The organism is Luteibacter aegosomaticola (assembly GCF_023078475.1).
Lineage (GTDB): Bacteria > Pseudomonadota > Gammaproteobacteria > Xanthomonadales > Rhodanobacteraceae > Luteibacter > Luteibacter aegosomaticola.
This window is the reverse complement of the sequence record NZ_CP095741.1, coordinates 4274315-4331985: the sequence shown is the minus strand read 5'-3', so window position 1 is coordinate 4331985 and position 57671 is coordinate 4274315. Positions and strand designations below refer to the sequence as shown.

At 63.2% G+C, this 57671-nt stretch carries 45 protein-coding genes (2 of these 45 running past the window's edge); 32 read left to right on the top strand and 13 right to left on the bottom strand.

The annotated features are described in order from the left end of the window. The 7 genes from L2Y96_RS19430 to L2Y96_RS19400 form a co-directional block, all read left to right on the top strand. A protein-coding gene (locus L2Y96_RS19430) for a carboxy terminal-processing peptidase (protein WP_247329537.1) crosses the window boundary here: on the top strand, positions 1-1589 show its 3' portion. The gene continues 733 nt to the left of window position 1, outside the view; 1589 of the gene's 2322 nt are visible here — the last part of the coding sequence; the start codon falls outside the window, past its left edge; its stop codon occupies positions 1587-1589. 354 nt (positions 1590-1943) lie between these two features. Next, positions 1944-2789 carry a mechanosensitive ion channel family protein gene (locus L2Y96_RS19425; RefSeq protein ID WP_247329534.1) on the top strand — a complete coding sequence of 282 codons (846 nt, stop codon included), beginning with the start codon at positions 1944-1946 and terminating at the stop codon, positions 2787-2789. A gap of 292 nt (positions 2790-3081) precedes the next feature. Continuing rightward, positions 3082-4767: a dihydrolipoyllysine-residue acetyltransferase gene (gene aceF, locus L2Y96_RS19420; RefSeq protein ID WP_247329531.1), complete on the top strand. Its 1686-nt coding sequence runs from the start codon at positions 3082-3084 to the stop codon at positions 4765-4767. Positions 4768-4780: 13 nt separating this feature from the next. Beyond that, complete coding sequence (lpdA, locus tag L2Y96_RS19415; RefSeq protein ID WP_247329528.1) at positions 4781-6595, top strand: dihydrolipoyl dehydrogenase; 1815 nt, start codon at positions 4781-4783, stop codon at positions 6593-6595. A gap of 216 nt (positions 6596-6811) precedes the next feature. Further along, entirely contained in the window at positions 6812-7219 is a 408-nt protein-coding gene (locus tag L2Y96_RS19410; RefSeq protein WP_247329526.1) for a hypothetical protein, read from the top strand. Between the two features lie 149 nt (positions 7220-7368). Next, positions 7369-7851, top strand: a complete 483-nt coding sequence (locus L2Y96_RS19405; RefSeq protein WP_247329524.1) for a hypothetical protein — start codon at positions 7369-7371, stop codon at positions 7849-7851. A gap of 240 nt (positions 7852-8091) precedes the next feature. Then, positions 8092-9684 carry an N-acetylmuramoyl-L-alanine amidase gene (locus L2Y96_RS19400; RefSeq protein ID WP_247329522.1) on the top strand — a complete coding sequence of 531 codons (1593 nt, stop codon included), beginning with the start codon at positions 8092-8094 and terminating at the stop codon, positions 9682-9684. A gap of 77 nt (positions 9685-9761) precedes the next feature. Here L2Y96_RS19400 and L2Y96_RS19395 read toward each other — a convergent pair whose 3' ends face one another. Beyond that, on the bottom strand, positions 9762-10217 hold the full coding sequence (locus tag L2Y96_RS19395) for an REP-associated tyrosine transposase (RefSeq protein ID WP_247329520.1): 456 nt from the start codon (positions 10215-10217) through the stop codon (positions 9762-9764). Between the two features lie 289 nt (positions 10218-10506). Between L2Y96_RS19395 and L2Y96_RS19390 the strand changes: the two genes are divergently transcribed. Both L2Y96_RS19390 and L2Y96_RS19385 read left to right on the top strand, forming a co-directional pair. Further along, positions 10507-11835 carry an APC family permease gene (locus tag L2Y96_RS19390; RefSeq protein WP_247329518.1) on the top strand — a complete coding sequence of 443 codons (1329 nt, stop codon included), beginning with the start codon at positions 10507-10509 and terminating at the stop codon, positions 11833-11835. Between the two features lie 252 nt (positions 11836-12087). Beyond that, positions 12088-14307, top strand: coding sequence for a beta-agarase (locus L2Y96_RS19385; protein WP_247329516.1), 2220 nt, complete (start codon positions 12088-12090; stop codon positions 14305-14307). On the opposite strand, the gene L2Y96_RS19380 is transcribed toward L2Y96_RS19385, so the two are convergent. The 4 genes from L2Y96_RS19380 to L2Y96_RS19365 form a co-directional block, all read right to left on the bottom strand. Further along, entirely contained in the window at positions 14284-14466 is a 183-nt protein-coding gene (locus L2Y96_RS19380; protein WP_247329514.1) for a DUF2061 domain-containing protein, read from the bottom strand. The two genes, L2Y96_RS19385 and L2Y96_RS19380, sit on opposite strands and share 24 nt — an antisense overlap. 404 nt (positions 14467-14870) lie before the next feature. Next, a complete protein-coding gene (locus L2Y96_RS19375) occupies positions 14871-15278 on the bottom strand; it encodes a hypothetical protein (RefSeq protein WP_247329513.1) in 408 nt (135 codons plus the stop codon). A gap of 2 nt (positions 15279-15280) precedes the next feature. Next, positions 15281-15748 (bottom strand): Mpo1 family 2-hydroxy fatty acid dioxygenase, encoded by a 468-nt coding sequence (locus L2Y96_RS19370; protein WP_247329511.1) that lies wholly within the window; start codon positions 15746-15748, stop codon positions 15281-15283. Positions 15749-15781: 33 nt separating this feature from the next. After that, positions 15782-16681, bottom strand: coding sequence for a phosphoribosylaminoimidazolesuccinocarboxamide synthase (locus tag L2Y96_RS19365; RefSeq protein ID WP_247329509.1), 900 nt, complete (start codon positions 16679-16681; stop codon positions 15782-15784). A gap of 305 nt (positions 16682-16986) precedes the next feature. Between L2Y96_RS19365 and L2Y96_RS19360 the strand changes: the two genes are divergently transcribed. From L2Y96_RS19360 to L2Y96_RS19305, 12 genes are all read left to right on the top strand, one after another. Continuing rightward, positions 16987-17298 (top strand): c-type cytochrome, encoded by a 312-nt coding sequence (locus L2Y96_RS19360; protein WP_247329506.1) that lies wholly within the window; start codon positions 16987-16989, stop codon positions 17296-17298. Then, entirely contained in the window at positions 17295-18107 is an 813-nt protein-coding gene (gene djlA, locus L2Y96_RS19355) for a co-chaperone DjlA (protein ID WP_247329503.1), read from the top strand. The genes L2Y96_RS19360 and djlA overlap by 4 nt, the downstream gene beginning before the upstream one ends. A 173-nt stretch (positions 18108-18280) precedes the next feature. Beyond that, positions 18281-18955: a ribulose-phosphate 3-epimerase gene (rpe, locus tag L2Y96_RS19350; RefSeq protein ID WP_247329500.1), complete on the top strand. Its 675-nt coding sequence runs from the start codon at positions 18281-18283 to the stop codon at positions 18953-18955. Between the two features lie 152 nt (positions 18956-19107). Continuing rightward, positions 19108-19884 carry a hypothetical protein gene (locus tag L2Y96_RS19345; protein ID WP_247329498.1) on the top strand — a complete coding sequence of 259 codons (777 nt, stop codon included), beginning with the start codon at positions 19108-19110 and terminating at the stop codon, positions 19882-19884. Between the two features lie 24 nt (positions 19885-19908). Beyond that, positions 19909-20673 (top strand): hypothetical protein, encoded by a 765-nt coding sequence (locus tag L2Y96_RS19340; protein ID WP_247329496.1) that lies wholly within the window; start codon positions 19909-19911, stop codon positions 20671-20673. 18 nt (positions 20674-20691) lie between these two features. Beyond that, complete coding sequence (locus L2Y96_RS19335; protein WP_247329494.1) at positions 20692-21414, top strand: hypothetical protein; 723 nt, start codon at positions 20692-20694, stop codon at positions 21412-21414. A gap of 603 nt (positions 21415-22017) precedes the next feature. Continuing rightward, positions 22018-22707 carry a proteobacterial dedicated sortase system response regulator gene (gene pdsR, locus L2Y96_RS19330; protein WP_247329492.1) on the top strand — a complete coding sequence of 230 codons (690 nt, stop codon included), beginning with the start codon at positions 22018-22020 and terminating at the stop codon, positions 22705-22707. 93 nt (positions 22708-22800) lie between these two features. Further along, positions 22801-24816 (top strand): ATP-binding protein, encoded by a 2016-nt coding sequence (locus L2Y96_RS19325; protein ID WP_247329490.1) that lies wholly within the window; start codon positions 22801-22803, stop codon positions 24814-24816. Between the two features lie 340 nt (positions 24817-25156). Next, positions 25157-30334 carry an autotransporter domain-containing protein gene (locus tag L2Y96_RS19320; RefSeq protein WP_247329488.1) on the top strand — a complete coding sequence of 1726 codons (5178 nt, stop codon included), beginning with the start codon at positions 25157-25159 and terminating at the stop codon, positions 30332-30334. Between the two features lie 359 nt (positions 30335-30693). Next, the gene (trpE, locus tag L2Y96_RS19315) at positions 30694-32169 is read left to right on the top strand and encodes an anthranilate synthase component I (RefSeq protein WP_247329486.1); all 1476 of its coding nucleotides are present in this window, start codon (positions 30694-30696) and stop codon (positions 32167-32169) included. A 199-nt stretch (positions 32170-32368) separates the two neighbouring features. Continuing rightward, entirely contained in the window at positions 32369-33100 is a 732-nt protein-coding gene (locus L2Y96_RS19310; protein ID WP_247329484.1) for an SIMPL domain-containing protein, read from the top strand. 111 nt (positions 33101-33211) lie between these two features. Then, positions 33212-33880 carry a hypothetical protein gene (locus tag L2Y96_RS19305; RefSeq protein WP_247329482.1) on the top strand — a complete coding sequence of 223 codons (669 nt, stop codon included), beginning with the start codon at positions 33212-33214 and terminating at the stop codon, positions 33878-33880. A 39-nt stretch (positions 33881-33919) separates the two neighbouring features. Here L2Y96_RS19305 and L2Y96_RS19300 read toward each other — a convergent pair whose 3' ends face one another. Further along, positions 33920-34699, bottom strand: a complete 780-nt coding sequence (locus L2Y96_RS19300; protein WP_247329479.1) for a hypothetical protein — start codon at positions 34697-34699, stop codon at positions 33920-33922. A gap of 1 nt (position 34700) precedes the next feature. After that, on the bottom strand, positions 34701-35042 hold the full coding sequence (locus tag L2Y96_RS19295; RefSeq protein ID WP_247329477.1) for a hypothetical protein: 342 nt from the start codon (positions 35040-35042) through the stop codon (positions 34701-34703). A 267-nt stretch (positions 35043-35309) separates the two neighbouring features. Between L2Y96_RS19295 and L2Y96_RS19290 the strand changes: the two genes are divergently transcribed. Continuing rightward, complete coding sequence (locus tag L2Y96_RS19290; protein WP_247329474.1) at positions 35310-35795, top strand: DUF4019 domain-containing protein; 486 nt, start codon at positions 35310-35312, stop codon at positions 35793-35795. Between the two features lie 346 nt (positions 35796-36141). Continuing rightward, positions 36142-36459, top strand: coding sequence for a hypothetical protein (locus L2Y96_RS19285; protein WP_247329471.1), 318 nt, complete (start codon positions 36142-36144; stop codon positions 36457-36459). A gap of 410 nt (positions 36460-36869) precedes the next feature. Here the strand turns inward: L2Y96_RS19285 and L2Y96_RS19280 are convergent, their stop codons facing one another. The 4 genes from L2Y96_RS19280 to L2Y96_RS19265 all read right to left on the bottom strand — a co-directional run bounded on the left by L2Y96_RS19280 (position 36870) and on the right by L2Y96_RS19265 (position 42293). After that, entirely contained in the window at positions 36870-38246 is a 1377-nt protein-coding gene (locus tag L2Y96_RS19280; RefSeq protein ID WP_247329470.1) for a leucyl aminopeptidase family protein, read from the bottom strand. A 66-nt stretch (positions 38247-38312) separates the two neighbouring features. Continuing rightward, positions 38313-39026, bottom strand: coding sequence for an HAD family hydrolase (locus tag L2Y96_RS19275; RefSeq protein ID WP_247329468.1), 714 nt, complete (start codon positions 39024-39026; stop codon positions 38313-38315). 116 nt (positions 39027-39142) lie between these two features. Beyond that, the gene (locus L2Y96_RS19270; protein ID WP_247329466.1) at positions 39143-40648 is read right to left on the bottom strand and encodes a substrate-binding domain-containing protein; all 1506 of its coding nucleotides are present in this window, start codon (positions 40646-40648) and stop codon (positions 39143-39145) included. Between the two features lie 289 nt (positions 40649-40937). Further along, positions 40938-42293 carry a Do family serine endopeptidase gene (locus tag L2Y96_RS19265; RefSeq protein WP_247329464.1) on the bottom strand — a complete coding sequence of 452 codons (1356 nt, stop codon included), beginning with the start codon at positions 42291-42293 and terminating at the stop codon, positions 40938-40940. A 448-nt stretch (positions 42294-42741) separates the two neighbouring features. Between L2Y96_RS19265 and L2Y96_RS19260 the strand changes: the two genes are divergently transcribed. The 9 genes from L2Y96_RS19260 to L2Y96_RS19220 all read left to right on the top strand — a co-directional run bounded on the left by L2Y96_RS19260 (position 42742) and on the right by L2Y96_RS19220 (position 55124). After that, positions 42742-44886: an adenosylcobalamin-dependent ribonucleoside-diphosphate reductase gene (locus L2Y96_RS19260; RefSeq protein ID WP_247329462.1), complete on the top strand. Its 2145-nt coding sequence runs from the start codon at positions 42742-42744 to the stop codon at positions 44884-44886. Between the two features lie 24 nt (positions 44887-44910). Then, positions 44911-46170: a hypothetical protein gene (locus tag L2Y96_RS19255; RefSeq protein WP_247329460.1), complete on the top strand. Its 1260-nt coding sequence runs from the start codon at positions 44911-44913 to the stop codon at positions 46168-46170. Between the two features lie 63 nt (positions 46171-46233). After that, the gene (locus L2Y96_RS19250) at positions 46234-47007 is read left to right on the top strand and encodes a TSCPD domain-containing protein (protein WP_247329458.1); all 774 of its coding nucleotides are present in this window, start codon (positions 46234-46236) and stop codon (positions 47005-47007) included. 167 nt (positions 47008-47174) lie between these two features. Continuing rightward, a complete protein-coding gene (locus L2Y96_RS19245; RefSeq protein ID WP_247329456.1) occupies positions 47175-47597 on the top strand; it encodes a hypothetical protein in 423 nt (140 codons plus the stop codon). 1024 nt (positions 47598-48621) lie between these two features. Then, a complete protein-coding gene (locus L2Y96_RS19240; RefSeq protein ID WP_247329455.1) occupies positions 48622-48891 on the top strand; it encodes a hypothetical protein in 270 nt (89 codons plus the stop codon). Beyond that, positions 48888-49595: a hypothetical protein gene (locus tag L2Y96_RS19235; protein WP_247329453.1), complete on the top strand. Its 708-nt coding sequence runs from the start codon at positions 48888-48890 to the stop codon at positions 49593-49595. The genes L2Y96_RS19240 and L2Y96_RS19235 overlap by 4 nt, the downstream gene beginning before the upstream one ends. Next, positions 49579-49818: an ABC-three component system middle component 6 gene (locus tag L2Y96_RS19230; RefSeq protein ID WP_247329450.1), complete on the top strand. Its 240-nt coding sequence runs from the start codon at positions 49579-49581 to the stop codon at positions 49816-49818. Before L2Y96_RS19235 ends, L2Y96_RS19230 begins: the two co-directional genes overlap by 17 nt. Next, on the top strand, positions 49809-51515 hold the full coding sequence (locus L2Y96_RS19225) for a DUF2326 domain-containing protein (protein ID WP_247329448.1): 1707 nt from the start codon (positions 49809-49811) through the stop codon (positions 51513-51515). The genes L2Y96_RS19230 and L2Y96_RS19225 overlap by 10 nt, the downstream gene beginning before the upstream one ends. A 618-nt stretch (positions 51516-52133) precedes the next feature. Further along, on the top strand, positions 52134-55124 hold the full coding sequence (locus L2Y96_RS19220) for an Eco57I restriction-modification methylase domain-containing protein (RefSeq protein ID WP_247329446.1): 2991 nt from the start codon (positions 52134-52136) through the stop codon (positions 55122-55124). Between the two features lie 512 nt (positions 55125-55636). Here L2Y96_RS19220 and L2Y96_RS19215 read toward each other — a convergent pair. Then, complete coding sequence (locus L2Y96_RS19215; protein WP_247329443.1) at positions 55637-56617, bottom strand: MrcB family domain-containing protein; 981 nt, start codon at positions 56615-56617, stop codon at positions 55637-55639. A 168-nt stretch (positions 56618-56785) separates the two neighbouring features. Beyond that, a protein-coding gene (locus L2Y96_RS19210; RefSeq protein WP_247329440.1) for an McrC family protein crosses the window boundary here: on the bottom strand, positions 56786-57671 show its 3' portion. The gene runs 404 nt beyond the window's last position; the window shows 886 of its 1290 coding nt (coding positions 405-1290); the start codon falls outside the window, past its right edge — the gene reads right to left on this strand; it ends in the stop codon at positions 56786-56788.

Genomic DNA, 57671 nt, shown 5'->3' with positions numbered 1-57671 from the left:
CCTACGCCAATTCCACCGACCCGCACACCGATTACCTCGGCCCCCGCGCGGCGGATGCGTTCGATATCGCCATGCGCCTGTCGCTGGAAGGTATCGGCGCGGTGCTGCAGGCGCGCGACGACTACACCACCATCCGCGAGCTCGTCCCGGGCGGCCCGGCGCTGAAGTCCGGCAAGCTCAAGCCCGGCGACCGCATCGTCGCCATCGGCCAGGGCGAAACCGGCCCGATGGTCGACGTGGTGGGCTGGCGCCAGGATGACGTGGTCAAGCTCATCCGTGGCAAGAAGGACACCACCGTCCGCCTGGAAGTGCTCCCGGGCGATGCCGGCGTGGATGGCAAGCACGACATCGTGACCCTTGTGCGCAAGAAGGTCACCATGGAAGAGCAGGCCGCCAAGTCCAAGGTCATCGACGTGAAGGATGGCGATGTCACGCGCAAGATCGGCGTGATCGAACTGCCCACGTTCTACCAGGATTTCGGCGCGCGCCGTAACGGCGATGCCAACTTCAAGAGCGCCACCCGCGACGTGTCCAAGCTGCTCACCGACCTGAAGGCACAGAAGGTCGAGGGCGTCATCATGGATCTGCGTAACAACGGCGGCGGCTCGCTCAACGAAGCCACCGAACTCACCGGTCTCTTCATCGATACCGGCCCGGTCGTGCAGGTGCGCGATGCGCGTGGCCAGGTCGAAGCCCAGGGCGACGACCAGCCGGGCATGTCGTGGGATGGCCCGATGGCCGTCATGGTGAACCGTGGTTCGGCCTCGGCGTCGGAGATCTTCGCCGCCGCCATCCAGGATTACGGCCGCGGCATCATCATCGGCGAGCCCACCTTCGGTAAGGGCACCGTGCAGAACCTGGTCGACCTCGACCGTTTCGGCAAGGCGCAGACCGGCGAAGACGCGAAGTACGGCGAGCTCAAGATGACCATCGCCGAGTTCATCCGCATCAACGGCGACAGCACGCAGCTGCACGGCGTGACGCCCGATGTGCGCTTCCCCGAAAACGGCGACGCGAAGGAGTTTGGTGAATCCACCTACGACAACGCACTGCCGTGGCGCCATATCGATCCGGCCGATTACAAGCCGGTCGCTGACCTGAAGCCGATCGTGGGTCCGCTCAACCAGAAGCACACCGCGCGCGTGGCTACGTCGCCGGCGTGGAAGCTGATGCTGGATGAGCTGGCGCAGTACAAGCAGCTGCGCGACAAGACCGATATCTCGCTGAACTTCGCCGCCCGCCAGGCCGAGCGCAAGCAGTTCGACGCCACGCAGGCTGATTTCCGCAACCGCCGCAAGGCCATCTTCGGTGGCGACGGCAGCGCGGATGTCGATGACCAGAGCAATGGCGATGACGGTTTGAACGCGAACGAGCGCAGCATCAAGAGCGACCTCAAGCAGGAAGCCGATGCGAAGAAGGCGAAGGACACGCCGCTGGAAGAAGCAGCGCACATCGTCAGCGACGAAGTGACCCTCATCAAGGGCGATGCGAAGCTCGCCTCCGAGGTGCTCCCGTACGGCGGCAAGAAGATCGACACCCCGCCGCAGACGGCACAGGCCGCGAAGCCTGAGCCGAATACGCCGAAGTGATGAAAAGGCCCCGAAAGGGGCCTTTTTTATGCGGTTGCGGCTGAGCCGCCATGCTCAGGCGCCTCCGGCGCAAAAGCCTTTGTCGGTTGCGGCTACGCCGCCATGCCTAAGCGCCTCCGGCGCAAAAATCGCATGGCCCGCCGCGCATCGTCCACCGGCGTGGTGGCTCCCGTCGTAGGAGCCCACCCTGTGGGCGACATCTTTCGCCAACACCTTTCAGACCCTGTGGCGGCTGTACGAAAGGCGTCGCCCACAGGGTGGGCTCCTACAGTGCGAGGGGGCATTGAAACCGGGTCTTCACGGTTTCGTTGCTAGCCTTTGCCGCGATTCTTCGCTTCGAAAGGCAGGCCTCGCATGCTCGACTTCCTCGATCACCTCGGCATCGACCACGCCACGCGGCTGGTCATCATCGGCTGGAGCATCCGTATCGGCATTGCGCTGATCGCGCTTGTCGTCGGCTTCTGGATCTCCGCGCGCATCGCTAACGTCGGCCGCCGTGCGCTTGAGCGCGCGAAGGTGGACGACACGCTCGCCGGCTTCCTGCGCAACGCCATCTACGGCCTGCTGATCGCCTTCCTCGTCGTGCAGGTGATGGGCATGGCGGGGATTCCCACCGCGTCATTCATCGCCGCGCTCGGCGCTGCCGGTCTGGCCATTGGCCTGGCGTTGAACAGCTCGCTGTCGAACCTGGCCTGGGGCGTGTTGCTGATCCTGTTCCGCCCGTACCGCATTGGCGATTACGTGCTGGTCGGCGGGGTGGAGGGTACGGTGGAGAGCATCAACCTGATGCACACCTACATCATTACGCCGGATAACCGCGAAGCCGTGGTGCCCAACGCGAAGGTGGGCGGCGACGCCATCATCAACTTCAACCGTCGTGGCACCCGCCGCTTCGAGATCAAGGTGGGCATCGCCTACAGCGACGATATCGGCAAGGCCATGGATATCGTCCGTGGGCTGCTTGAGGGCGATGCGCGGATCATGAAGGACCCGGCGCCGGGGGTGTGGACGGACAGCCTGGGCGCCTCGAACGTCACCCTGGTGATCCGCGGCTGGTGCACGGTGGCGGATATGTACGGTGCCCAGACCACCTTGCTGCGTGGCATCAAGGATCAGTTCGGCGAGGAGGGCATCACGATCCCGTCCTCCAGCACGGACATCCGCCTGCTCCCGCCCGAAGCCCCCAAACCCGCCCCCTGACCGCCCCCCGCCCCGTAGGAGCCCACCCTGTGGGCGACATCTTTCGCCTCACCGCCGCAGGCCCTGTGGCGCTTCCGCGAACGGCGTCGCCCACAGGGTGGGCTCCTACGGCGGGGGTGTTTGGCGGGCCATAACCGGCTCGCACAACAGAAATCGCCCCAAACAAGCGTTTGAATCGTGGGAATCGCCTCCTGAGGGATTACAATCGACCGGTTGCGCCGCAGCACGGCGCCCGACATTCCCCCGTTGGAGGGTTCGTCCGCCCTTCATCGTTGTTTTTTGAGGAGGTTCCATGGCCGACGTCAAAGAAGCCCGCGTGCCCGATATCGGTGGCAAGCCGGTGCCCATCATCGAAATCATGGTCAAGGTCGGCGATACCGTCGAAAAAGACCAGAGCCTGGTCACGCTGGAGTCCGACAAGGCCACCATGGAAGTCCCGGCGCCGTTTGCCGGCGTGATCAAGGAGATCAAGGTCAAGGTCGGCGACGAGGTCAACGACAATGACGTGATCGCCCTGGTCGAAGCCGCGGGCGATGCCCCGGCCGCCCCGGCTCCTGCCGCCGCCGCGCCCGCTCCGGCACCCGCCGCTGCTGCCCCGGCCCCGGCCCCGGCTCCGGCCCCGGCCGCCGCCAAGGCTGCCGCCCCGTCGGCGTCCAAGGCCTCCGGCCCGGTCAACGTCAATGTCCCGGACATCGGCGGCAAGCCGGTGCCCATCATCGAAGTCATGGTCAAGGTCGGCGACAAGGTCGAGAAAGACCAGAGCCTCATGACCCTGGAATCCGACAAGGCCACGATGGACATCCCGGCTCCGGCCGCGGGCGTCATCAAGGAGCTGAAGGTCAAGGTCGGCGACGAAGTGAATGACGGCGACCTCATCGCCATCATGGAAGGCGAGGGTGGCGAAGCCGCCCCGGCGCCGGCGCCGGCCGCTGCTGCCCCGGCACCCGCACCGGCACCCGCCGCTGCCGCCGCGCCTGCCCCGTCGAAGTCCGAAGCCCCGGCCGGTGGCGCACCGCGCACGCCGCCGGTGTCGTTCGACGCCTCCGTCATCATGCCGGACAACGCCCCCTACGCCAGCCCGGCCGTCCGCGCGTTCGCACGCGAGCTCGGCGTCGACGTGGCCCAGGTCAAGGGCAGCGGCCGTGGTGGCCGCATCCAGCGCGAAGACATCACCGGTTACGTCAAGAACGTGATGACCTCGGGCGCTGCTCCGTCGGCTGCCGGTGGCGCCGCGGGTGGCACCGGTCTCTCGCTGCTGCCGTGGCCGAAGGTCGATTTCTCGAAGTTCGGCGAGATCGAAGAGAAGCCGCTGGGCCGCATCCCGAAGATCTCCGCCGCCAACCTCGCGCGCAACTGGGCGGTCATTCCGCACGTCACCCAGTTCGAAGACGCCGACATCACCGAGATGGAAGCCTTCCGCAAGAAGCTCGGCGAAGAGAACAAGGACCTCAAGGTCACCCCGCTGGTCTTCCAGATCAAGGCCGTCGTCGCCGCGCTGAAGAAGTTCCCGACCTTCAACGCCTCGCTCGACGCCGCTGGCGAAACGCTGACGCTCAAGAAGTACTACAACGTCGGTATCGCCGTGGATACGCCCGATGGCCTCGTCGTCCCGGTCATCCGCGACGCCGACAAGAAGGGCCTGCTCGAGCTCGCCGCTGAACTCGGCGAAATCTCGAAGAAGGCGCGCGACAAGAAGCTCACCGCGGCCGACATGCAGGGCGGTTGCTTCTCCATCTCCTCGCTCGGCGGCATCGGTGGCACGGCGTTCACGCCGATCATCAACGCGCCGGAAGTGGCGATCCTGGGCGTCTCCAAGGCGGCCATGAAGCCGGTGTGGAACGGCAAGGAATTCGCGCCGCGCCTGATCCTGCCGCTGTCGCTGTCGTACGACCACCGCGTCATCGATGGCGCGCTCGCCGCACGCTTCGCCGTGTACCTGGCCCAGCAGCTCGGCGACATCCGCCGCCTGTTGCTCTGACGGAGGCACGCGCATGGCAAACACCATTGAACTGAAGGTGCCCGACCTCGGCGGCTCGCATGACGTCCCCGTCATCGAGATCCTCGTGAAGGTCGGCGACACCGTCGAGAAGGACCAGAGCCTCATCACGCTCGAATCCGACAAGGCCACGATGGATGTGCCCGCCTCGCAGGCTGGCAAGGTCGTCGAGCTGAAGGTCAAGGTCGGCGACATCGTGAATGACGGCACCGTCATCCTCACCGTCGAAGCCGCTGGCGGCAGCGACGCGAAGCCGGCCGCCGCGGAGAAGTCCGTCGGCCAGGCCTCGGTGTCCGAAGCTCCGGCCCATCCCGCTCCGGCACCGGCCCCGCCGCCGCCGAAGCAGGACGCGCCGAGCGCCGCTGCACCGAAGGCTGCTGCCGCATCGGGCCGTAAGGCTGATATCGAATGCCAGCTCGTCGTCCTCGGCTCCGGCCCGGGCGGCTACACCGCCGCGTTCCGTGGCGCTGACGTCGGCCTCGATACCGTCCTCGTCGAGCGTTACGCCTCGCTCGGCGGCGTCTGCCTCAACGTCGGCTGCATCCCGTCAAAGGCACTGCTGCACGCCGCCGCCGTCATCGACGAAGCCGCTGCGATCGAAGCGCACGGCATCAGCTTCGGCAAGCCCAAGATCGACCTGGACAAGCTGCGCTCGTTCAAGGAAAAGGTCGTCGGCAAGCTCACCGGCGGCCTCGCCCAGATGGCGAAGGCACGCAAGGTCCGCACCGTCACCGGCGTCGGCACCTTCGTGTCGCCGAACGAAATGGAAGTGCAGACCGCCGATGGCGTGAAGCTCATCCGCTTCGAAAACGCGATCATCGCCGCCGGCTCGCAGTCGGTGAAGCTGCCGTCGTTCCCGTGGGATGACGAGCGCATCATCGATTCCACCGGCGCGCTCGAACTGCGCGATGTGCCGAAGACCATGCTCGTGGTCGGCGGCGGCATCATCGGTCTCGAGATGGCCACGGTGTACGCCGGCCTCGGCACGGAAGTGACCGTTGTCGAGCTCGCCGACCAGCTCATCCCGGGCGCCGACGCGGATCTCATCAAGCCGCTGCAGCAGCGCATCGCCAAGCGTTACAAGGGCATCCACCTCAAGACCAAGGTCGTCGAGGCGAAGGCTACGAAGAAGGGCATCGAAGTCACCTTCGATGGCGAAAGCATCCCCGAGACGAAGCTCTACGATCGCGTCCTCGTTTCCGTCGGCCGCTCGCCGAACGGCGGCAAGGTCGGTGCGGACAAGGCTGGCGTGCAGGTCACCGACCGCGGCTTCATCCCGGTCGATCGCCAGATGCGCACCAACGTTCCGCACATCTTCGCCATCGGCGATCTCGTGGGCCAGCCGATGCTGGCGCACAAGGCCACGCACGAAGCCAAGGTGGCGGCTGAAGTGGCCGCTGGTCAGAAGAGCTTCTTCGACGCCCGCGTGATCCCGTCGGTGGCCTACACCGATCCGGAAATCGCATGGGTCGGCGTGACCGAACGCGAAGCGAAGGAAAAGGGCCTGAAGATCGGCGTGGGCAAGTTCCCGTGGGCAGCCTCCGGCCGCGCCATCGGTATCGACCGCACCGAGGGCTTCACCAAGCTCCTGTTCGATGAAGAAACCCACCGCATCGTCGGCGCCGGCATCGTCGGCCCGCACGCGGGTGATCTCATCAGCGAACTCGCTCTCGCGATCGAAATGGGCTGCGAAGCCGGCGACATCGGCCGCACGGTGCACCCGCACCCGACGCTCGGCGAATCCGTCGGCATGGCGGCGGAAGTGTACGAAGGCACGATTACCGACCTTTATATTCCCAAGAAGAAGTAAGGGTTGGTGCTAAAACGCCGTCGGGCGCGTGACCTTCGGGTTGCTCGCTTGGCGGCGTTTTTTTATGTCTAGCGTTTGGGGTTTCGGCGTGGCCTGCCGAAAAGGTTGCGGCTGCGCCGCCATGTTTAGTGCGCCTCCGGCGCGCACAAGCCCAGCTCCTGCAGGGGGCGTATCGAGGCATACTCGGGGTGTACGCAGCCAGGGAGTAGCTACTGCATGATTACAGTCAAGGACGAAATGCTGGTCTCGCCGTCCGTTCACGATGGCAGCCTAATGGGGATTCTCCTCGAGAAGCCAGATCGCGTCAGGCTTGTCGTGGAGTTGGTTACTGGGGAATCCGTGTCCCTCGTCATGGATGGCGTCAGGCGTATGAAGGCGGATGATTTTCGCGGTGGGAATATCATCCTCAGCGTTTCGGTGACGTCGGGTTCGGACCTTTCCATTGCAGACATTGCCGATGCTTACGGCATGAGCCACGACAACACCACCTATCTCCCCAGGGCACTCGAAGAGCACCGCGCCGCCGGCCTGACGGTCGTGCGCGTGGATCCGTCGTACGGATGCACCCTCGTATGCCTCTGCAACGCTCTGAGCATGGAAGCGGCTCGCTCGACAGTTCCCTAATTACAGGCTCGCCGCTCCTACAGGGAAGCACCGAAAGTGCGTATACCTCGCGAATATCTGCAAGCATTGCCTAACAAACCAACGCCCGCGCTCGCACTACACTCGTCCAACCTGTCAGGGAGCGGTGATGAACGGATTGATAAGCTTCAGTGCAAACCTCGATGCGGACCGATGATGTGAATGGCCTGCATCGTCGTGCATTCAGATCTCGAACCGGCACGTTTGTCGTCTTGGCGTTGCTCTGGGCGCCGAGCTGTGTGCTGGCCTCGTCACAACGTGCTGCCGTGTGCACACGGGCCATGGCTATGAAGGCAATGACCGAGGCGGATAGCCTCAGGACTTGGAGAGCTGTCTACGCTTCCTACGAGCGTTACCGAAGCTGTGACGATGGTGCCATCGCCGAAGGGTATAGCGCTTCGATAGCCACGTTGCTGGCCGACCACTGGGCCACCCTGGGCGAGCTTGCCCGCCTGATCCAGGACGACGCCCATTTCGAGGCATTCGTGCTGTCGCACGTCGATGAGACCATCATTCTCGAACAGGGGATAGCCATCAAAGACCACGCCACCAGGCAATGTCCCAAGGGTTCCAAGACCTTCTGCGCCAAGCTGAAAAGGCGCCTAACCCCCTAAGCCCGAGCAGCAAACCCAAAATCCCCGCTGTAGGAGCCCACCCTGTGGGCGACGCCGTTCGCGACCACCCCAACGGTCGCGCTCAACAAATCGTCCTTCCCCTACACGCCCCGCGTAACCCGCCGACACGACGCATCCACGAACTCCGTCCCACCCCGGTGGGAAACCCCGGCATCTCCCTGTCGGCGAATTTCCGAGCATCTTCCTGCCGCATAAGCGGTACCAGAAGGACGACTCCAGATGCTCAGGAAACTGAAAGACTCCCTGCCTAAACAGGCCGCTTCACTAGCCATTGCTGTGGCGCTACTTACCTCTCCTTGCGTTCGCGCGGAACAGGTCAATCCAGCCGAACGCGGCGAACCCGCCGAATTCTCGCAAGCCGACATAGCTGCCGCGGTGCAAGAGATTGAGCGAATCGCGAACGAGGTCGCCAACAAACGCTCCTACTTTGAACAGGACTATCGCCCGATTTCTTTCCGCGTGACATTTTCACCGGAAGAACGGCTGCTCTACTTCGATACCGATGAGAGGATGGGGCCTGAAGCCGGCTACACCGATATGATCGATATGACGAACAACATCGAAACCGCTGCTCAAGACCTTATCGAGCCGTTGGTCGGGAATATGGGGCCTGTGTGGCGATACGGTGGTCGTGATTCTGACTGGTGGATGGATCGCGGGCTGAATCGTGGTGGTCCCGCCTCATCGTATCTTCCTCACTCCAGAGGTGAGGCTTCCTTGCGTATAGATCCGGCATCCGCGACGGGGCCGGTAGTGCTTACCGGCGGTCACGGCTTCTACTACAACCATGGGCAGAAGCGTTGGACGTCCCAGCGGGACGTCGTTAACGGTGTGCTCGAGGACGATATCACGCAGCTCATGGCCAATGAGCTTGAGTCACACCTCGCGACAAAGAGAATTCAGGTGACGAACCTTCGTCGTCTGAAGGCTGGGTCTCCACATCAGGAAAGTGGTCAAGAGTGGTGGCGACTTGGGGTGCGGTATCACATTGAATCCCTGTACCCGGATCTTCGCGATGTGTGGAACTCGAGCCCAAATGCCAAGTACGCCACGCGCGAGCGAGATGAGGATCTTCGAAGCCGCCCGCTGTACGCAAACCATCTCAAAGCAAAGGCCCTTCTGCAGATACATACGAATGCCAATGAAGACGTATCTTCCACCGGCGCTCGTGCCTATATTCATTCGGGGCGCCCGGAAGATAAGAAGCTCGCTTCACTCGTGCTGTGTTCCATGTCCGAAATGATCCATTCGGTTGACGAATTTGCGACCTATAGCGTTCCCGCCGTGCCGAATTTCCACGACAAGCACGCAGAGACCAGCTTCGCCAAGGTGCCCGCCGTCATCGTCGAGGTTGGGTTTCACACGAATCCCGACGATGTGAAATACCTAACCAACCCCCTGTTCAAGTACAAGGCGATGGCAGGCGTCGCGAAGGGCTACCGTCTCTACCGCGATGGGAGAACCTGCGCACCGTTCAAGATCGCCTCCGATCAGGCGGCCGATGTTGTCGTCTGGGGACGCGGCAAGCTACCCATCGCCTTCGGCGGTAATCCGGACTTCCCGATCAAGCTGATCACGCAAAAGCTCGATTGCCCGACCTGCCAACCCATGCATAGCTCTGTATGGGATGCGGCCGCCGTTGAGCGTACGCGTATCGAGCACGCTTGCCGGCCGGAAGATCTTGCACATTCGCCAATCCGCTACCAGGTGTCGGCAATCGATGCCTATGGTGTGAAATCGAACTCGGTGACTTACACATTCAACTGCAAGCCGCGGCAGGCGCATAAGCAGCGAATTCGGAGGCACTCCTAAGTACTGTCGCCCCCGCGGCTGCTGGCCTCGGGGGCGATAATCTGTCATCAGTGCGGTTTTCCCAACCGCGCTTCGCGTCAGAGCCAAACGGCGTCCCAATACGGATATAGACCGGCGCGTTCTACAAGCCTCGCGCGCACCGGATTCGCGATGACGTACCGAGCCGCGGTGCGGGCATCTTCATCGGTGCGCAGTGCACGGTCATGGAATCCTTTCTGCCAGAGGGGCGAGGCGCGGCCGGCTACCCGGAACGCCTTGCGGACACGAGCCTTCAGCCGATTCACGACCTTTGCCAGATCGTCGTTGCCGAGTTGCACGACGGCGTGGAAATGGTCCGGCATAAGAACCCATGCCAGGCAGGTCGCATCACCCCATGATTTCTGCGCATGGATGACACGGGCGGCCATGCGTGCGTCTCGGTAATCGCGAAACACCGGCGCGCGATTCCAGGCGACGCAGGTGATGATGTAAGTCTGGCCGGGGATGGAGCATCGGCCGCGGCGCAAGGCGGCATTTCCAGGTTTGATATTCATGCCCCCAGCGTGCCGAGCGCCTCGCGACGCGACCATCAGCGCACGCCCCGCCACACTGTAGGAGCCCACCCTGTGGGCGACGCCGTTCGCGATGACACAGCAGGCCCTGTGGCGTTGGGGCGAAAGATGTCGCCCACAGGGTGGGCTCCTACGGCGGGTGGCGTGTCGGGGTGAGTTCGCCATGGCGGCGGAGCCGCAACCGGGTCCCAACCCATTGTGCGCAGGCACAAAAAAATTCATGACCTCGGTCATATCGCCACGCGGCGGTGGTTTATGGCATCGTCGGCGGATGCCAGCACCGCAGCCAGCTCACTACCTCCGTCGTCTCGGCACCTGGGATGCCGCGATGATCGTTATTGGCGGCGTCATCGGCGCGGGCATCTTCCGTACGCCTGCCGCCGTGGCCAAGAGCACCAGTTCCGGGACGGAGGTCATCCTCCTCTGGGCTATTGGTGGCTTGCTGACGCTGGCCGGGGTGCTCTGTTACGCCGAGCTCGGCGCGCGGCGCCCCCAGGCGGGCGGCACCTACGTCTACCTGCGCGAGGCCTTCGGGCGGCTGCCGGCCTTCCTGTTCGGCTGGACCATGGCACTGATCAACTACCCCGGCAGCGTCGCCGCGGTGGCTACCACCTTCGCGGATTACGCCACCCGGGCGGTGGGCCTTCCCCATGAGTGGGTGAAGCCGGTTGCTGTCGGCGCCATCAGCTTCATCGTGGCGGTGAACCTATTTGGTATCCGGGCGGGTGCCCTGGTGCAGAACATCTTCACCGTGCTGAAGCTGGGCGCGGTGGCCATGTTGATCGTGGTCGGCCTGTACCTCGCCAACGGCCACCTCGGCCTGGCTTTCGCTGTGGATACCACCCATGACGTGCCTCCGAGCATGGTCATCGGCGCGCTGCTGCCGGCGATGTTTGCCTACGGTGGCTTCCACTACCTCAACGACCTGGCTGGCGAAGTTCGTAACCCGCAGCGCACGCTGCCGCGTGCACTGGGCCTCGGCATGGCCAGCGTCGTGGTCTGCTATGTGCTGGTGAACATCGCTTACATGGCGGGCCTCGGCCACGCGGGTCTGGCGGCAAGCACCGCGCCTGCGGCTGATCTGATGCGCAAGGTGTTCGGTGAATCGGGTGCTACCGTCATTGCCGTTGGCATTGCCTGTTCCACCTTCGGCTATTGCAGCATCGCCATTGCCGGCGGCGCCCGCGTGCTGCAGGTGATGAGTGCCGATGGCATGTTCTTCAAGCCGATCGCGCGTATCGATGCGAAGACCGGCGCACCGCAGATCGCGCTGCTCGCACTGGGTGCGTGGGCCATTGCCCTGATTCTCTCGGGTAGCTTCGAAGCACTGGTGGATTACACGACCGTCGGCGAATGGCTGTCGCACGCCTTCGGTATCGCGACCATCTTCTGGTACCGCCGCAAGCTGAAGGACGAACCCTCGCCGTACCTGGTGCCGGGTTACCCGTGGGTACCATTGATCTTCACGACCACGGTGCTCTGCGTGATCGTCGCCACCGCCATCACGCAGCCGGAAAACGCGGGCATGAGCCTGCTGATCATCGCGATTGGCGTGCCGGTGTATTACCTGTGGCGCAAGCGCCTGGGCAACCCGACCTAACCCGCGCCATGTAGGAGCCCACCCTGTGGGCGACGCCGTTCGCGACAACGCTCGGGAAATAGAGCTCTCGATCTGATCCCCAAGACCTTGTGGCCTGAGGCGAAAGATGTCGCCCACAGGGTGGGCTCCTACGGAGGGTCGAGTGGGTGTCGCGTTCCCGTTGTGGGTGGGCGTCGCGTTCCCGTTGTGGAGGGGGCGCGTTCCCGTTGTGGGTGGGTGTCGCGTTCACGTTTGGGATGGCAGGCTTGGGGGATGCGCCTGACACTCTGCCTGCTGCTTTCCAGCGTTGCCTGCGGTGCCCATGCCGCGGCGATTGATCTTGCCCATCCCACGCCGGCCGTGCGGATCACGCCGGCCAACGCTTCGCTCGATCCGACGGTGCGCAAGGCCGCGGATGGGAGCGAGTTGGTGGCGGTTACTTTTCAACCGGCCGCTGCGCCAGCGATCACGCTTGCGCCAGGTTCTGGTACTGGGTCTGGTTCTAATGCCGGTGCTGGTGCTGGCAGCCGCGCTCCCGCGGGAGCAGCGAAGGAGCAGTGTGCGTGGGCCTGGCCGGCCAACGGCACGCTGCGGCTTACGGTGCAGAACGGCATGCCCTGGCCGGTGACGCTCATCGTCGATGTGGCTTCCGGAGAGAAACATTTGAAGGCGACGGTGGGTTTGCCGCCGGGGCCACCGCAGGTGCTGTCGGTGCCGCTCAGCGCGACCTCGCCTCGTGCGTTCGGCATGCAGGTCGGGCCGCCCATGCCGTTTGACGATGGGAAGGTGAAGCGTATCGTGGCGACCTTCACCGAGGGTGCGATCGATCCGGCGAAGGTCACGGGCGTGACGCTTTCCATGCCGCAGCCGGGCGCGGCGCAGACGGTGTTGTTCGGAAGCGTTGATGCAGTGGCGGGTGATGCGGACTTGAAGGCCGCTTATACCGGCATCGTCGATAAGTATGGACAGTTCACGCGTGGGTCGTGGCCGGAGAAGATTGATTCCGATGAGGCTTTGAAGGCGCGGGCGATCGCGCCCAAGGGCGCTCCTGCAACGAGCGGTGAGTCGGGCGGCAAGGCTGCCGGGCTTGATCGGTTTGGTGGGCGGACGGATTTGCCAGCGATGCAGGCTTCCGGGTTTTTCCGTGTGCAGAAGCAGGGTGAGCGCTGGTGGCTGGTATCGCCCGAGGGGCACGCGTTTTTCTCGCTCGGCGTGAATGCCGTGAATCACACGGATGGCCGCGCCTATGTGCAGGGCAGGGAATTCATGTTCGCTGATACGAGCGGCGCAAACGGCCCATTCGGTGGCACCAGCGACAGCCGCAGCGATAACGGTTCGCAGCGCGATAACGGTATGAATCACGGGCGCTGGTGGGATGTATATGCGAACAACGTGGCGCGCACGCTCGGCAACAACTACGACAACGCATGGCGCAGGCGCACGCTTGATCGATTGAAGGCCTGGCGTTTCAACACGCTCGGTAACTGGAGCGATCCCGGTTTCGCCGATGACAAACGCATGGCTTACACCGTGCCCATCCTGATCCACGGCGATTTCAATACGGTGAGCACGGGCTACGACTACTGGGGCCGTATGCCGGATCCGTTCGACCCGCGTTTCGAAAAGGCGACGCAGCAAGCGGTGGCCAACGCGACGAAGGACAAAGCCAACGATCCCTGGCTCCTCGGCTACTTCGCCGATAACGAACTCGCGTGGGCAGGGCAGGGCCCACAAGGCCGCTGGGCACTCGCCGTCGGCTCGCTCGCCCAAGGCCCACAAAGCCCGGCGAAACAGGCCTTCATTGCGTCTCTGAAAAAGACTCACGGCGATGCGGCCACCTTCGCCAAGGCATGGGGCCTCAACAACCTCACTGACTGGAAGCAACTCGAAGCCAGCGGCTTCAAGGCACCGGACCCGAGCGAAGCCCACCCCGCTGTCGCCGCGGACTACATCGCTTTCCTCAAACTCTTCGCCGGCCAGTACTTCAACACCGTCGCGCGGACGCTGAAGAAAGCCGACCCGCACCATCTCTTCCTCGGCGGCCGCCTCGCGGTGCGCACGCCCGAAGTGGAAGAGATGAGCGCGAAGTACACCGACGTCACCAGTATCAACACCTACACCGACCTGCCGGAACACGGCTTCGACGTGGCGGAGTTCAAGAAGTGGGACAAGCCGGTGATGATCACCGAGTTCCATTTCGGCTCGAGCGACCGTGGGCCGTTCGGCAATGGCGTGGCGGCGGTGGCGAGCGAGGAGGAGCGGGGCAAGGCCTACACGCGCTTCGTCGATGCCGCGGCGGCATCGGGCGTCGTTGTCGGCACCCACTGGTTCCAGTACGTCGACCAGCCGGTGACCGGCCGCATCCTGGATGGCGAAAACTCGCACATCGGGCTGGTCGGCATTACCGACATCCCGTTCGAAGGATTCACCCGCGCGGTGACAGAGACGAACGCGCGGGTCGGCGGTGGATCAGGCGGCGGGAGCCAGCGCTAGGCCGTTGCGGGCTTCGCTGACGACCGAACGGCCGAAGGCGAACGCCAGCGGCTCGGCCACGCCGATCAGGGCGCTGAGCGCCACGTTCTGGTTGGCCGCGTAACTCATGGAGAAGGCGATGCTGAAATGCGTCGCCGCGAACTTGATCTTGCGGGCCATGGCCGCGTCCTCTAATAAGAATGACTCTCATTATGGGGATGGTGGGGGTCAAGTCCAACTGATCGTATGGATCAATCCGATAGCACAGGCCTATCGCGCGCTCGCCGTTCGCCCCCGCGCCCGTAGGAGCCCACCCTGTGGGCGACATCTTTCGCCCCACCGCTACAGGCCCTGTGGCGTTATCGCGAAAGGCGTCGCCCACAGGGTGGGCTCCTACAGGCAGAGGCCGTGAGGTCGTGATGCAGAGGCCGTGAGGTCGTGATGCAGGGGCCGTGCGGTCGCGATGCAGAGGACGCGCGGTTGCGATGCAGGGGCCGTGAGGTCGTGATGCAGAGGGCGGCGCGGTTGCGATGCAGGGGCGGCGCGGTCGTGGTGCAGGGGCCGTGCGATGCGGGGGCCGCGAGTTAGCGGTGGATCGTGGTGCCGACGACCAGGGCTACGACCATCACCATGGCGACGGCCATGCAGGCGCTGGTGGGTTTGACCCGGCGGGCGTCGGTGCGGGGGACGAGGCGCCAGATCAGGAAGGCGCCGATTAGCATGTCGACGACCAGGGCGGCGCGCATCCAGGGTAGGACGAAGACCGACTCGCCGGCGGCCTGGCCGTGCTGGGCGGCGATCACGAGGCCGCCGCTGAGCACCGCGAGCAGGGCCCAGAGCAGGCTGGCGAAATAGGCCCGGTTGAAGACGACCGAGGTCTTTTCCAGCCAGCGCAGCACGAAGAACACGATGACGGCCGGCACGACGGCGGCAGCGCTGGAATAGATGACCCACCAGATGGCGGCAGAGAACAGCGTCAGGAGTGTCTGCACGCTTAGTAGTCCACGCCCGCGCGGCGCAGGGCCTTGCTCATCAGCCACGCCGGGCCGATCAGCAGGTACTGCAGGTCGGTGAAGAACGACGGCCGGCGGCCTTCGATCTTGTGGCCGATGAACTGGCCGACCCACGCGGCCACGAACACGCCGATGGCCAGGTAGAGCAGGCCGCTGGCGCCCAGGCCGTGGTAGAGCGTATCGGTGAGGAAGGCCAGGGCGGCGAACGCGGCCGCCATGGCCAGGCCGATCTTCCGCGAGAGGCGGTAGTAGTAGAAGCAGAAGGCCAGGAACATCGCCAGCACAGCCCACAGGCCGGGCTTGCCGAGGAAGGCGGGCACCGGGATCAGCCAGACCAGGGCGACCACCGTCCAGGTGATCGCCGGCACGCAGATCCAGTGGATCAGGCGGTTGGTCGGGTTTTGGTGGTCCTGGCTGTAGTTGCCGAACCACGTTGCCGCATCACGCATGGTGCCTCCTCCCCGTGGGCGCCAGGAACCGGCTTAGTCGACGCGGATGCCGGCCAGCTTGTCCAGGGCCTCAGCATACTTCGCGGCGGTGCCGGCGATCACGTCGTCGGGCACGGACGGCGCCGGCGGCTCCTTGTTCCAGTGGGCCACGTTCAGCAGGTAATCGCGCACGAACTGCTTGTCGTAGCTGTCGGGGCTGGTGCCGACCTTGTAGGTCTCCGCCGGCCAGAAACGCGAGGAATCCGGGGTGAGCATCTCATCCATGATGTAGAGCGTGCCGTCTTCATCCGTGCCGAATTCAAACTTGGTGTCGGCAATGATGATCCCGCGCGTGGCGGCGTACTCGGCGGCGAACTGGTAGATCTTCAGCGTGGCGTCGCGGACGGCGTTGGCCATCTCCTCGCCCACGGCAGCCACCACGGCATCGAAGCTCACGTTCTCGTCGTGGTCGCCCACGGCGGCCTTGGTCGACGGGGTGAAGATCGGCTCCGGCAGCTGCTCGGCCTGCTGCAGGCCCGGCGGCAGGGTGATCCCGCAGATGGCGCCGGTGGCCTGGTAGTCCTTCCAGCCCGAGCCAATGATGTAACCGCGGGCGATCGCCTCGACCGGGACCGGCTTGAGACGCTTCGTAATCACCGCGCGCTTGGCGTACAGGGCCACGTCCACGCCGGCCGGGAGCACCGAGGCCACGTCTTCACCGGTCAGGTGGTTCGGGATCAGGTGCTGGGTCTTCTCGAACCAGAAGTTCGAGATCTGGCAGAGCATCTCACCCTTGCCCGGGATCGGGTTGGGCAGCACCGAGTCGAAAGCCGAAAGGCGGTCGGTCGCCACCATGAGCAGGCGGTTGCCGGGCAGGGCGTACACATCGCGCACCTTGCCGCGATGGATGAGTTCCAGGCCAGGCAGGTCGGATTGGCTCAAGGTGGTGGGCACGGGCGGAGCTCCAGAGGCAAAAGGCGGGAACAACAGGAATCCTGTTAATTGTACCGGCCCAGCGGCGCCCCGCACCCCCCGTAGGAGCCCACCCTGTGGGCGACGCCTTTCGCGAAAACGCCGCATGGCCGCCGTTTGGAGCTTGGTCTCGGCGATCCTGTGGTTATTTCGCGAAAGATGTCGCCCACAGGGTGGGCTCCTACGGCGGGGGTGGGAAAGATGTCGCGCACGGGGTGGGCGCCTGCGGCGCGGGTGGGTTGCGGGCACCTGCTAGAATTTGCGGCGACAGCCCCCACAACTTTGCCATGCGTAAACTGACGACCGCGGCACTCGCCCTGGCCTTGACCACCCCTGTACTCGCTGCCCCGCCCGCGAAACCGGTGCGGTTGGGCATGTGCGCGGCCTGCCATGGCGAAAACGGCATCGCGATCAACGCCGATGCCCCTAACCTCGCCGGGCAGAAGGCGGTTTACCTGCGCGCCGCGCTCCACCAGTACCGCGATGGCCACCGGGACAACCCCGTGATGCGCGCCATGGCCGGTCCCCTTTCCGAAGCGGATATCGACCAGCTTTCCCAGTGGTTCGCCGCCCAGACCCCCTCCAAGGGCGCTCCATGAATTTCACCGGCATTCTTATCGGCGCCGTCCTGGGCATGTGGCTTACCCACAATCTCCTCGGCGCCCTCATCGGCGGCGCGATCGGCTTCATGTTCGATGCCAGCCGCCAGCAATCGCAGCGCCGCCGCGCGCCGGCGCAGGGCGGCTACATCGCCCCGCTGTTCGCCCTGATCGGCGCTGTGGCCAAGGCCGATGGCCGGGTTTCCGAAGCGGAAATCGCCATCGCCGAGCGCCTCATGGTGCGCATGAACCTGGACCAGGACGATCGCGCCCGCGCCATCGATGCCTTCAACCAGGGCAAGCAGCCCGAATTCAACGCCACCGAGGTCATCGACGACCTGCGCCAGTGGGTGGGCCACCGCCGTGACCACGCGTTCCCGGTGATCGATGTGGTGATCGAAACCGTGCTCGCCGAAGGCACGCCCTCGCCCGAGAAGATGGCCATCCTGCGCCAGCTGGCGTTCGCCCTGCGGGTGAGCGACATGGAGCTCATGGCCCTCATGGCCATGAAGGGCTACGCCTGGAACGGTAACGCCGGCCAGGGCCGCGCCTACGGCGGTGGTGGCGGTCGCGGCGGCTACGTGCCCCCGCAGCGGAACACCCAGGGCCCGGATCCCTACGCCGTGCTCGGCATCCAGCGCGATACCGACGAGCGCGCCATCAAACGCGCCTACCGCAAGCTCATTTCCGAACACCACCCCGACCGCCTCGGCGACCTGCCCGAAGACATGCGCCGCCGCGCCGAAGCCCGCGCGAGCGAAATCAACGCGGCCTACGAACGGATCAAGGCAGAACGGGGCTTCAAGTAATGCCAACACGGGCATCGGTATGATGCCCCGATACAACGCGAACCCCGCCCGGTAGGAGCCCACCCTGTGGGCGACGCCGTTCGCGGTTACGTCACAGGGCCGCCGGCGGTGAGGCGAAAGATGTCGCCCACAGGGTGGGCTCCTACCAAGCTTTCTTCATTAGGGTAACGACCATGGCCAAGCAGTCTCCCGTCATCGCCCCCTCCATCCTCTCGGCGGATTTCGCCCGCCTGGGTGAGGACACGCGCAAGGTGCTCGACGCCGGTGCGCAGTGGGTGCATTTCGACGTCATGGATAACCACTACGTGCCCAACCTCACCATCGGCCCGATGGTGTTGAAGGCGCTGCGTGATTACGGCATCACCGAGCACATCGACGTGCACCTTATGGTGAAGCCGGTCGACCGCATCGTTCCCGATTTCGCCAAGGCTGGCGCGCGCAGCATCAGCTTCCACCCGGAAGCCAGCGAGCATGTCGATCGCACCATCCAGCTGATCCAGGGCGAAGGCTGCGAAGCCGGCCTGGTGTTCAACCCGGCCACGCCGCTCAACTGGCTCGATTACGTGCTCGACAAGATCGACATGGTGCTGATCATGTCGGTGAACCCGGGCTTTGGCGGCCAGAAGTTCATCCCCGGCGCGCTGGACAAGATCCGCCATGTCCGCGAGCGCATCGACGCCAGCGGCCGCAAGATCCGCCTCGAGGTGGATGGTGGCGTGAACGCCGACAACATCGGCCAGATCGCCGCCGCAGGTGCAGATACGTTCGTCGCCGGCTCGGCCATCTTCACGGCCCCCGATTACGCCGATGTCATCCGTCGCATGCACGCGGCGATCGATAAGGGGTGAAGGCTGAGGGTCAACCAACGCCACAACCGCGCGGTTTACGACGGGCCCTAAACAAATTTTCACGCCGCTAAAGCGAACCGGGTAGTACTGTAATAGTCCTCGGGAACCCCACGGTGCGGGGCACAGCGCCGGCATGCAGAAAGGAGTCGGTGATGTTCATTCGTCGCATGATGGCCACGGCCGCGCTTATCTTCCTCGCCGGTAGCGCTGCTGCCGCCGCTGCGCCCGCTTCCCCGAACGAGTCCAGCGACGCGCTGAAGGGCGCGCCCGCGTACTGCCCACCGGTCATGGAGACGTTCCTGCCCGGTCAGTACTACTTCTGTGCCGGCAGCCAGGCGTTCGCCCGTGGCGACAAGCAAGCCGCGGCAGCGCGCATGCAGGATGCCGCCCGCTGGGCGAGCAAGCCCGCGCAATACGTCCTCGGCCTGATGTACCTCAACGGCGATACCGGCGTGCGCGATCCCGCCCGCGGCGTCGCCTGGCTGGCCCTCTCCGCCGAACGCCACGACGCCGTGTTCGAGCGCGCATTCCTGGTCGAATTCGCCAAGCTCAATACCGAGCAGCGCGCGCAGGCCAACGCCTACTGGCGCGATATGAAAAAGGACTACGCCGATAACGTGGCTGGCCGACGCGCGGAGCGTCGGTACGACGCTGGCATGAAAGACATGAAGGACGCCGACTTCGCCGGCAACGACGTGTTCCTGGACGGGATCACCTCGCCGCAGGGCGGTGAGGCTGGCACCTACGAGGGCGGTGGCGGCGTCCACAGCTCACGCGTGGGCGGTGGCCAGCGCGCATTCGCCTTCATCAAGAAGATGGACAAGATGCGCGACGACTATTTCCACGGCATGGAAGGCCACGTGACCGTTGGCGCAGTGACTTACGCCGGCACCGTCGGTCAGCTCGCAGAAGCCCCTCCGGCGCGCTAACCCACATCGTTCAAGGACGCCCCCATGATCTCGAAATCGCTGCTCTTCCTCGCCGCCTTCGCCAGCGCCACCGCGTCATTCGCCGCGGCCGCCGGCGAGAAGCCGAAACCGCTACCGGATCAGAAGCACGACGTGAGCGAGGCGCTCAAGCAATGCCCCTCGTCGCTCGAGCGCTTCCTCCCCGGGGATTACTACTATTGCGATGCCGCCCGGAACTTCTGGTCGGGCCGTGACGGCGCCGCCCGCGAGAGCCTGAAGGATGCCGCCGCCTGGGCGAACAAGCCCGCGCAGTACGCGCTCGGCATCATGTACTTCAACGGCGACCACGCCGAGAAGAACCGCGCCCTCGGCCTTGCCTGGCTGGCGCTCGCCGCCGAACGGCACAACCCGAATTACGAGCCGGCCTTCGTCGACGCCTACGCGCGCGTCAGCCCCGAGGAACTCGCCCAGGCCAACGTGTACTGGCAGGACCTGAAGGGCAAATACGCCGACAAGATCGCCGCACCGCGCGCCAAGAACCGCTTCGACCGCGCCTACAACGACATCGCGTGGGCGGTGAACTTCGGCGGCTCGATCTTCATCGACGGCGTCGCCGGCATGCAGATGACCGACGGCATCAACGGCGGCGTAGCCACCTACGGTGCCAGCGGTTTCAGCGTCGGCCGTTTCCTGCAGGGGCGTGAAGCCGTCGCCCTCGCAGGCTGGCAGTCCAACGTGTTCGTCGGTGATGCGCAACTGGTCCCGGTCGGCGAAGTCGTGAGCCGGAGCAACAAGGAAGGCGCCAACTAACCGCGAAGGAGTACGCGCATGAGGTCATGGCTGTATCTCGCAACGATCACGGCCAGCCTCATGCTGGCGGGCTGCGCCCAGGGTGAGCGGCCCGTTCCCTTACCCGGGCAGGAGAAGGATGTCGCCGACATGCTGCGCGGTTGCGCCTTCGGCGTGGAGCGTATCCTCCCCGGCGATTACTACTTCTGCCAGGCCGGCTCGCATTACTGGGCCGCCCGCTTCGGCATGGCCCGCGATTCACTGGAAAGCGCGGCGCACTGGGCCAGCAAGCCGGCGCAACACGCGCTCGGCATCATGTACTTCAATGGCGACCACGCGGTGCAAAACCGCCCGCTGGGCGTGGCCTGGCTGGCCCTTGCGGCCGAACGCCACGAGCCCGACTACGAAGGGGCCTTCGTTGCGGCTTACCAATTGCTCACCCCGGAAGAGCACGCCCAGGCCGATGCCTACTGGAACACGATGAAGCTGGAGTACGCGGATGCCTACGCTGCGCCGCGGGCCCAGAAGCGTTTCGACCGCGAACTGCATCAGCTGGAAACGGCCTCGCTCTTTGGTGGAGATATGTATCTGAGCGGGGTGGCCCCGATGCGCGGCATCACCCTCATCCAGCGGCTGAAGAACGAGCGCACCAACTTCTTCGCCGGCTACGAGAGCCAGGTCTGGGTGGGCGATGCCACCCTGGTACCGCTCAGCGAGGTCAAACCGCCGAAGCCGGCCAAACCGGTGGAGAAGGCCGAGTAGCGGGGGAGGGCGCCGCCACGCACGCGCCGCGCACGAAAAAGCTCCCCCGGTTAAGGCCGGGGGAGTGAAGGAGCGTCCACACACCAGGAGCTCGAGGGGGAAGCGGGAAACGGTTAAACGGGTTGCCAGTTCGGGTCGGGTTCCGGCCCACCGGCGGCGGGCGCGCTTGCGTGCGTCCCGGTCATACCGGGGCCTTCCAGCGCCGGTTCCACGAAGTCGTCAAATAGATCCATGAGCCAACCTCCTCAGTGCAGCCCGCAAAGCAGGCCCAGCAACAGTGCCCCCAGGGCGAGTGTTACGCGGAGGGGCTCAAAATTTCGTTCCAGTTCGGTGTTGTCGGCGTCGGGCTTGGTCTTCATGGTCTTCTTTGATCCTTCGGCGCCGGTAGGGCCGCCGTGGTGCCAGTTCAGCGCCTGCCGGGGCGGCAGGGGCGGCTCCCGTGGGGCAATCCACCGATGCTTTGTGGCAAAACGCGGGCAAACGCAGCGTGTAGGCCCGGGATGGGCTCGTGCACGGGCAAAACACGGGCAATGCGTGGCGGGCGCTTGCGCGATCCGGGCCGCCATTGCACCCTGCGCACGCCAACCCGAAAACGGAACCCCCATGGGCCGCAGCATTGCCATTGTCGAAGACGAACCCCTCATCCGCGCCAACTACGTGGAAGCGCTCAGCCGCTTCGGCTACGAGGCCCGCGGCTACAGCTCGCGTGCCGAGGCCTCCAACGCCTTCGCCATGCGCCTGCCCGAGCTGGTCATCATCGATATCGGCCTGGGCGATGAGCCCGAGGGCGGCTTCGACCTTTGCCGCGAGCTGCGCGCCAAGAGCGCCACGCTGCCGCTCATCTTCCTGACGGCCCGTGATTCCGACTTCGACGTGATCAGCGGCCTGCGCCTGGGCGCCGACGATTACCTCAGCAAGGACACCAGCCTGCACCAGCTGGCCGCCCGCATCGCCGCGCTGTTCCGCCGCATCGAATCGCTGAAGACGCCCGCCGCCAGCGAGAACGTGATCACCCACGGCCCGCTGCGCCTGGAAAGCGAGCGCATGCGCATCACCTGGAACGGCACCGAGATCCCGCTGACGGTCACCGAGTTCTGGATGGTGCACACGCTGGTGCGCTTCCCCGGCCACGTGAAGAACCGCGACCAGCTCATGCGCGAAGCCGAGCTGGTGGTGGATGACGCCACGATCACCTCGCACATCAAGCGCATCCGCAAGAAGTTCGTCGCGCTGGCGCCGGATTTCGACGCGATCGAAACCGTCCACGGCGTCGGCTACCGCTGGACCCCGTAATGCGCACCACCCCCACGACATCTTTCGCGATGACGCCACAGGGCCTGCTGCGGTGAGGCGAAAGATGTCGCCCACAGGGTGGGCTCCTACGGTATGACGCTGCGGCAGAAACTGCTTCTCGTCGCGCTCTGCACCCTGGCCCTTCCCGTGGCCGGGTGGCTTTATGTTCGGCAGATGGAAACGCTGCTCCGTGAGGGCCAGGCCCAGGCGCTGGTGGCGTCGGCGCGTGCGATGGCGCGCAGCCTGGTCGTCGTCGAGGCGCCGCTGCCGCCGGCCGGCAATGCCTGGTACGTCCAGCAGGCCAACGTGCCCATCACCATCGATGGCTACGCCGATGACTGGGCGCCGTTGAGTCCGTGGGCGCAGCCGCTAGGCCGCAATGCCAAGGTGATGTTCGCGGAAGACGACCGCTGGCTGTACTTCACCATCGACGTGCGCGCGCCCAGCCGCCGCCGCGCCGATGCCGCCGATCGCCTCGCGCTCAGCGCCGACCACCTGATCCTCTCCATCGCCAGCAACGAAGACGCGCAGCGCTACCTGTTGGCCAGCGCCGCGCCCGGCGCCACCACCGCGATCGCGCTCGATCCGGAAGCCGGCGTGCTGCCCGACCAGATCAATGCGCAATGGCAGGAAGATGGCGGCGGCTTCCGCGTGGAGCTGAAGCTGCCGCGTGGCCTGCGCCTCGACCGCTTCGGCGTCGGCGTACACCTTGCCGCGGCTGGCGACGCCGAGCCGCTCAGCGCCGATACCCGTCCACTGCTCGATTTCTCGCCTGCGCTATCGCAAGAGCTCGAACGCCTCGCGCCCGATGGCGTGCGCGTCCGCGTGCTCTCGCCCGATGCGTGGCTCATGGCGCAGACCGGCAACCTCATGTTGCCTGGCAGGACGGCCTTGCCCGACGCGCCACCCAGCCAGCAGCCCGGCTGGTTTGCCTCGCTCGTATACCGCTCGTTGCTCGCCACGCGCATGGCCGATAGCAGCGCGTGGGCCGAGGATGCGCCGAAGATCGACCTGCCCGAGGTGCGTCGTGCGCTCGGCGGCAACCCCTCCACTGCATGGCGCATGGGCGAAGCGCGCGGCAGCGTCCTGCTCTCCGCAGCGGTGCCGATCACCCAGGGCGGCAAGCTGCATGGCGTCGTGCTGCTCGAACAGCCCAGCCGCGCGGTGCCGCTGCTCGCCAACCGCGCGTTGTTCGGCCTGCTGCTCACCAGCTTCGGTGTGCTGCTTGTCGCCGGTGGCGTGCTGCTGCTGTTCGCCACGCGGCTCACCTTCCGCCTGCGTCGCCTGCGCAACGCCGCCGAGCGCGCGCAGGATAACGATGGCAAGCTCGACGGCCCGTTCCCGCTCATCGATGCCACCGACGAGCTCGGCGACCTCGCCCGCAGCTTCGCCCGGCTGTTCGACGTGGTGGGCGGCTATACCGATTACCTGCGCACGCTGGCTTCCAAGCTCTCGCACGAGCTGCAGACGCCGCTCGCCATCGTCAAATCCTCGCTCGATAACCTCGACCACGCTGGCTTGCCGCCGGAAGCCGAGCCGTACCTCGCCCGGGCGCGCGATGGCGTCACCCGGCTCAGCGCGCTGGTGCGCGCCATGAGTGAAGCCAGCCGGATGGAACGCGCGATCGCCTCGGCCGAGGCGGAAGACGTGAACCTTATCGACGTCGTGCGTGGCTGCGCCGAAGGCTACCGCTCACTTGCGGGTAACCGGCCCATCGAAGTGGACGTGCCCGACACGCCCGTGTCGATGCACGTGTCGCCCGAGCTCATCGCCCAGGCGCTCGACAAGCTGTTCGACAACGCGCTCTCGTTCACCCCACCGGGTGGCTGGATGCGCATCGCCCTGCGGCCCACGCCGGACGGTGCCGATGTGGAGCTCGCCAACCAGGGCCCGCCGCTGCCCGCCGCGATGCAGGGCCGGCTGTTCGATTCGCTGGTGAGCCTGCGTGAGAAAGCCACGCCGGGCGAGGCACCGCATCTGGGCCTTGGCCTGTACGTTGTCCGTCTGGTCGCCGAACGCCACCAGGGCAGCGCAAGCGCACGCAACATCGATGACGGCGTGGCATTTACGTTGCATCTCAAAGGACTGCCCCGCCAACGCTTGGCGTAGCACCCCGTCGCGCGTGGCCTGAGCCCCGCCATCTCGCCCGATTCACCCGCCCCGTAGGAGCCCACCCTGTGGGCGACATCTTTCGCCTCACGGCCACAGGGCCTGTGGCTCTTTCGCGAACGGCGTCGCTCACAGGGTGAGCTCCTACGGCAACGCGTTTTCACAAATGTGACGAAGTTCACATTTTTGGCACATCCATTGCAAACGTTTTCGCGAAGCGCGCTTTGGGGCTTGGCGCTTCCTTTTTCTCTTTTCGGTTGCTTCGGCGTGTTGCGACGCCGGGGGGCGCTATGTGCCCAAAAGCGACTTATTGCGTCACTACCAATGGATGTTGTCTCGAATGAATCGTATCTATCGTCTCGTCTTTAACCGCGCGCTGGGTGTTACGCAGGCCGTCGCGGAAATCGCTACGCGCGCTCAGGGGGGCGCAAGCGCACAGGGTCAGGTTTCGCGTCCGCGCCAGGCGTTGCTGGCGTTGTGCATTGGTAGTGCGTTGATGGTGGCGTCGGGCGCTTCCTTTGCGCAGATCGACGCGCCGTATACGAACGGCAGCAATCCTGCGCTTCCGGGTGCCGGTGCCGGCGGTTCGGGTTCGGGCACGTTTGGTGGCGGTGCGGGTGGCGGCCATGCGGGCAATGATTCGCTCGCGCAGCCCAACAGCAACGAGATTGACGGTAGCGCCGGCCTGACGGGCGATGCGGGTACGGGTGGTGCCGGCGGACAAAATTCGCTTGTCTACTTTTCGGGCGATATCAATCAGACGTCTGTCGCGGCTAGCGGTGAGGCAGGCTCGGGTACCTCGGGCGGTGGTGGCGGTGCCGCTGCGATCTATCTCATGCCGATCGATGAAAGCCCCGCGCAAATCACGATCTCCGCCCCGGCGATCCTGGGTGGCGACGGTGGCGCTGGCGGTGAGGGCAATAGCGAGACCATGGGCGGCGGTGGCGGCGGTGGCGGCGCAGCCGTTGTCGTCGCAAATAGCTTGAGTGTGAGTAACTTCTCGTGGCTGCGCGGCGGCACGGGTGGCACGGGTGGCTACGGAGCCGGTGGTGGCGGTGGCGGCGCAGGTGTCGTCATCGTCGGCGACAGCAACACGTTCAAGAACTACGATCTCATCACAGGTGGTTCGGGCGCGCAGGCTGGGACCGGTGGCGTCGCAGGCTTCGGCGGCACCGGTCTGGTGATCAGCGGCAACAACAACTCGGTCATCAACCTGGGCGACATCAGCGGAGGCATGTCGGGCGATGGCTCCAGCCAGGGGGATGCGATCGCTGTCACTGGCAACAACAACGATATCCTGTTCAGTAGTACCAGGATCAACGGGCGCGTCTATTCGGCCGGCACCAACAACTCCCTGTCGTTCGAAGGTGACGGCGGCGGCGCTGCTGATATCACGGGCTTTAGCGCGTACAACGCCAACCGTTCTCCGGACAATGCGAACTGGACGTTCGATGGCCATGTATCGGCCTCGAGTGATCTTACGTTCGATGTCGCAGCTGGCAATTCGCTCACGTTCAATCAGCAGGTCTTGACGCCGGGTGGCATCACCAAGACTGGCGAGGGCCAGGTCGAGCTCTACACGCCGGATTACTTAGGTACGACGACCCTCGAAGACGGCACGCTGATTCTGCACGGCGGCCCGGCGGCTGCCTACCAGATCGACGGTGGCACGCTTGATCTGGCCGGCACGCCCCTAAATATGTCGTCGCTATCCGGCGTGGGTGGCAAGATCGTCAATGGCGCGGACCTCACGCTCAACTTGGCGGCGGACGGCAGTTACGGCGGCGACATCACGTCGGATAGCTTCGAGCAGACGGGCACGAAGGTCTTCACGCTTACCGGTACGCTTGAAACGCTGGGCCTCGCTGGCGCAACGATCGACGGCACGCTGAAGATCGGCAACGGCGGCGCTGGCGGCCAGCTTATCGGTGATGTCAGCGGTGCGAACGGCAACGTCTGGTTCAACCGTTCCGATAGCGTGACTTATGCGGGCGACGCCTCGGTGCACGACTTGGCGCAGGTCGGCACGGGCACGCTGACGCTGACGGGCAATAACAGCACGAATTGGATCGACATCAGCGGCGGCACCCTGCGCGCCGGCTCGGCAGGCGCGCTGGGCCATGCCATCGTCACCATGGCTGACCAGACCACGTTTGCGTTCGGCGATAACCTGGCGTTCGGCAACACGTTCGTGCTGCGCGGCCGTGAGGTGTTTGATGTGGGCGCCGGCCTGGCCGGTACCTTGTCGGGTAGCGTAGAAGATGCCAACCCGAACAACCTCGAACTGGGCAGCACCATTTACAAGAACGGCGCTGGCACGCTGGTCGTCGAAGGCAATGTCGAATCGAGCCACCCGATGACCGTCAACGCGGGCACGCTCGTGGTGGGCGCCGACAGCCTTACCTCCGCGAACATCGAGCCCATGGTCTATGCAATGGGTGGCACGACCGTCGGTGGTAACGGCACGCTGAGTTCGCTCACGTCCTACTCCGGTGTCGTCTCGCCGGGTATGGGCCAGATCGGCACGCTGACCACGGGCACGCTCTCGGTGCAGAATTCGCACCTCGCCATCGATGTCGGTACGCCGGGCGTCAGCGATCTCCTGTACGTGACGGGCACTGCCGACATCTACAACAGCGTCGTCGACGTCAACGACCTCGGTGGCCTGGGCCTGGGTGTCTACCGTTTCATGACGGTGGGCGGCGGCGCGCACATCTACGGCACGGAGGGCCTGACGCTCGGCGCCACGCCGCTCGGCAGCAACCTGGTGCTGCGCCAGAGCAACGATGAGAACGGTGTCGAGTTCGACCTCGTCAACCAGACCGGTGCCGTCCTCAACTACTGGAATGCCGACGGCCTCGCGTCGTCGACGCACGCCGGTGGCGGCACGGGCACCTGGTCGAACACCGCGCAGGTGTTCTCCGATGCCGAAGGCAACATCACCAGCAGCATGAACCCGGCACCGGGCTTCGCCATCTTCGGCGGCGCCGCCGGTACGGTGACCGTGGATGGCACCGATACACCGGTGGCTGCCACGGGCATGCAGTTCCTGACCGACGGCTACACCCTGAAGGGCGATGACCTGCAACTGGTGGCCGCCGACGGTTTGGCCCCCACCATCCGCGTGGGTGATGGCACCTCGAATGGCGCGGCGATCACCGCCACCATCGAGAACAACCTCACCGGCACCGATGGCCTGCGCAAGACCGATGCCGGCACGCTGGTGCTCAGCGGCCAGAACACCTTCACCGGTGGCGTCGTGGTCAACGGCGGCACGCTGCAGGTGGGCGATGACAGCAACCTCGGCGATGCATCCAACAGCGTCACCCTCGCGGGCGGCACGCTGCACGCGACCAACAGCGTGCTCACGCAGCGTGACTTCAAGCTGGGTGAAGGCGATGGCACCCTCGATGTCGACTTCGGCTACACGATCGGCGGTACGGTCAGCGGCACCGGCGCCCTGCGCAAGACGGGCACCGGTTCGCTCACCCTGAGCGGCGATAACACCTACAGCGGCGGTACCTGGATCGACGCGGGCTACCTGGGCGTAGCCAGCAACGGCGCGCTTGGTACGGGCACCGTCAACATGGCCGAGAACACCGGCCTGGTGTTCCTGCGCGATGGCATCAACATCGCCAACAACATCGTGGTCAACGGCGACCCGAACCTCGTGGTCGCCCCGGACACCACGGTGACGCTCAGCGGCGCGATCGTCGACGGCACCACGCCGGGCGATATCGTGAAGTCGGGCCCGGGTACGCTGCGCCTCACCGCGGCCAACACCTACACCGGTGGTACCACGGTCTCGCAGGGCAACCTGATCGTCGGTAACGGCGCCACCACGGGTTCGATCGTGGGCGATGTGCTGGTGAAGAGCGCCGGTACGCTGACTTTCGATCGTAGCGATGCCACCACCTTTGCTGGCGCGATCAGCGGCGAAGGCACGGTGAGCAAGCTCGGCACCAGCATGCTGACCCTCAGCGGCGACAGCAGCGCCTTCACCGGTACCACCACGGTGGCGGGCGGCGTGCTGAACCTCACCGGCAGCCTCGGTGGCTCGCTCGTGTTGGCGCAGAACGCGATCCTCACCGGTGCCGGCAAGCTCGGCGAAGTGACCGTGAGCAGCGGCACCAGCATGACCCCGGGCGGCGATGATGCGATCGGCCGTTTCGATGTCAGCGGTAACCTCGTGTTCGCCAGCGGTTCCACCTATGTGGTGAACACCGCCGCCGACGGCACCAGCGATACCGTGAACGTCACCGGCACGGCCACCCTCGGCGGCGCCACCGTGCGTTCGCTGCAGGGCACCGGTTCGTACAAGGCTTCCACGCGCTACACGCTGCTCACCGCCGATGCCGGCGTGAAGGGCACGTTCGGCACGCTGACCTCGAACCTGGCCTTCCTCACCCCGACGCTGAGCTACGACACCAACCACGTCTACCTCGACCTGCTGCGCAACGACACCAGCTTCGCCTCGCTCGCCACCAACGCGAACCAGGCCGCCACGGCCGAAGCGGTTGAGTCGCAGGGTTCGGGCAAGCCGGTGTACGACGCCGTCGTGGCCCTGCAGACGCCGGCCGTGTCCCCGGCGCTTGGCCAGCTCGCGGGTGTCTCGCTGGCTTCCTCGCGCACGGCGATGGTCGACGATGCCCGCCAGATCCGCGAGACCGTGCAGCGTCATCTGCTCGGCACCAACGATGGCGGCCAGACGGCCAATGGCGCGTGGGCTTCGGCCTGGGGCCATTGGGGTGATCGTGATGGCAGCGCCGGCGTCGATAGCCTGCGCAGCAACGGCAGCGGCCTGCTGGTCGGTGCCGATCATGATCTCGGCGGCGTGACCCTCGGCGGCACGGTCGGTACCGGCAACCTCTCGGCACGCAGCGGTAGCGACAGCGTGCAGGGCCACTCGCGCGTGGCCGGCCTGTATGCGGCTGGCAACGTCGGTGCATGGGAATGGCAGGCGGGTGCGATGTACGGCTGGAACCGTCTCGAGAGCCACCGCCACGTGAACGTCGATGGCCTCGCGGGCAATGCGTCCGCACGCTACGACGCCACGACGGCGCAGGCTTACGTGGATGGCGGCTACCGCTTCACCTTCACGAGCGGCAGCCTCACGCCGTTCGTGAACGTGGCACGCGTGCAGCTCGACCAGGATGGCATCCACGAGCGCAACAGCGATGCGGCGCTCGACGTGCAGGGCCAGAACGATGGCGTGACCGTCGGCACCGCCGGCGTCCGCGGCACGCTCGCCCTGGGCGAGGGCATCTCGGCCCACGCCACGCTGGGTTACCAGCAGGCATGGGGCGATGTGCGTCCGTACGACACGCAGCGCTTCACCACGGGCGGTGACAGCTTCACCGTCGCCGGTGCCCCGCTGGCCCGCCACGCCGGCCTCGCCGATGCGGGCGTCACCTTCGCGGTGGCCCGCAACACCACGGTCAGCGCCAGCTACCACGGCCTGTTCGGCGGCGGTGCGAAGGACCAGGGTGCGCGCATGGCCCTCGAGGTGAAGTGGTAAGCGAAAGCTTCGCCACTGTTGAGTGAGAAAGGGGGGGGCGCCAGTGATGGCGCCCCCTTTTTTATGCGGATGCGGCTAGCACCGCCACGCCCCATGCGCCTCCGGCGCCCCGCCACGCCCCCTGCGCCTCCGGCGCACCGCCACGCCCCATGCACCTCCGGCGCACCGCCTCCTTGTAGGAGCCCACCCTGTGGGCGACGCCTTTCGCGAGGCCGCCACAGGGACTGATGGGGTAAGGCGGAAGATGTCGCCCACAGGGTGGGCTCCTACGGGGAGGGGCAACCGAGGGGTGTGGGTAGGGCGCTCAGCCCCATTGGCCCTACAATCAAAGGTCACCCCCGGTCAGCCCCCGAGACCCCATGATTTCCCGCGAACAATTCGATGCCTACGCCGCCCAGGGCTACACGCGTATCCCCTTGGTGCGTGAGGTGTTTTCCGATCTGGACACGCCGCTTTCGGTCTACCTGAAGCTGGCCGATGGCCCGTATACCTTCCTGTTCGAATCGGTCGAAGGCGGGGCGACCTGGGGCCGCCATTCCATGATCGGCCTGCCGGCGCGCCGGGTGTATCGCCTGCGCGGGCATGAGCTGGAGGTGGAAGAGAACGGCGAGGTTGTCGAAACCCGCCACCTCGACGACCCCCTCGCCGAGATCGAAGTGCTGCGCAAGCAGTACGAAGTGCCCCAGCTGCCGGGTCTGCCTGACTTCACCGGCGGCCTGGTCGGCTACTTCGGCTTCGAGACCATCGGCTACATCGAAGAGCGCCTGGCCCAGTGGGATAAGAAGGACGAGCTCGGCACGCCCGACGTCCTGCTGATGCTTGCCGACGAGCTGGCCGTTTTCGATAACCTCAAGGGCCGCCTGTACCTGATCGTCCACGCCGATCCGTCGCGCCCACAGGCTTACGCCGAAGCGTCGCGCCGCCTCGACGCGCTGACCTTCCGCCTGCGCCAGGGCGGCGTGTCGTATCCGCAGATCCAGCAGTCAGTCGCGCTCGACGAATCCGATTTCAAATCCTCGTTCACCCGCGAGGAATACGAGAACATGGTCCGCACCGCGCAGGAATACATCCGCGCCGGCGACATCTTTCAGGTGGTGCCCTCGCAGCGCCTGAGCATCGGCTTCAACGCACGCCCGGTCGATGTGTACCGCGCGCTGCGTGCGATGAACCCTTCGCCGTACATGTTCTTCATCGACATCGGCACCACGCAGATCGTCGGCTCGTCGCCGGAGATTCTCGTGCGCCTGAAGAACGGCCGTGTCGTCCTTCGCCCCATCGCCGGCACGCGCCGCCGTGGCAAGGATGAAGCCGAAGATGTCGCGCTCGAAACCGAGCTGCTCGCCGATCCGAAGGAACGCGCCGAGCACCTCATGCTGATCGACCTCGGCCGCAACGACGTGGGCCGCGTGAGCCAGACCGGCACCGTCGAGCTCGCCGAATCCTTCGTGGTCGAGCGCTACTCGCACGTCATGCACATCGTTTCCCAGGTGGAAGGCGATATCAAAGACGGCATGTCCTACATGGACGTGATCAAGGCGACGTTCCCGGCCGGCACCGTCAGCGGTGCGCCGAAGATCCGCGCGCTGGAAATCATCCAGGAACTCGAGCCGTACAAGCGCAACATCTACGCCGGTGCCATCGGCTGGCTCGGCTGGTGGGGCGACGCCGACACGGCGATCGCCATCCGCACCGCGGTGATCCAGGACGGCCGCCTGCACGTGCAGGCCGGCGGCGGCGTCGTCTACGACTCCGACCCCGCTGCCGAGTGGGAAGAAACGATGAACAAAGGCCGCGCGCTATTCCGCGCAGTAGCCCAGGCAGCCAAGGGCCTGTAACGCCGCCCACCATATAACGCGGCCACCGTATTACGCGGCCGCCCGTAGGAGCCCACCCTGTGGGCGACGCCTTTCGCACAGCCGCCACAGGGTCTGTGGCTCTTTCGCGAAAGATGTCGCCCACAGGGTGGGCTCCTACAAGTAAGTCGCAGCACGCTGTGTCGACGTCCAACATGACCACCAGGGAGTCCGGTAATTCATGAAAGCTCGCATCGCCTCGATCACGTTCACTACTGCGCTTGCCACCGCGCTCATCGCCACGCCTTTGCTGGCGCTCGCCCAAACCGCGCCGCATATCGACGTCGCCGGCCATGCCGAGCGGCTCGTGCAGCCGGATCGCTTCAGCATCAATGTCAAAGTGGAAGCCGTCGACCGTAAGCCGGCCAAGGCGCGTACGCGCGTGGAAGAGCAGATGGGCAAGGTCATGGCGAGTTTTCGCGCTAACCACGCACTGCCCGAAACCCTGGATGCCTCGACGTTCTCGATCGGCCCCCACACCGGTTATGTGAACGACAATCCGGTCAACGACGGCACGGTGGTCACCCGGACGGCGACGGCCACCTTCACACGGCTGGACGACTTGCGTCACTTCATCGACAGCCTCGATACCGCAGGTGAAGAACTGCAGGTGGTCGATACGAAGATGACCCGTAGCGACACGGCAGCGATCGATTCTGAACTCCGCGAAGAAGCCATGCGCGATTCACAGCGCAACGCGGCACGCATCGCTAAAGCGTATGGCGTGAAGCTCGGGGCGCTCTTCACCGTTTCGGACCACCCCCTGTCGCGCGGCGGCTACGACGCGAACGCGCTCGAAAGCGTCACCGTCTCAGCAAATAAACTGGCGCCATCGATCGACCTGGACGTCGGTAGCCTGAAAATGGAAAGCCGGATCTACGCGACGTTTCTGTTGGATTCCACCAAACCCTGAACTGCCACCACGCGCTCTTGTAGGAGCGAGCTTGCTCGCGACGGGTGCTTGCCACTCCGCCAATCGCGCGCAAGCGCGCTCCTACAGGGGCGAGGGAGTATCCTTGGGCAGATGGTTACCAAGAAAATCATTGCCGCTGGCTCCATCGCTGTCATGGCGACGGTCGTGACGCCCTCGCAGGCGCGTACGCCGTTCACCAACGACGTCGCGTCGCGGACGCAGGCGCTGGCGCTGCTGGAGACCCTCAACGCTGACCTGCTCAGCCATCCCAGCGCCACACTCACGCTCGAGCGCTGGTGCGGTGACCATGGGCTGGCGCCGGAAGCGAAGATCGTGGCTCACCGGGTGAAGGGGCAGGACAAGCCGCTGGCCGCCGAAGATCGTGCCGCGCTGGGCATCGGCGCCGACAAGCCGGTGCGCTACCGCCGGGTGCAACTGGCCTGCGGGGCGCTGGTCTTGTCCGAAGCGGATAACTGGTACGTCCCGGCCCAGCTCACCCCCGAGATGAACCAGGTGCTCGACAGCACCGACGAGCCCTTCGGCAAGGTCGTCCAGCCGCTGCACTTCCGCCGCCAGACGATCAGCGCCGAACTCCTGTGGTCGCCCCTGCCCAAGGGCTGGGAAATGGACGCCGCGCTCCCGGCGGCCGGGAAGGGCCCCCTGGCCATCCCCCACGAGGTGCTCCGCCACCGCGCCGTCCTCTACACCCAGGCCAACCAGCCCTTCAGCCTGGTCATCGAAACCTACACCGCCGACGTGCTGGCCTTCGGCAAGCGCTGAGGAAGGTCGCGGTGGCGTTCCCCACCGCGACCTTCCCGGTCAATCGCCCAGATCGTTGGCCATCGCGAGGATGGCTTGCTCGTTCGTTTTTAGAGCCGTTGCATCGATTGGCCTCAGTTCGAGTCGAAACGACGTGGTGTCCGTGACCCAGGCCAGCGAGACGAGGGCGTGCCCGGCGCCATCGCGAGCGGTCTTGAGCGTTGCCGGGGTTCCCGAAACGTCGGCATTCAGCCACTCGCGAATCAGGGTGAGGGAGGTGCCGGACTTCTTGTGCTCCGTCTCACTCAGTTCGACTTCCCCCAATCCCGCGACGAGCCACGTCCGCGTGGTGCCGCTCCAGAGCCCCTTGTCTAGCTTTCCGCTCGGATAGACCTCTTTCAGCGCAGCCGTGGAGAGCACCGTTCGCGAGACGGAAACCGGCTGATACCGAAGGTGCGGGCGCGCTGATTCGACGGACGGGTATGTTTTGTTGAGCCACTGGTCAAGGCGACTCCTTGGTGCGCGACGCGCCGCTTTGAACGATGTGTCGCGAGTCTCCGACGCGAGGTAGCTGCCTTGCTCGGCTTGCATCTGGATATCGCGGCGAATCTCTGCGGCGAGCGGCCCTGCGAATGGCGAATCATCCAGCGGAACAATGTGAACTCCCGGACTGGTCGAAAGGCGGCTCAGATCGACGCCACTTTTCATGGCCTGTTGGCGTTGTCTTGCGGGGACGACGGCAGACGCGGGCGCGATGACCTCAGGCTTGCTGGGCGCCTGGGCGTGAGTAACGAGCGGGCTCATCAGGGCTGCGGCAAGCAGAGCGGTTTGGGTCTTCATGTCACCATTCTCCGAGGTTGCAGTCGGTCGCATTTGTCCGCTCTACCGCGAGAGCGGACATGTTGTCGCCGAAGATGTGGAGCCCCAAAACGGTGTTCCGGTTGCTGTCTCCGTTATCACCGGCGTAGGAGCGCCACGTCGACGCCCAGAGAGCCGTGACCGCGTGGCCGGCGATCGCGCCGAAGCCGACGTGTTCGCTTTGGGTGTACATGAAGTGGCTGGCCATGCTTGGCCTGTCGTAGGTGACCGATTCGTTGATCACCCCCGCAATGCAGTTCGCGCGGCTAAGCGATTTCACGCTGGCGCTTGCCGAAAAAGGCAGCAGGCACGCGATGAGTGTCACTGCGACTCTTCTTCTTTTCATCATGGATCCTTATTGTCGCCCGTCATTGGGCGACCTAAAGACTATGAATGGGCGCCCCGGCCGGTTAGCAGGGCAGGCCCCTTTCCCGCGTCAGCGATCACCGTCAGTGACGCTGGAAGACGCCTACAGAGCTGTAGGCGGGAGTATCGACCCCTAAGTTGTGGCCGAATCGGGTATCCCTTCTAGCCGAATTGCCGCATGGGGCCGGGCCGCCCAAGCTGGAGCCCGTAACTTCGGGAGCGTCCTATGCCCAGCGCCACGGCACCTGCTGTTCGAAAAGCCCCGGCCGCCCGGCCGGCGGCGAGCCCGTTGGGCGCCTTGCTCACGGTGGCGAATGCCCCGCGGATCGGGCCGCAGCCCAAGTCCCTCGACAAGGCCCTTGCCTGCGCGCAGCACTGGGTGCAGCTCTCCGACGCCCGCCGCCCCGATGCCATGTGGCTCGAGGCCGGGATGATGATGCAGCGGATGGTGCCTCGCGCGGAGTGGGTGCGTTACATCCGCAAGATCCGCCTGGACCGTGGTGTGCTCGTCGGACGCGAGTGGTTCGAAATGGCACGGGTGCGGGACCCGGTCGGGCTGCCTGCAGGCGATTACCTCAATGTGATTTTCCTGGCGCACTACGCGAAAGCGGTGATGTTCGAGACAGTGTCGCTGGCGCCAGGCACGGAAGGCTGGCTACCGGTCGGCTACGTCATTCGCCCCGTGCAGCGCGAGATCTCGTTCGTTCAATAGCGCCACACCTGTGGGAGCGCGCTTGCGCGCCATGCGTCTGGCATCACGGCTTCGTAGCCATAGCGGTACCCCGTAGGAGCGCGCTCGCGCGCGATAGGTCCGGCGCCCCTTCATAGGCTGATCGCGCGCAAGCGCGCTCCTACACAGAACGGTCTCGTCTCCGGTCGCGCGGCAGCGTGGTTATCAGGCAAATCGGCAAGGCGGCGGTCGTTGATCGCCGGTAGAGGTGTGGGCGATGGTTCGGATGCGGCTTTCGGCGTGCGGTGGTTTTTACTGGGATGTGGCCACGGGCGCGGTCACGCCGCGTGGCGTCTATACTGCGCGGCAGGTAAAAAAGGACCCTGCCATGAGTGACCACGACACGCCCGTCCGCGAGTACACGCGTCCGCCGATGCAGCGCGGCGTGGATCCGCAGCGCATGAACTGGCTGTGGCAGTTGATCCTGCAGGCGACGGACCTGAAGCCCGAAGAGGTGCGCGCTGCGCTCAACGCCATGGGCGTGGGTGCCACCGACCAGCGGTTGGCCAGCTGGTCTGTCGGCGATCGCGATGAACGCTATTTCCCGCTAACGATCGCCGAGCTCGAGCGCAACCTGCGCGCCGTGGTGGCGATGAAGCAGAAGCAGGCGGAAGCGCCGGATCAGCCGGCCGCTCCGGCGGAATAATCGCCCTCACCAGGCCCTGCGCGCGCTGCTCTTGTTGTAGGAGCCCACCCTGTGGGCGACAGCTTTCGCGATACCGCCGCAGGGTCTGTGGGTTTTTCGCGATACCGCCGCAGGGTCTTGTGGGGCTTTCGCGAACGGCGTCGCCCACAGGGTGGGCTCCTACGGGGGTGGCGTGTGGTGGCGATGAAGCAGAAGCAGGCGGAAGCGCCAAATCAGCCGGCCGCACCGACCGAATAATCGCCCTCACCAGGCCATGCGCGCGCTGCTTTTGTTGTAGGAGCCCACCCTGTGGGCGACAGCTTTCGCGAAAGACCCACAAGAGCCTGTGGCGTTATCGCGAAAGGCGTCGCCCACAGGGTGGGCTCCTACAACAGTAGCGTGCAGCGGCGCCGATAGGGCGCGCAGCGGGTTTAGGAATAGCGGGTCGAGAGGAATTTGAAGAACGCGCGGAGGCCTTGGGCTTCGCCGCCGCGGGGGTGGGCGGGGCGGTCGCCGTCGTTCCACGAGTACGTGTCCAGGTGCATCCAGTTCTGGCCTTCCGGGACGAAGCGTTCGAGGTATAGCGCCGCGGTGATCGCACCCGCGTGGCGTGAGGGCCCTGCGTTCGCGAAGTCAGCAATGTACGACTCGAGCATGCGGCGGTACGGACGCCACAGCGGCAGGCGCCACATCGGGTCGTCGACGGACTCCGCGGCGCCAATCACTTCATCGGCCAGCTGATCGCGGTTGGTGAACAGCGCCGGCAACTCGGGGCCGAGTGCCACGCGCGCGGCGCCGGTGAGCGTCGCGAAATCCACGATCAGGTCGGGCGACTGCTCCACCGCGAAGGCGAGCGCATCGCACAGCACCAGGCGGCCCTCGGCATCGGTGTTATCCACCTCCACCGTGTGGCCCGCGCGGGTGCGGATGACTTCGCCCGGGCGCATCGCATTACCTGCGATGGCGTTTTCCACCGCCGGCACGAGCAGGGTGAGGCGCACCGGCAAGCGCGCCTTCATCACCAGGCCCGCGAGGGCGATGGCGTGGGCGGCGCCGCCCATGTCCTTCTTCATCCAGCGCATGCCATCGGACGGCTTGATGTCCAGGCCGCCGGTATCGAAGCACACGCCCTTGCCGACGATCACCAGCTTGGGATTGGAATTCTTGCCCCAGGTGAGCTCGATGAGGCGCGGCTCACGATGGCTAGCGCGACCCACGGCGTGGATCGTCGGGAAATTGTTCGCCAGCAGTTCGTCGCCGACCCACTCGCGCACCTTCGCCTTGTGCTCGGTGGCGTGGGCGTGGATCGCCGCGGAAAGATCCGCCGGGCCCATGTCTTCCGTCGGCGTGTTCACCAGGTCGCGTACTTCGAACACCGCTTCCATCAGCGGCTGCACGGCGCGCAGGGTGGCCGGCTCGATCAGCAGCTGCGCGGCCGGGCGGGCCGCCTTGCGGTAACGCTCGAAGCGGTATGCGCCCAGCGCCCAGCCGAGGGCCAGCAGTTCGCGGTCTTCGACGATGGTGTCTTCAGCGACCTGGTAGATGCCCTCTGGCAGGCGCTGCGGCAGGCCGCCGAGCACGGAGAGGGGTTCCTTGCGGTCGATGCCTACAAGCACGCGGGCGAGGCCGCCAGCGTTATTGGGCAGGACGGCGACGGCGCCCGGTGTCGGACGGAATCCCAGTGAACTCAGCCACTGCCGGTGCTGGGCACCCAGCTTCTGCTCCATCGCGGGCATGGATGCGAGATCCACGAGCTCGATGGTGGTGACGGAGCGCTTCCCGGATTTCCGGTCGATCAATGGCGACATCAGGCCTCCCGTGCCTCGCGGCGGTTGGCGGCCGCGTCAGTGACTGGTTGTAGTTGCGACCATATTCTAGCCACCCACGGCCGCGGAAGCGTCAAGCCAATCGGCCAGCGCCTGCATATCGGCGAATTCGAGGTCCGGAGCGGGGCCATGCGACCACTTTTCGCCGGTTCGGTTGAGCCAGACAGTTCTCAAACCCGCCTCGCGGGCGCCGACCACGTCCAGTAGTGGGTCATCACCTACGTGAAGAAGGGTCTCCGGCGGCAGCCCCAGGGCCTCGGCGGCGGCGAAGAAGATCTTCGGATCCGGCTTGGCCACGCCCGTGCCCGCCGCGTTGATGCGGGCATGGAACAGGTGGTGCAGGCCGATCACTTCCAGGTCGGCGTTGCCGTTGGAAATGCTCGCGATGGGCAGCTTCGCCGCGATCCGCTCCAGAGCGGGCAGGGCGTCGGGATAGAGCTCGACGTTATTACGCGCGGCGAAGTAGATCCCCCACAGGGCATCCACCGGCGCGTCATCGATACCGCAGGCCGCGAAGGCCTGGCGGATGGTGATCCGGCGCTGCTCGCTGAAATCGTGGGCGAGGTGGGTGTGCTCGCGCGCCACCTGGTCGCGCAGTTCGCGCATGGCCTCGATCGGCCATTTCGTCGCCACCTCGGGGTGGTGCGCCTTCAGCCAGCGGTCCACGCAATGCTCAGCCTCCACCAGGGCCGGCCACACGGGCCAGAGGGTGTCATCGAGGTCGAGGGTGATGGCGCGGATAGGGGATTCGAGCGAGTTCATCTGGGGAGCGTGGCGTAGGCGGGCATCGCGTGCAAGCAGCCCAAACGAAAAGGGCCGCGGAACGCAAGGTTCCGCGGCCCTTGTAGGAGCGCGCTTGCGCGCGATCCCCGGTTACCTCAGCGTGCAGACACCTTAAGCGTCTGGCCCAGCTTCACATTGTTGTCCTTCAGCCCATTCATCGCGCGAAGCTGATTCACATCTACATTGTTCTTCTTCGCGATCGAATACAGCGTATCGCCCGCAGCGACCTTGTAGGTCTTGCTGCCAGCGGCAGCCGGCTTCTTCTCAGCCTTGGCGACAGCCGCCTTCGGCTCAGCAGCGGCCTTGGGCTCAGCCTTCGGCGCGACCGGCTTGGCTTCCGACACCTTCGGCGTCTCCACCTTGTTCGACTTCTCGCTGGCATCCACCGCCGGCTTGGCGGTGTTCTTGCCGGCGACCGTCACGGCATCACCCGTGACCTTGGCGAACTTGCCGCCGATCTTCGCGTTGTCCGAGCTGGTGAAGGCTTCGGCGTGGATGCCCTTGAAGCCCTGGTGGGCGCTGGTCGTGACGCTGGCGACGACGCGAGCGAACGGCGAGGCTTCCGCAGCGGCGGTGGCGGCAGCGGCCTTCGCGGCAGCCTTGCCTTTGGCGACCGACGGAGCGGCCTTCACCGCTTCCTTCGCGGCCTCGGCAGCAGCAGCCGGCGCAGCGGCAGCGGCGACGGTCGGCGTGGTCATCGCCTGGCCCACGTTGCCGCGGGTGCCGACGGTGGAAGCGATCTTGGCGCGGCGGCCGGCATCAGCCGCGGCGAGCGCGGTGCCATCGGCATACGGCAGCAGCTGGTGCGCCTTGAGCAGCGAGCTGCCCTGGCTCGAGGTCACGAAGGCGAGGAATTCCTTCACCTCAGCGGCCTTCGGGCTCGCATCGTTGCTGACCAGGTAAAGCTCGGTGTACAGCGGGTAGGCGCCGCTGGCGACGGTCGAGGCCGACGGCTTCACGCCATCGATCGAGAGCAGCTTCAGCTTCGGGTTGCCGCCGGCGCCCGCGAGGGTGGTGGCACCCAGGCCGCGGCGATCGAGGGTCACGCCTTCTTCCAGCTTCGACTGGTTCACGTACAGGCGCGGCGCAGCCACCGGCTGGTTGCCGCGGCCGAACAGCAGGCGGCGCAGGCTCCATTCCACGCCATCGCCCGGGCTCGCCACCGCATAGAGGTTGATCGGCGCGTCATCGCCACCGAGCTCCTTCCAGTTGGTGATGTGGCCCATGTAGATCTCGTGCAGCTGCATCAGGGTGATGTTGCTGACCGGGTTGGAGGGGTAGGTGACCATGACCAGGCCATCCCACGCCACCGGGGTAAAGGTGAGCGACTGCTCCTTGCCACCGATGCTCGGGCGAGCCGAACCGGCGAGGTCAGCGGTGCCCGAGGCGACCGCGTCGAGACCCGACGCCGTATTGAACGGCTGCAGCTCGAACTTGCCCTTGCCGGATTTCTCCCAGGCCTTGGCCACGTCGGTCACGACACCGCGCGCGGTGGTGACGTCGCCTCGCCAGATCAATTGCGGTCCTGCAGCGAGGACGGAAGCGGAGGCGCTAAGGCCGATCAGCGTGGCGGTAAGCAGGCGCGTGAGACGAAGAGACATGGACGGCAAGAACTCCGAACGGAACGGGGTGGCTGATTTGGGCCGCAATTGTGGGCCATAAGGGCCCCGCGCGCACCATGGACGTCATTCAGCATCCTGCCGGGGGTAAACGGAACGTAACCTGTAGGGCGGAAAAGTCTCACAAAAGCGCCAGATCGACCCGACACCCGACACCCCGTTACCCCGACACCCCGCTCCGTAGGAGCCCACCCTGTGGGCGACATCTTTCGCCTCACGGCTCACGGTCTGGAGGGGGTGTCGCGAAAGGCGTCGCCCACAGGGTGGGCTCCTACAGGACCGCGTAGTACACCGCGTCGTCGCGGACTACTGTGAGCAGCAGCTGGCGGCCGCCTAGTGTGCCGGTGGTTGGCAGGCCCTTCACGCCGGGGACGCGGCGCTGGCCGATCGCGGCGACCACGTCGCCATCGCGCAGGCCTGCCTGGTACGCCGCCGAGCCTGGCTGCACGTTGCTCAACGCCACGCCATACAGCCCGGCCTGCTTCTGTTCCGGGGTGAGGTCGGTGAGCACCACGCCCGACAGGCGCTTATCCACCTTGCCACCTTCCACCGTCGCCAGCTTCGCCGCTTCGATCGAAGCGGTGACATCACGCGGCTTACCCTCACGCTGCACGCTGAGCTTTACCGACGAGCCCACCGGCAGCAGGCCTTCGGTATTACGCACCTCCTGCGCCGAGCGCACGGGCTTGCCGTCGATCGCTGTCAGCACATCGCCCGTCTGCAGGCCCGCGCCATCCGCCGGCGAGCCTGCGGTGACGCCAGTGACCACCGCGCCCTGCGTGTCCTTCAGGCCCAGCGCCGAGGCGATGCGCGGCGTGATGTCCTGCACCTCCACGCCCAGGTTGCCGCGGCGGACCTTGCCGTAGGCGAGCAGCTGCTTCATCACGCCGGTGGCCAGGTCGGTGGGGATCGCGAAGCCGATACCCACGTTGCCGCCCGAGGGCGTGAAGATCATCGAATTGATACCGACCAGCTCACCGCGTAGGTTCACCAGCGCGCCACCGGAGTTACCGGGGTTGATCGACGCATCGGTCTGGATGAAGTTCTGGATGCCCTTGCCCAGGCCCGTGCGGTTCAACGCCGACACCATGCCCGAGGTCGCCGTCTGGCCCAGGCCGAACGGATCGCCGACCGCCACCACGAAATCGCCGACACGCAGCTGCGCGGAATCGGCCACGGGCAGCGCCTGCAGTCGCTCGGCGGGGATCTGCAGCACCGCCACATCGGTATCCGGATCGGTGCCGATCAGCTTGGCCTTGAAGTCGCGGCCATCCTGCAGGGTCACGGTGATGTCGTCCGAACCACCCACCACATGGTTGTTCGTCAGGATGTAGCCCTTCGCCGCATCCACCACCACGCCGGAGCCCAGGCTCTGTTCCACCCGCTCACGCGGAATGCCCTGGCCGAAGAGTTGGGCGAACAGCGGATCGTTGAAGTAAGCGCCCTGGGTGCGGATGCGCGTCTTCGTGGAAATGTTCACCACCGCGGGCGTCACCTTCGCGAGCATCGGCGCGAGGGAAGGGACGGGCTGGCCGTCGACGGCGGGCGGGATGGCGGCGAAGGCCGGGGTCGCCAGGGCCATGGCGATAACGGCGATCAGGGTCCGCGGGGTGGGGCGTGCGGGCATCGTGGAGCTCCTTGGCTGGGTGTTGTGGTGAGGGGGATCGCGCGTAAACGCGCTCCTACAACAGCGTGGGGGGATTCCTCACCCTCCTGTAGGAGCGCGCTCGCGCGCGATGCTCTTCCATCGCCCTAAGACCACACGAAAAACGATCGGTTTCAGACCATGAGACGCATGTATCCGACACTTTACATCGGCCCCCTCCGAGCGTAAGGTTCAACCCCGGCCGCAACCACAACATCTTGTGTTCCTTCGTTCGATAGTTACCAAGTGCTGGTGCTGCGGAGACTCAGGTTCAAGCTTCAACCCAGCGTCGGCAAAGGCTTTTCGCCGGCGCCAACAGGGGTGGTAAAGGATGGTTGATTTCCTCCGGGGGGAGGGTCTCGACAGGTTGCGCCCACGCATACCAATAAGAACGGCCGACACAGGCCGAGTACTTGAGGACGACACATACATGAGCACCGCACGCGCCCAGGCCCTTGGCCTTGATTCGGCCATTCCGCTGCAGCCGGCTTCCTTCGACATCTGGGACAAGAAGTACCGCCTGAAGGCCAAGTCGGGTGCGCCCGTCGATGGCTCGGTGGACGAGACCTACCAGCGCGTCGCCCGTGCGCTCTCCGATGTGGAAGCCACCGAGGAGCTGCGCGCCCACTGGTTCGAGCGCTTCCTGTGGGCCCTGCGCCGCGGTGCGATCCCCGCTGGCCGCATCACCTCCAACGCTGGCGCGCTGGAGCACAAGCCCGCCACCTCCACGATCAACTGCACCGTCTCGGGCACCATCCACGATTCGATGGATGACATCCTGGAGAAGGTCCACGAAGCCGGCCTCACCCTGAAGGCAGGCTGCGGCATCGGCTACGAATTCAGCACGCTGCGCCCGCGCGGCGCGTACGTGAGCGGTGCTGGCGCCCATACCTCGGGCCCGCTGTCGTTCATGGATATCTACGACAAGATGTGCTTCACCGTCTCCTCCGCCGGCGGCCGCCGCGGTGCGCAGATGGGCACGTTCGACGTGAGCCACCCGGACGCCAAGGAATTCATCCGCGCCAAGCGCGAAGATGGCCGCCTGCGCCAGTTCAACCTCTCGCTGCTCATCACCGACGGCTTCATGGACGCGGTGGAGAACGACCAGGACTGGCCGACCGTTTTCCCGGTCCACGTCAAGGAACAGCACGAGATCGACCTCACCGACGCCACCAAGGTCGTCTGGCGTGAGTGGCCGACCAAGGACCAGTACGTCACCCGTGACGACGGCCTGGTGGCCTGCAAGATCTACGGCCACATCCGCGCCCGCCACCTGTGGGACATGATCATGGTCTCGACGTATGACTACGCCGAGCCGGGCTTCATCCTGATCGACCGCGTCAACGAGATGAACAACAACTGGTGGTGCGAGCACATCCGCGCGACCAACCCCTGCGGCGAGCAGCCGCTGCCGCCGTACGGCTCCTGCCTGCTGGGCTCGGTGAACCTCACCGTGTTCGTGCGCGACCCGTTCGGCCCGAAGGCCCGTTTCGATTGGGAGGAATACCGCGAAGTCGTCCGCGTGTTCACCCGCATGCTCGATAACGTGGTGGAAATCAACGGCCTGCCGCTCCCGCAGCAGCAGCACGAGATCCTGAGCAAGCGCCGCCACGGCATGGGCTTCCTGGGCCTGGGCAGCACGCTCACCATGCTGAAGATGCGCTACGGCGCCGCCGACGCCGTGCAGTTCACCGAAGAAGTGAGCCGCGACATGGCCGTGGCCGGCTGGGAAGTCGCCCTGGAACTGGCGAAGGAAAAGGGCCCGGCCCCGGTGCTGGCCCAGAGCTTCGAAGTCACCGGCGACATGCTGCGCAAGCGCCCGGAGATGGTGAAAGACGGCTGGAAGGTCGGCCAGCAGATCAAGGGTTCCGAGCTGCACGCCAAGTACTCGCGCTACATGCAGCGCGTGGCCACGGTGGCTCCGGAGCTCGTCGCCGAGCTGGCCAAGGTGGGCGCCCGCTTCACCCACCACTCGTCGATCGCCCCCACCGGCACCATCAGCCTGAGCCTGGCCAACAACGCCTCGAACGGCATTGAGCCGAGCTTCGCCCACCATTACTCGCGCAATGTCATCCGCGAGGGCAAGAAGTCGAAGGAAAAGGTCGAGGTCTACAGCTACGAGCTGCTGGCCTACCGCGCCCTGATCAATGGCGAGGCCATGCCGTACTCCGAAGACCCGAAGACCCGCCTGCCGGAATACTTCGTGGCCGCCGACGACATCAGCCCGAAAGAGCACGTCGATATCCAGGCTGCCTCGCAGAAGTGGATCGACAGCTCGATTTCGAAGACCGCGAACGTCCCCACGGATTACCCGTACGAGGACTTCAAGGACATCTATTTCTACGCCTATAAGCAAGGCCTTAAAGGCTGCACGACGTTCCGATTCAACCCCGCCGCGTTCCAGGGCGTGCTTGTAAAAGAGACCGACTTGGAGAACACCCTCTACCGCTTCGAATTAGAAGACGGTAGCGTTGTCGAGTTGAAGGGTAATGATGAGGTGGAATATGACGGTGAAATGCACACCGCCGCCAATCTCTTCGACGCCCTGAAAGAAGGTTACTACGGCAAGTTCTGACCCCCGCGGAGAGGGAAAAAAGTTATGACGAACGACGAAAACCAGATCGACGAGGCGGAACTGCCGAACGGCGAGACCACCGAATCGACCGATACGGCGACGGAAACCACCGACACCACCGAGACCACCCCGGCTGCTGAAGCCCCGGTCGCGGAAGCCGAAACCGCGACCACCGAGCACGCCCCGGTCGTCGCGAAGAAGGTGGTGAAGAAGAAGCCGGTCGCCAAGAAAGTGATCGAGCCGACCCCGGCCCCGACCAGCGAAGCCACCGACGCCGTCTCGTCCAGCGAGCCGGACTACGTTGCCGAGCTCGACGCCCCGGTCGTCAAGGCTGTGAAGCCGAAGGCCCCGCGCAAGCCGAAGGCCCCGAAGCCGCTCACCAGCCAGAAGGACATCGCCGGCGACGAAATCGCAGCCCACCAGGCTGATGACCAGACCGCCGCCGTTGTAGGAGCCCACCCTGTGGGCGACATCTCCTCGCGCAAACCCACCAAGAAAAAAGCCGCCCCGAAAAAGGCAGCCGCCAAGAAGGCCCCGGCAAAGAAGGCAGCCGCCGCCGTCGTAGCCGAGCCGGCTCCGGCCAAGAAGGCAGCAAAGAAGGCCGCCCCGAAGAAGGCAGCTGCCAAGAAGGCCGCTGCTCCGAAGAAGGCCGCTGCCAAGAAGGCTGCCGCTCCGAAGAAGGCCGCGGTGAAGAAGGCTGCGCCGAAGAAGGCAGCTGCCAAGAAGACCGCGGTGAAGAAGGCCGCCGTCAAGAAGGCTGTCGCCAAGAAGGCTGTCGCCAAGAAGGCTGTCGCCAAGAAGGCCGCCCCGAAGAAGGTTGCCGTGAAGAAGGCCGTCGCCAAGAAGGCGGTCAAGGCCGTCAAGAAGGTCGCGGTCAAGAAGGCAGCACCGAAGAAGGCCGCCGCCAAGAAGGCACCGGCTAAGAAGGTCGCCATCAAGAAGGTGGCCCGCAAGGTCGCCAAGAAGGCAGCCGTCGTGAAGAAGACCGCTGGCCGCAAGGCTGCTGTGGTCGTCAAGAAGGTTGCTCGCAAGGGCGCCGTGGTGAAGAAGGCCGCCAAGAAGGCCGCTGCCCGCGTCGTCAAGAAGGCTTCGACCGCCCGCAAGGCGGTAAAGAAGGCCGTCGCCAAGGTGACCCGCAAGGTCGCCGGCCGCCCGGCTACGAAAAAGACGGTCCGAAAGGCCGCTGCTCCGAAAAAGGTCGCCAAGGCGGCCAAGAGGTCCACTGCCAGCAAGACCGGCCGTACGCCGGCGCGTAAGAGCGCCGTCCGTGGCCGTCGTAAGTAAGTAGTACCCATCCGGCCCGGCGTTCGCGCCGGGCCGGATATCCACCTGTTAGAGAGAAACACCATGGCGATCAAGATCGAGAAGAAGATCAAGGGCTATAACGTCGTAAAGCCCGAGGACAAAGCACCCGCAGCCGTCGCAGCCGCGCCGGTCAAAGAGGTCGCACCCGTCGCCGAAGTCATCCAGATGCACGAGAGCCTCGAGCGTCCGGAAACCCTGGTGGGCAACACGTACAAGATCAAGTCGCCGCTCTTCGAGCACGCGCTGTACGTGACCATCAACGATATCGTCCTCAATGCGGGTACCCCGCATGAGCAGCGCCGTCCCTTCGAGCTTTTCATCAACTCGAAGAACATGGACCACTTCCAGTGGATCGTGGCGCTCACCCGAATCCTGTCCGCCGTCTTCCGCAAGGGTGGCGACGTGACGTTCATCGTCGAAGAGCTCAAGGCTGTCTTCGACCCGCGTGGCGGCTACTTCAAGGCGGGCGGCGTGTACATGCCCAGCATCGTGGCCGAGATTGGTGCCGTCATCGAGCAGCACATGAAGTCCATTGGCCTGATCCACGATCCGGAAATGGACGAGTCGACCAAGCGGCTGATCGCTGAAAAGCGCGCTGCTTATGAGAAGGCTGCGGCGAAGCCCGCTGCTGCTCCCGTAGGAGCTCACCCTGTGAGCGACGCCGTTAGCCCCGAGGCCCCGGCCGCCGACTCCCACACCAATGCCGCTGGCTTCCCGGCTGGCGCTACGCTTTGCGCCAAGTGCAATACGCAGGCGCTGGTGCTGATGGATGGGTGCCAGACTTGTTTGAATTGTGGGTATTCGAAGTGCGGGTGAGTTCTTCTCGCGTCCGAAGCTACTAAAGAGAGGCCTCGAGAAATCGAGGCCTTTTCTTATGTGCCGAAAGGGCATAAGGCCTTCCGGTCCGGGGTCTAAAGTATGTGAAGATCTTGTCGATAACCTTGGTCGGATATTCCTCATATTCGGTAACCAAGGAGCGACAAATGACCGACGTAGCACAGGGCAGCGCAGCAAGCGCAGAACAGACCTTTCTCGAGAATGCCTTCGGAACTGTCACTAGCAAGCGACTAGTCTTCTTTCGCGCTAAGGGCTGGCTGAGCGGAGGTTCCCGCCAGGATATTCCTCTGCAGCACGTCACGTCGGTGCGGCTCGACATCACGCGCTCAATTGTTGGTGGTCTCTTTTTGGTGCTGGTCGGACTTGGGTGTCTCGGCTCCGGCAATGCCATTCTGACCGTTGGTGGGCTACTAGCGGTGTTCTTCGGCGTACTGCTGCTTTGGGGTTCGCCGACCGTGGTTGTGAATACCGCAGGCCAGGACTTGAACGTCGCGAAGGGATGGCCTTGGGTCCGGAGTGAAGCAGGCGCATTTGTTGAGAGCCTTCGTGGGCAGCTTTTCCGTTCATAACCGGACTTCGTCTACGATGCCGCCTGTTCTCGGGTAGAGCGCATGGTGTCGTCTGCCTTAACGCATGGCGAACGTGCTATTCGCGCCCTGCCACTTATTGAATCGAAGGCCTATTCGGCCTCCGATTCACGTACATCTTACGGGGCCGCTCCTCAAGCGCGCGCAGTACGTGACCATCAGCAATATCTCGCCTAAATGCGGTCACCCCGCACGAGGTGCACCGTCTCCTTGAGCTCTCGAATACCGTTAAGTTGACGGGGCGCGCTACGCTTTTCGCCAAGCGCAATACGCAGGCGCTGGTGCTGATGGACGGGGCAGACTTTCTTAAATCGTGGGTATTAGAAGTTCCGGTGAGTCGCCTTACGACGTAGAGAAGCGGACGTTGTGCGCTCGCTGGCAGTCGGTTAAGACGGTGATCACAACGACGGCAACGTCAGCTCCGTTGCTAACAAGTCTGACGCGCTTTGGGGTAGAACGGCCTCGGCCTGGCTAGGGGGGGGCGATGGCCCTCGAGTCAAACAAGGTGGTCACCCTCAGGATTAGCGCGCGCAGCATCCCAATGGGCCGTTTCTGCCCGGCCTCCGATCAGCGATCCTGGTGCCGTACCGGAAGTGGTTGACTGGCGCCCTAAGCCTGACAAGCGGCTAGCACCGAGGAGGCTTTTTCGGCAAATCTGCGTGCCAACTCTCTTAAAGACGCTCGCCTCTCTACCTCGTGGCCTCATACTTCAAGAGCAAATCTGATGCGCGTTTTTATTCGGGCGCAGGTCGGTCGGCGCAGTATCTTCGGCGCAGTTGAAACCTCGCCGCTTATCGTGAATTCGGCAGCGCCGCCGAATGACGGTAGAGTTGGATGGCGTTACTGATGTTGACTGCAATGCCGCAATTGTAACTTTCGAAGCCGTTCAGAGTGCGCGATTCCATCGTCCCTCATCGTAGAGTCGCGACAAGGAATCTCTTCGGATGTCGGATCGGCTTCAATGCGCTATTGGCGGTTGAACTAATAATTTCAGGGGAAAAATCAGATGGAACTCTATGTGGGCCTGACATTGATGGCATTAGGCATTGTTCTTTTCTTTGCCGGCCGCTCGAAATCTAAGGTCGTTCAAGTTGAAGCGAGTACTGGCTCCGTCGCTGTCGGCGGGAAAAACACCGGATCGATCACCAACGTAAACTGCGGTACGCCATCTCCGTTGCCTCACGGTTCGCATCGACTCACCTACTTCGCCGTCGGAGTGGAACTATTAGGCATAGCAGTTACCCTCTGGCACGCTTGGCACTTGGCTGCAAAATGACTGAGGAACACGGCAAGCGTCAAAGCGGTTCGGCCTTGTCGGCGCTGCTGCCAGCCGTGACCAATCTTCTTAAGGCTTCGCCGTCGCAGCAGGAAGTGTCCATCTCTGCTGGGAACAGTAGCGTTGCCGTTGCCGGAGACAACTACGGGTCAATCTGCAATATCAGCGCACAAAGCGTCACTTTGATCGAGCGGCAGATTGCTCGTGAACTTCCGTCTTACCTTTCTAGCGTCGTCGTCCGGTTTTCGGAAGATCTGGTTGCATACAACACCGGACCCATGCGAACGCTACCGCCCGAGGTTAGCGTGAAGCTCGCTTACAACGACTTCCCATCGGCGCATTACATCATCACCGATTACTCTAAGTATTCGAGCGTCCTTGAGTCAGCCTATAGCGGTGCTGAGCAGCGCAACGATGACGCGCGCCGCATGGTTCGTCGCAGGGCCGCAGTGGCATACATGGAGCAGCTGCACAAGCTGTGTGATCTCCTTGAATTAAAACCTGCTGATGCGCACGCCGTTGCTAGAGCTCACGCCGTTAGTCTCGTTTTGGCGGTGGTAGAGGTAATGCTTGCGGATTTCTCAAGTGGGAGCAGTGTGACTGTGATGCAGGAGACGGCACACTTGGCAGTCTCGTTGATCGTTGCCGATGCCGTAATTGAATGCGAAGTTCTAGAGAGGCCCGACGATGCTCTTGCCTCGTGAACAGAGTCCATGGAACTGCGGCTACTACCTCGGCGCCGTCGCGCTGCAAGCTCTTGGTGACGTAGCCGATGGCAAGCTTGACTTGCTTGGCCTCCAGGAGCGAATGAGTCTGCTCACTAAGCGCGCGATATCGCCGACGCAGGCCATCGCTGCGGCGGCGTGGCTTTACCTCATCGACGCCGTGAAGCTTGATGAGAATGGGGAAATTCAAAAATGCGTCTAGTATCGCTCTGCATTGAGCGCGGGAATCAGTTGTTGCGCGAAATTACCTTCAAAGACGGCTTGAATCTCATCCTCGATGGACCTACCGGTCGGGGGCAGCAAAGTGGCAACAATGTTGGTAAGACAACGGTCCTGCGTCTTATCGATTTCTGCCTCGGGGCAGACGGCGACGAAATATGGCGCGATTCTGAGTTTAGGGGAAGTATTAATCAAGAAGTTTTCGACCTTCTGCATGGAACTCCAGCAGTCGTCATCACCTTGACGATTTACGACAGAATCCGCGGCGTTCATTCGTTCTGTCGTTCTTTCAAGGTGAAGGGGAAGAAGGGAACGGGCGTGCTAAGCATCGACGATGTTCTGCAAGATTCGATTGCCACATACCGTGACGAAGTAAAAAACATCCTGTTCGGCACAAAGTCGAGAAAGCCCAGCTTGCGCCAACTGGCACCGAAGTTCGTGAGGTCTTCGGCCGGTTTGATGAGCAAGACGTTGAAGTTCCTTGGGCCCTTCGGCAAGGAGGTCGACTATGAGGCAGTGCACCTCTTTCTCTTCGGATTCTTTGACGTTGATGTCTTGGAGGAACGGTCCTCCCTGAATATCAGGCGTGGCACTGTAGCGCGCGATCTTCTCGGGGCAACTCGCCAGCGAAAAGAGGGTGAGATCGAGCAGCTCTTGCTGCACCTGCGTCGAAAGATTGACGACGCACAGGCCTCAATCCATCTCCGCGGTGAGGTTTCCGAGATCACCGCCGCCGCCAATGCCGTTTCTAAAATCCGTGCGAAGGCTTCGGATGCTGGAAGCCGACTGGCAAAGGTTGAGGCTGAGATTGCTTCAGTGAGCTCGGCAATTGAGAGTCTGAAGCATGAGTACAGCGGTATTGACGATGTTGCCGTCAAATCGATTTACTCAGAAGCTGGGAAATACAACGAAAGGCTTCATCGCGATTGGGAAGAACTTTCCGACTTTGTGGTGAATTTGCGTGGCCGGAAGGAGCGTTTTCTTCAACTGCAGGTGCACGGGCTGAAAGAAACCGCCGCGAGCCATCTCCGAGAACTCGAGAGACTTCAGGAAGAGGAGGATAGCTTTGTGGTTGCTCTGCGCAAAACACGGGCTTTCGAGATGGCCCTCGAAGCCCAAGAAGATCTGCATGAAATGCTTAAGCAGGTGGGTCGACTGGAGGAGAGCCTTCATGCAATTCAGTCGCTTCGAAACTCGTTGGAGCACATTGATGAGAAAATCAGTTTAACCAGGAAGTTCATAGAGGAAGGAAAGGCGAGGCTGACGCAGCGCGTGTCGCTATTCAACAAATTTTTCTCATCTCTTTCGAAAGACTTATACGGCGAGCAGTACTTACTAACCTTCGATGAGTCAAAGAACGGATCGATCGTCTTTTCTCTGACATCAGTAGGTGCGAACGTCGGCGCTGGCAAGAAGGTTTCACAGACGGCTGCCTTTGATATCGCCTACATCAAATTTCTACATGCCGCCGGCATCAACTTTCCAACTTTCGTTTGTCACGATGGCGTAGAGGCTATCCATGGTAATCAGTTATCTGAACTCCTGACGGCGGCCAATTCCTTAGAGGGGCAACTAATTCTTGCCGCTATCAGCGACAAGCTACCGGGGATCAGTGAGACGTTTCTTAAGGAGAATACGATTCTCCAGCTCAGTCAGGACGACAAGCTCTTTCGGTTGTAGGTCGGTGCCGCGCGTCCCTAGTACGAGACAAGCTGCCTTGCGACGTGCCTCCAGTTGCGCTGGTAGCCGGCTGGACCTTCTGTTCCTCTGCAGGCTGCCGTGTGGCCGTCGCGCTAGCAGAATGGGCGCAGCGCAGAAGAACGGGCGATCTGGACTTCATCGAGTTGATGCTGAATGGCTTCATCGAGCGCTTCAATGACTGCTTCCGGCGAGGCGAAATAGACATGCTCGTCTTTCGGAACCCGTCGGAAGCACATGATCATACCGAACGGTGCTTAGCCGATTTGAAGCGCGAGATCCCGCGCGACGGCCTTTGGGGGGCGCCGAGCTCAGGCAACAAACGATCCGGATGCTTCGGGCTATGGAGGCTGCGAAATGATGGACGAGCGACAGAGAGGAATATAGCCTCGGCAGCCGATTGATTCACGATGGGAATTTAGCGTTCGAACCTCGCGGCACCAGAGGACACGCGCTATTGCTTGCACGCCGTGGTGAGGCTGATACCAAAAATGACAGCGCCTATCCGCGTATACGATAATTGCTAAGAACCGGCATCAATGACGCTTCAGCGTGCGGCAGAGCGAGGGTGCGGACGATTACTCCATTCTAGGATACCTAATGAGCGATTCACTCGGTCTTGCTTTTGAACGTGTCGTTGAACTCATTGATTCCTTTCAAGAGCATATCAATAAGTTCTTGCAGCCAAACTACCAGGAGGCCGAGGTTCGGAAGGACTTTATTGACCCGTTCTTCGAGGCACTTGGATGGGACGTTCTTCATCGGTCACAACGGAACCCGTGGGAGCAGGAAGTTAAGGTTGAGAAGACGGTGGCATTCGCCTTGACTCAGAAGAAGGCGGACTATTCATTTTCGCTCGCACCTGACTTCAACACCGTGCGATTCTACGTGGAAGCAAAGAAGCCCAGCATAGATCTTGTAAACAGCAAAGACGCGCATTTCCAGACTGTTCGGTACGGCTGGAGCGCTGGAACTCCCCTTGCCGTTTTGACGGACTTTGAGCAAATCCTCATCCTCGACTGCCGCCGTCGACCTAATATTGACTCTGTCTTGGATCAAGCAATCAAGACATATCGATTCTCGGACTTCCGAGACGAGGAGCGATTCGCAGAGTTCTACTGGATATTTTCTCGCGAAGCGCTGGCGACTGGGGCGTTTGACCGCTATGTCGAAGCATTGCCGAAAGCCAAAGGCGGTGCTAAGCAGCGAGCGCTGTTTGCTGGCGCGTATATGTCGGTTGACGAGAGCTTCCTGGCAGAGCTGGAGGAGCATCGAGAGACTCTCGCCAAAGTCTTCAAAAGGGCAGATCCGTCGCTAAACTCCCTTACTTTGACTGAGATTACCCAGAAGACGCTCGACCGCCTCGTCTTCCTCCGATTTCTCGAGGATAAGCTCATTGAGCCAAACTTGCGTGTGGCCGATCTCGGCCGCAGACAAGATGCTTGGACAGATTTCTTGGAGGCTAGTCGTCAGCTAGACGCTACCTACAACGGCATCATTTTCAAGGTGCACCCCTCACTTGATCGTCGAGACTTTCCAGTTGATGCCGATCAGTTTGGGGATGTCTGTGAGCGACTTTCGCATCTCAATTCGCCCTATGATTTAAACGTCATTCCAATTCATATTCTGGGATCGATCTACGAGCGCTTTCTTGGCAAGGTGATCTCAGCGACAGAGAAGCGTGTCAAGGTTGTCGAAAAGCCCGAGATAAGGAAGGCCGGTGGCGTTTACTACACCCCGGAGCATATCGTAGCCCATATTGTCGAGAGGACGCTCGGTCCTCTGGTGAACGGCCGCGAGCCTAAGGATGTCTGGTCGCTCAAAATTGCCGACATCGCCTGTGGATCTGGCAGCTTTCTACTGGGTGTATACGGCTTTCTCTTAAATTATCTCGAGCGTTGGTACAACGAGGGTAAGGAAGATGCTGTCTTGGCAGCGGACAGAGACGCGAAGGCTAAGAATCACGGGTGTGTGCGCGACGACAATGGCCTGTGGCGGCTAGGACTGAAGCTCCGACGGGATATCCTCACAAAGTGCGTGTACGGTGTTGATATTGACCGCCAGGCCGTCGAGGTGTCCCAGCTCTCGCTGTTTCTCAAGCTTCTTGAGAACGAGAGTGCGGGTTCGGCAAGGCAGTTCGCAATGGACTTTGGTGATGGAAAGGCGATAAAGCTACTTCCAGACTTGAGCCAGAATGTTGTATGTGGAAATAGCCTCGTCGGTTGGGATGATTTGGGCGATAGCGACCCTGGTGACGAGGACGCTAGAGCTCTGAATCCGCTCGATTTCCGGGACACATTCTCCGACGTAATGAAGGGCGGAGGATTCTCAGCGATTGTTGGGAATCCACCATACGAGGTTGTCGAGAAGGAGCGGGGAAAGTCGTCCTGGCCACATGATGCGTTCGTTCGAGTTATGGAGGGTAAGGCGACCTACGAAGCTGCCTTCGGTGGCAAGCTCAATATGTATCGATTCTTCCTTGTTCGGTTCATTCAACTCGTCAGAGCAAATGGAAGGATCGGATTGATTGTGCCGATGTCGATCATGGCGGACGTGAGTTGCGTGAGAGGACGGCTATACCTCTTGAGCTCTTTGGACGATCTTCAAGCGGACTGCTTCCCTCAGAAAGACAATCCGTCGAAGCGAGTCTTTAAAGATGCGAAGCTCTCAACGGTCGTCATTACGGGCCAACGGTCGAGTATTCCAACGGGCGACGCGAGAGTTCGTGTGCGCGTTTTTCCAGCCAATCGACTTGACGATGAATCCATAGATTCCACGGTGACCCTAGCGGATGCTCGATCATTCGATCCGAAGAACGCGCCATTCCCAATGGTAGGCGAAGATTCCATTCAGCTGGCTCGACGAATTTACGGAAGAGCGGGCGTCGGATATCTGAAAGATTGCGAGTTCGTCTCAACGACAAGAGGCGAAATAAATCAGACGACTTACAGAAAATTCATCTCTTCAGACTCTCGACTCACGCGACTCCTTAAGGGGGTGGAGGTTGGTCGCTATGAAATTCGCGACCGGCTATCGCAGGGGATGCGCGAGTGGTTCGATGAGGCGGAGTTCCTCGAAACGAATCGCAAACGCGATGTAGTGAAAAAGCGGAGGATCGCGACACAGCGCATAACAGGTGTCGACGAGCGACTGAGAATCGTAGCTATGATCTGTGATCCACCTGCCTATTTTGCGGACTCAACGAACTCGATTGTTGTGGACGAGAGTTCCGGATATCGAGCCGAGTATGTGCTTGCAATTCTCAATAGCCGACTAGCACAGTGGCGATTCAAGATGACAAGTAGCAACAACAACGTCGCCACGAATGAACTGGACGTTCTTCCTATTCGATTTATCGATTTTAGGGTGCCAGAAGAAAGGTCTATGCATGACGCACTTGTTGGACTGGCTGAGCGACTTATCGCTGCGCGCTCAGTACATAGGTCTACACAAAGTACGCTTGACGAAGAGATTCAGGCGCGCAAGATCCTTTCGCTCGAACGTCAGCTAGACGATGGTATCTACAGGCTGTTTGGTCTCGGACACGATGACATTGAGATCATCGAAGGCAAGAAGAAGTCGGATGATTAGTTGATCCGGCCCAGAGGCCGTCATATGAAGTCGCGACGGCGTCTTGCGAGGCATGCTGCGGTGATCATGAGAGTACGCATGCGGCGAAATCTTTTGGGGGCTTGAGTCGATTGGGCCGAGGCTGGCCTTAAGTGGAAAAGAGGCGACGAACCGCGTGCGTCGTCGACCGCCCGGTGATCACAGGTGGGTTGACCAAAGGGATTCGTAGCGAAGACGAATCGGCGTTTGTCGGCATGGTCAACGTCTTCTTCGCGCACGAACGTGTTGCGGAGCAGAGGCTTATAGCGTCTGACAAGCCAGTCTAGGAAGACTACATCGAATCGTTCATCGGAACGCTGCGCAATAGATGCCATAGCGGGCACTGGCTCCCAGGCCGTATGCATGCCCGCATAGAAATTGAGAACGTATGTCTTGAGCACTACGAGAGAGGGAAAAAAGAGTCCGACGTCCAGCGGCTACACAATGCAATTACAGAAAGCTTTGGCTTAAGATCGAATCGCTACTGGCTGCTATTAGGGTGGGAGCTTCAGGTGTCGATCCCTGAACGCGGCAATATCGGAAACAAACTCACTTCGGTGAATCATGCTATGACAATTTGAGCACAGGACAGCAAAATCCTGCCTCGGGTCGAGCTGAACTTTGCCGGGCACCAGGGTGGAGATAGGTGTAAGGTGATGAGCTTCGATGAAACCTTTACCTAGCTCACCGTAAGCTTCTTCGAAATTGAAGCCGCACGCTTGGCAGGTGAATCCGAGTGCCTCTTTGACGTCATTCGCTAGCTTCTTGTTGCGCTCAATTCTGTAATGAAGCTTCTTCCGCCCAGAGTCTTCAAATTGTGGCTCGACTTGCGTGTCGACGATGCTCGTGGGTACGTCGTTTGTTTCGCTAGAGATCAGCATCTCGTATAACGTAAGTGCGGATCGAATGTCTCGTGACAGTTCATCATCGTCAGGCAGTGACAACTTCGGATAGTACTTCGCGGCGATTACACCAGCTTCGTAGAAGCTAGTGTCGTTCTGTTGTGTCGAAGGCATCAAATCGATGGTTTCTAGTGGAAGTCCTTGAGGTACCTTGCCAAGGAGAGCTCGGAAATTGGCAGCGCGAGCTCGGAGGGAGGCTTTTACGTTAGATCGATAGTGTCGCTTCGCCTCGGTCATCGCTTGCACTAAGGTTAGATAGACTCCTTGCATATCTTCTCGGAAGAGAAGACATACGTAGTAGCCTGACTGCGCAGAGGTCGTCACCAAGCGATTGAATATGGCGACCCACGGACCCCTAGCCCAAACACCCTGGCCAGCGCTGCCCTTAACGAGATATGTGCCAGTCGGGTCGCCGACGGTCGCTTCCACGGCGTCGGCCAGGTCACCACGAATGAGCTTTGCAAGTTCGTGCTTCTCGAATGGCTCCTGGGAGGCCGCGGCGTAGTCGGACAGTACGCGACGAATACCGTCTGCCAGGCCCCGCGGAGGCGCGCTGACTTCTGTATCGCTCATTGTTAACTCTCCCCATCCCCTTCACAGATGAGAAGTATCTCAATCCAGTTGAGTTATTCAAGGGGAGGGGAGGCGCTAGGCGGCGAGAAAGCGCTAACCAATGATCTGCTAAGCCATCGGTCGATCCCGGAAGGGTCGCATTCGCGCGAACTTCTGGACAGATAGTCGCTAGGTGCGAAGCCCGGTGTACCAGCTAGCGGACGTAGTTACGTCGTATGAATCGCTTGCCAGATCAATTAGCAAGATTGAGAGGTTTACAGTCCCGCCGTCGTGAATACGAAGCTTGACCGAATCCGGCGTCCAGCCCTTCAGCCCGTCATGGAGCGGGTATACAAGGCTGACCTCGCTAAGGTCCATTGCCGCGGCGTAGGAAAGGAGCTGATAGACATCGTGGCCGTTCAAAATGGGCACCCCACGAGAATCCACCTCGAGCCGTTTCCACTTGGCATCGGCCACGGTCATCCTCTGCTGACCTTTCCACACCACGATATCCGGTCTTAACTGAGTTACCGCGTGTTCTCCATAGAAGCCAAGATGGCTTGATGCGTCCTGGACCGAGACGCGAAAGTCCGGTGACTGAATGTCAGCCGAAATACAGCGAACCGCGATGGCTTCGAAGACCTTGTTCATGTCAAAAAGGAGGCCCGGGGCTTGCTCATCACCATGTCGAAGCGATGGCGAAAGAGTGTCAATAATCAGCCATGCCCAGGCCAGACACCCCTCATAGCGACGGATCTGACGATCTCGGAGGGAGACGGTGCCGCGGAGACAGTGAACATCGATATCGCTCACGGACTCAAAGTGGCCGAGAAGGGTGGCCGCGCGCCTGGACAGCTGGCGGTCGCCTTGACGCAGTACGGCGCGTAGTGCGTACTTAACTATCTGATTGACAGATATATCGGCAGTGAACTCGTCGTAAGTGCATGCCATCCTGTCTGGGCGTCCCCATAGCGTTCCGCTCTGTCGTGGCCAGTTGATCCGGCCCCGTATGGACGCGAGATCCTCGGACTCGCTCTTATATCGATGTAGTAGGCCTTGGCTGACAGTTCTAGCG

What these genes read in the sequence shown, in the direction of transcription:
- L2Y96_RS19425 (WP_247329534.1), top strand. Translation starts at nt 1,944, where the DNA reads ATGCTCGACTTCCTCGATCACCTCGGCATCGACCACGCCACGCGGCTG.
- aceF (WP_247329531.1), top strand. Translation starts at nt 3,082, where the DNA reads ATGGCCGACGTCAAAGAAGCCCGCGTGCCCGATATCGGTGGCAAGCCG.
- lpdA (WP_247329528.1), top strand. Translation starts at nt 4,781, where the DNA reads ATGGCAAACACCATTGAACTGAAGGTGCCCGACCTCGGCGGCTCGCAT.
- L2Y96_RS19410 (WP_247329526.1), top strand. Translation starts at nt 6,812, where the DNA reads ATGATTACAGTCAAGGACGAAATGCTGGTCTCGCCGTCCGTTCACGAT.
- L2Y96_RS19400 (WP_247329522.1), top strand. Translation starts at nt 8,092, where the DNA reads ATGCTCAGGAAACTGAAAGACTCCCTGCCTAAACAGGCCGCTTCACTA.
- L2Y96_RS19395 (WP_247329520.1), bottom strand. Translation starts at nt 10,217, where the DNA reads ATGAATATCAAACCTGGAAATGCCGCCTTGCGCCGCGGCCGATGCTCC.
- L2Y96_RS19390 (WP_247329518.1), top strand. Translation starts at nt 10,507, where the DNA reads ATGCCAGCACCGCAGCCAGCTCACTACCTCCGTCGTCTCGGCACCTGG.
- L2Y96_RS19385 (WP_247329516.1), top strand. Translation starts at nt 12,088, where the DNA reads ATGCGCCTGACACTCTGCCTGCTGCTTTCCAGCGTTGCCTGCGGTGCC.
- L2Y96_RS19380 (WP_247329514.1), bottom strand. Translation starts at nt 14,466, where the DNA reads ATGGCCCGCAAGATCAAGTTCGCGGCGACGCATTTCAGCATCGCCTTC.
- L2Y96_RS19370 (WP_247329511.1), bottom strand. Translation starts at nt 15,748, where the DNA reads ATGCGTGATGCGGCAACGTGGTTCGGCAACTACAGCCAGGACCACCAA.
- L2Y96_RS19360 (WP_247329506.1), top strand. Translation starts at nt 16,987, where the DNA reads ATGCGTAAACTGACGACCGCGGCACTCGCCCTGGCCTTGACCACCCCT.
- djlA (WP_247329503.1), top strand. Translation starts at nt 17,295, where the DNA reads ATGAATTTCACCGGCATTCTTATCGGCGCCGTCCTGGGCATGTGGCTT.
- rpe (WP_247329500.1), top strand. Translation starts at nt 18,281, where the DNA reads ATGGCCAAGCAGTCTCCCGTCATCGCCCCCTCCATCCTCTCGGCGGAT.
- L2Y96_RS19345 (WP_247329498.1), top strand. Translation starts at nt 19,108, where the DNA reads ATGTTCATTCGTCGCATGATGGCCACGGCCGCGCTTATCTTCCTCGCC.
- L2Y96_RS19340 (WP_247329496.1), top strand. Translation starts at nt 19,909, where the DNA reads ATGATCTCGAAATCGCTGCTCTTCCTCGCCGCCTTCGCCAGCGCCACC.
- L2Y96_RS19335 (WP_247329494.1), top strand. Translation starts at nt 20,692, where the DNA reads ATGAGGTCATGGCTGTATCTCGCAACGATCACGGCCAGCCTCATGCTG.
- pdsR (WP_247329492.1), top strand. Translation starts at nt 22,018, where the DNA reads ATGGGCCGCAGCATTGCCATTGTCGAAGACGAACCCCTCATCCGCGCC.
- L2Y96_RS19325 (WP_247329490.1), top strand. Translation starts at nt 22,801, where the DNA reads ATGACGCTGCGGCAGAAACTGCTTCTCGTCGCGCTCTGCACCCTGGCC.
- L2Y96_RS19320 (WP_247329488.1), top strand. Translation starts at nt 25,157, where the DNA reads ATGAATCGTATCTATCGTCTCGTCTTTAACCGCGCGCTGGGTGTTACG.
- trpE (WP_247329486.1), top strand. Translation starts at nt 30,694, where the DNA reads ATGATTTCCCGCGAACAATTCGATGCCTACGCCGCCCAGGGCTACACG.
- L2Y96_RS19310 (WP_247329484.1), top strand. Translation starts at nt 32,369, where the DNA reads ATGAAAGCTCGCATCGCCTCGATCACGTTCACTACTGCGCTTGCCACC.
- L2Y96_RS19305 (WP_247329482.1), top strand. Translation starts at nt 33,212, where the DNA reads ATGGTTACCAAGAAAATCATTGCCGCTGGCTCCATCGCTGTCATGGCG.
- L2Y96_RS19300 (WP_247329479.1), bottom strand. Translation starts at nt 34,699, where the DNA reads ATGAAGACCCAAACCGCTCTGCTTGCCGCAGCCCTGATGAGCCCGCTC.
- L2Y96_RS19290 (WP_247329474.1), top strand. Translation starts at nt 35,310, where the DNA reads ATGCCCAGCGCCACGGCACCTGCTGTTCGAAAAGCCCCGGCCGCCCGG.
- L2Y96_RS19285 (WP_247329471.1), top strand. Translation starts at nt 36,142, where the DNA reads ATGAGTGACCACGACACGCCCGTCCGCGAGTACACGCGTCCGCCGATG.
- L2Y96_RS19280 (WP_247329470.1), bottom strand. Translation starts at nt 38,246, where the DNA reads ATGTCGCCATTGATCGACCGGAAATCCGGGAAGCGCTCCGTCACCACC.
- L2Y96_RS19275 (WP_247329468.1), bottom strand. Translation starts at nt 39,026, where the DNA reads ATGAACTCGCTCGAATCCCCTATCCGCGCCATCACCCTCGACCTCGAT.
- L2Y96_RS19270 (WP_247329466.1), bottom strand. Translation starts at nt 40,648, where the DNA reads ATGTCTCTTCGTCTCACGCGCCTGCTTACCGCCACGCTGATCGGCCTT.
- L2Y96_RS19265 (WP_247329464.1), bottom strand. Translation starts at nt 42,293, where the DNA reads ATGCCCGCACGCCCCACCCCGCGGACCCTGATCGCCGTTATCGCCATG.
- L2Y96_RS19260 (WP_247329462.1), top strand. Translation starts at nt 42,742, where the DNA reads ATGAGCACCGCACGCGCCCAGGCCCTTGGCCTTGATTCGGCCATTCCG.
- L2Y96_RS19255 (WP_247329460.1), top strand. Translation starts at nt 44,911, where the DNA reads ATGACGAACGACGAAAACCAGATCGACGAGGCGGAACTGCCGAACGGC.
- L2Y96_RS19250 (WP_247329458.1), top strand. Translation starts at nt 46,234, where the DNA reads ATGGCGATCAAGATCGAGAAGAAGATCAAGGGCTATAACGTCGTAAAG.
- L2Y96_RS19245 (WP_247329456.1), top strand. Translation starts at nt 47,175, where the DNA reads ATGACCGACGTAGCACAGGGCAGCGCAGCAAGCGCAGAACAGACCTTT.
- L2Y96_RS19240 (WP_247329455.1), top strand. Translation starts at nt 48,622, where the DNA reads ATGGAACTCTATGTGGGCCTGACATTGATGGCATTAGGCATTGTTCTT.
- L2Y96_RS19235 (WP_247329453.1), top strand. Translation starts at nt 48,888, where the DNA reads ATGACTGAGGAACACGGCAAGCGTCAAAGCGGTTCGGCCTTGTCGGCG.
- L2Y96_RS19230 (WP_247329450.1), top strand. Translation starts at nt 49,579, where the DNA reads ATGCTCTTGCCTCGTGAACAGAGTCCATGGAACTGCGGCTACTACCTC.
- L2Y96_RS19225 (WP_247329448.1), top strand. Translation starts at nt 49,809, where the DNA reads ATGCGTCTAGTATCGCTCTGCATTGAGCGCGGGAATCAGTTGTTGCGC.
- L2Y96_RS19220 (WP_247329446.1), top strand. Translation starts at nt 52,134, where the DNA reads ATGAGCGATTCACTCGGTCTTGCTTTTGAACGTGTCGTTGAACTCATT.
- L2Y96_RS19215 (WP_247329443.1), bottom strand. Translation starts at nt 56,617, where the DNA reads ATGAGCGATACAGAAGTCAGCGCGCCTCCGCGGGGCCTGGCAGACGGT.